This window comes from Bradyrhizobium sp., assembly GCF_035652035.1.
Classification (GTDB): Bacteria; Pseudomonadota; Alphaproteobacteria; order Rhizobiales; family Xanthobacteraceae; genus Bradyrhizobium.
Map to the genome: position 1 here is coordinate 1 of NZ_DASREO010000018.1, position 55,160 is coordinate 55,160.

Genomic DNA, 55,160 nt, shown 5'->3' on the forward strand with positions numbered 1-55,160 from the left:
TCCTGATCGATCGCGGATGCGCCGATGATGGCGTAGTCGACCTTGAACTGCCCGATGAGGCTGGTTGCGGTCGATCCGATCACCGCGCCATCGGCGCGGCGCACCGCGCCGCCGGCCACGATGACCTCGATGCGCGGAAAGCGATAGAGCAGCATCGCGACGTTGAGGTTGTTGGTGATGACGAGCAGATCTTCATGCGAGGTGAGTGCGCTCGCCACTTCTTCGGTCGTGGTGCCGATATTGATGAAGAGCGAACAGCCGTTGGGGATCAACGCCGCCGCCGCGGCGCCGATCGCCTTCTTCTCGTCGGCGGCGACGAACCGGCGCGCTTCATAAGCGAGGTTCTCGACTCCGGAGGCGATGATGGCGCCGCCATGGATGCGCGTCAGCGCGTGATGGTCGCAGAGGTCGTTGAGATCCTTGCGGATGGTCTGCGCCGACACCTCGAAACGGCGCGACAAATCTTCCACCGTCACGCGGCCTTGCGCGCGCGCGATGTTGAGGATTTCAGTCTGGCGGTTTGAAAGATCGTTCAACGCGGCACCTGTGTGTGGCGGTTCAGAAGTCCGTATCATTTGCACCGCGAGTTCGTCATGCGGACTTCTGAACCAAAGCCACACACGACAACAATAGCTTTGCTAGTGTCCTTTCGATTCCGAAGTTCGAAAAGTGGCTGCGTAACATGCTACGAACTTCGGAATCAGGACACTAGCCAACGAGATGCCGCCTATGGTGCGGCGGTTTCGCGAGCCGGTCAACGCCGCTGATGTGAGTTAACCAACCTAAGCCCGTGAAACGTGCGCCGACACGCACTGCCAGCGGCCGTCGATGACGTGCCAATCGTCGGTGTAGCGGCCGGCGCCCGCGGCGCCGTCGGGCCTCACATAGGTGGTGCGGGCGTGGATGATGGCGTGCGTGCCGAACAGGCGGATCAGAACGTTGTCCTCGCGAATATTCTTCACCGTCGAACCGCGGCCGATCTGCGCCAGAAAGGCGGCGCGATCGATGATGCTTCCGTCCGGATTGGTGTTGAAGAAGTCTTTGGCGAGATTGGCGTCGAACCAGGCAACGTCGGCTTCATCGACCGAGCGCACATAGTTCCGGTTGAGATCGGCAAGTGTTTTCCTGTGAGCGGCTTCGTCGGTCATGATGCTTTGCTCTCCGTCGTGATGGCGACGTTATGAAGCAAGGCGCGATTACACAAATGACAATTTGCAATGGATCTCATCTGAATTCCTGATGCTGAACCCGCCGGAAGTGGCCTTGCCACGCGCCAGACGTCTTGTCAGTATGATGGCAACATGCGCCGGCAACAGGCGCAACAAAGGGAGGCCAGGGCAGGATGTCACGCATGCGATATCTGTTTCTCGCAGCCATTCTGGCTTTTGCGGCGCCGCTCGCGCCAACGCGCGCGGCCGACAAGGTCACGCTGCTCCTGAACTGGTACCTCTATGCCGAGCACGCGCCGTTCTTCCTCGGCAAGGAGCGCGGATACTTCGAGAAAGAAGGCATCGATCTCGATATTCAGGAGGGGCGCGGTTCGGTCCCCACAGTTCAGGCGGTCGCGGCGGGAACGGCGACGTTCGGCTATGCCGATCTTGCCTCAATCCTGAAGGCCGCCGACAAAGGGGCGCCGGTCGTGGTCACAGGCGTGCTCCTGCAAAAAAGCCCGATGGCGTTCATTGCCCTCGCCGAGAAAAACATCCGCTCACTGCAGGACCTCAAAGGCAAATCGCTCGCGCTCACGCCGGGCGACTCGCTGTCGCAGATTCTGCCGCTGGTGCTTGGAAAAGCCGGCCTGAAGGAAAGCGATCTCACGATCATCGCCGGCGACAACAGGGCAAAGCTCAATGCCGTGATCAACGCGCAGGCCGACGCGATGCTCGGCTATTCCATGGATCAGAACCTGCGGATCGCAGCCGCAACGCACAAGGAGGTGACGACGCTGCCATTCGCCGATTACGGCGTGAACCTCGCAAGCTCGTCGATCGTTGCCGCGAAGGCCACCGCAGAGAAACAGGCCGATCTCGTCTCGCGCTTCATGCGCGCGGCGACGCATTCCGTCGCCGATGCCGAGAAAGATCCTGCTGCTGCGGTCGACGCGATGCTGAAGGTCAGCCCCAAGGCAGGGCTGCGTGAGGATCTGATCGAGGGGTTGAAGCTGACCATTCCGCTCTATCACACCAATGCGACGAATAGCCTGCCGCCGTTCCGCGCCGATCGCTCTGAGGTGAAGGCGTCGGTCGATCTGCTCGCGCAATCCGGGACCATCAGCCAGGCATCTGCTGGGCGCATGGACGACTTCATCTCGTTCAAGTTCCTGCCGAACTGATCGCCTTACTCTGGAGAACAAGAATGGCGAATGCCGCAAGAATCAAAACCACCACGGTTGGCTCCTATCCGATCCCCGACTGGCTCGTTGCTCTGCCGTCCGAGCAGGCGCTGCTCGATGCGACGCGCGTCGTGATCTCGACGCAGGAGGAAGCCGGCATCGATGTCGTCTGCGACGGCGAGCTCTACCGGTTCGATATCAATCATCCCGAAACCAACGGCATGATCGAATACTTCGTCAAGCCGATGTCGGGCGTCGGCCAGGAGATCGAATTTGCCGAACTGATGAAATTCCGCGAACTGCCCGGCATGAAGTTTCGCACCCGGCCGCCCGGCATGGTGACGGGACCGCTCCGCAGCGGCTCGCTCGATCTGCCTGTCGCCTGCGAGCGGGCGAGAGCGATGGCGACGCACCCGTTCAAGTTCACGCTGACCGGGCCGCACATGCTGGCGAAGACGCTGATCAATCGCCACTACAGGGATCGCCGCGAGCTCGCGCTCGCCATTGCATCTGTGCTCGCCGAGCAGGTGGCGCATCTCGATGCCGATATCGTTCAGCTCGATGAGGCCAATCTGCCGGGCCATCCCGAGGAATGGTCTTGGGCCACTGAATCCATCAACGTCGTGCTCGATGCGGTCAAGACCAAGGCCGCGGTGCATCTGTGTTTTGGCAACTATGGCGGCCAGTCGATTCAAAAAGGCAGCTGGAAGAACCTGATCGATTATCTCAACGCGCTTCACGTCGATCACATCATCATGGAATGCGCGCATCGCCCCGTCGACGAACTCGCCTTCTTCAAGGAACTTCGGCCGGAGATCGGCTTCGGCCTTGGCGTGATCGACGTCAAGGTGACGGAGATCGAGACGCCGGAAGCGGTGGCGCGTTCGATCGAGCGGGCGGAAAAGCTGCTCGGGCCGGGCAGGGTGAAATACGTTCACCCCGATTGCGGCTTCTGGATGCTGAAGCGGACGATTGCGGATGGGAAAATGCGCGCGCTCGTGCGCGGGCGTGATCTCTATGAGGGACGGGCGGGGTAGGCTTGATCTGGCGGCAGGGTAGTTCACCTCTCCCAAAGGGAGAGGGAGCGCACCACCGTTGGTGAACTATTCGAGCTTTATCCGTCTCTAGCTTGTGATCAGCTCGGGATGTCGTGCGGCGAGGCCGTCGGCGATGCGCAGGACTTCCGACAGGTGCGCGCGAATGGCCTTCTCGGCCTTGTCGGCGTTGCCTCTGATGACGGCGGCGAGAATGTCGCGGTGCTGCTCGATCAGGAGATTCACCGGCGTCACCGCGGGCAGGCTGAGGATGCGCAGGCGATCGAACTGTACTTTCTCGCGCTCGATGATGGCCCACACGCCATGCAGCGACGCACCTTCCGCGAAGGCGCGGTGAAACATGTCGTCGTAATGCGTGAACCGCTCCGGATCGCGGCGTGAGGCCATCTGCTGCGCAATCGCCGCTTCGCATTTGGCGATCGCATCGGTCGGCAGCTTTTTCTCGCAGGCACGGCGGATGATCGCGACCTCCAGCGCCTCGCGCACCAGCCGGCCCTGTTCCATCGCTTGCAGCGAGATCGCGCTGACGAAGCTGCCGCGCTGCGGCCGGACCTCGATCAGCCCGTCTTCGACCAGGCGGATCAGCGCCTCGCGCACCGGCGCGCGGCTGGTGCCGAACCGCGCCGCCAGTTCGTTCTCGGACAGCCGCACGCCCGGCTTGAGCCGCAGCGCGGCGATATCCCGCCGCAGCGTCGCGTAGATCGACGGATCGGGCTCGCTTTCGCTGTCGATCTTTGGCTCGATCCTGGGCTTTCGAATGGTCGCCATGTCGGAGGTCTCGGTCGCCGCCGGTCCATCAAATTCAATTCTGGTCGACTAGTCGACCAGAATGCGATACAAGCTAACGGCCGCACCCTTTCCTGGCAACAACAATGTATCACGACTGCCCGGCGTCGCCGGCCGAGCGCGTCGAGATGACCAAAACCAGCTAGCGATGTCTCAGCCCTTGTCTCGTCTCGATGATCGCACGCTGGTTCAGGCGAAGGCTGGCGTGCGACGGCCGTCATACGATCGAGCGCGCCTCGCCACCGGCATCGTGCATCTCGGTCTCGGCAACTTTGCCCGCGCGCATCTCGCAGATTACGTCGAGGATGCGCTCGAGGCTGGCGATCGAGGCTGGGGCGTCGTCGGCGTCAGCCTGCAACGCCCCGACCAGCGTGACCGGCTCGCGCCGCAGGATGGGCTTTACACGGCCCTGCAACGCGATGGATCGGAGGTTCGGCCGCGCATCATCGGCTGCGTGAAACAGATTCTGGTCGCGCCGGAAGATCCCGCTGCCGTCATTCGCGCGATGGCCAGCGAAGCCTGCCGCATCGTCAGCCTGACCGTCACCGAGAAGGGCTACTGCTTCGATGCCGGCTCGGGCCGGCTGAACTTCGATCATCCGACCATCGCGGCGGACTTGCGCGATCCCGATCAGCCGCGATCGGTCTTCGGTTTGCTGGCCGCCGCGTTGCGCGCGCGCCGCGCCGAACGTCTTCCGCCCTTTACGGTGCTGTGCTGCGACAATCTTCCGGACAACGGCCGGCTGGTCGCAAGACTGCTCGATGAGTTCGCTCGCGCCGGGGATCAAGCGCTGGCCGACTGGATCGCGAGCCGCGGCGCGTTTCCCTCGACCATGGTCGATCGCATCGTGCCGGCGACGACGGACGCCGATCTGGCCGCGGCCATTGAGGCGACCGGCCTCACAGATCTCGCACCGGTCAGCCATGAGCCGTTTCGCCAATGGGTGATCGAGGACCGCTTTGTCGGTGGCAATCGTCCCGCCCTGGAAAAAGCCGGTGCGCAGTTCGTCGATGACGTTGCCGCGTATGAGCGGTTGAAACTGCGCATGCTCAATTGCGCGCATTCGGCGCTGGCCTATCTCGGCTGTCTCGCAGGTTATGCGACGATCCGCGACGCCGCGGCCGATCCGGTGTTCCGGAAATTCATTTTCGATCTCTGGCGCGAGGAAATCATTCCGGTCGTTCGCGCGCCTGATGGCGTCGATCCGCACCAATATGCCGACACCGTCATGCACCGCTTCGACAATGCGGCCATCCTGCACAAGACGACGCAAGTCGGCTCCGACGGTTCGCAAAAGCTGCCGATGCGCCTGCTTCCGACGGTCCGCGAGCGACTGGAACGGGGAGCGCCGATCGCGCGCGTGGCCCATGTCGTCGCGGCGTGGATTCGCTATCTCGATGGCGGAGACGATTGCGGAGGCGCGATCGAGATCAACGATCCCTTGAGAGCGACGCTGCAAGCGGCGCTTGCCTCGGCGGGCAACACCGCCGAATCCAAGGTAGCGGCCATTACCGGATTCGCCCAGGTCTTCGGCGAGCTTTCCGATAACAACCTGTTCCGCAGCGCCGTCCTGATGGCCTACGTCTTCATCGCCGGTCGCGGCGTGCAGGCGGCGACGTCAGCGCTCACCAAAGTCACCAACCAATAACAAGGAAAAGATCGTGGAACAAAGCTGGCGCTGGTTTGGTCCAAACGATGTCGTCAAATTGCACGCGATCCGCCAGGCGGGTGCGAGCGGCGTCGTCACGGCGCTGCACGACATTCCCTATGGCGAGGTGTGGAGCACAGCCGACGTCCAGGCGCGGCAGGCGCTGATCTCGGCCGATCCGTCGCTGGGGCTGCGCTGGAATGTGGTCGAGAGCCTTCCGGTGCACGAGCGCGTCAAGCTGGGGGACGGCGACCTCACCACCATCTTCGACAACTATCGCGCCTCGATGCGCAATCTTGCGGCCTGCGGCATCAAGATCATTTGCTACAACTTCATGCCGGTGGTCGACTGGACGCGAACGCAACTCTATCAGCCGCTGCCGGGCGGCGGCCGCGCGCTGCGCTTCAATATCCACGAGTTCGCGGCGTTCGAGTGCTTCATGCTCAAGCGAAACGGCGCGGAGGCGGATTACTCGAACGCGGTGCTGACGCGCGCACGCGACTGGTTCGACCGTTCGTCGCAAGCTGATCGCGACCGCCTGATCTCGACCATCATGACCGGCCTGCCCGGTGCGTTCGATCGCTACGATATCACAGGCCTGCAGCGCATGCTGGATCGCTACAGGGGCGTCACGGCGGATGTGCTGCATGACCATCTGGCGCGCTTCCTTCGCGAGGTCGTGCCCACGGCGGAAGAATGCGGCATGCGGCTTGCCATCCATCCCGACGATCCGCCGCGGCCGCTGATGGGCCTGCCGCGCATCGTGTCGACCGCGCAAGGCATCGAGCGCGTTCTCGCCGCGGTGGATTCACCCGCCAACGGATTGACCTTCTGCACGGGCTCGCTCGGCGCCGGTGTCGCAAACGACGTGCCGGCGATGGCGCAGCGGTTTGCCCGCCGCACGCACTTCGTCCATCTGCGCAATGTGCGCAAGGAGGCTGACGGTTCGTTCGAGGAGGCCGAGCATCTGGCCGGCGATACCGACATGTTCACAGTCGTTGAAACCTTCCTGCGCGAGCAGGCGCGGCGGCGCGAGACGGGCGATGCGATGTGGCGGCTGCCGTTCCGGCCCGATCACGGCCATGAACTGCTCGACGACGTCGGCAAGCAGAGCTTTCCCGGCTATTCCGCCATCGGCCGTCTCAAGGGTCTTGCCGAGTTGCGCGGCCTGATGACGGGCATCGCGCGGGCGCGGGATTTGCCGGTTTGAATCTGACTCGACGTCGTCATGGCCGGGCTTGACCCGGCCATCCACGTCTTCCTTGCTGGATTGAAACAAAGACGTGGATGCCCGGCACTAGGCCGGGCATGACGAAAAACGTTATTCGCGGTCTTTTAACCTGCCCAACCCAGATGCGACAGAAACTCCTTCGTTCGCGCGACCTGCGGCGCGTCGTAGATCTGCTGCGGCGGGCCCTGCTCGATGATCGCGCCCTTGTCCATGACGACGACCCAATCGCTGACGCGCCGTGCAAATGCCATCTCGTGGGTGACGACCAGCATGGTCATGCCTTCTTCGGCGAGCCGCTTCATCACCGCCAGCACTTCGCCTACGGTCTCGGGATCGAGCGCGGAGGTCGGCTCGTCGAACAGCATCACCTCGGGCTCCATCGCGAGCGCCCGCGCAATGGCAACGCGCTGCTGCTGGCCGCCCGAGAGCTGCGACGGATAGTTGCCCGCTCTGTCCGACAGGCCGACTTTTGCGAGCAGCGCCGTCGCGCGCTCGACAGCCTCGTCGCGGGAAATGCCAAGCACCGTCACCGGGCCGACCACCACATTTTCCAGCGCGGTCTTGTGCGGAAACAGCTCGAAATTCTGGAACACCATGCCCATGCGCCGGCGCATTAGCCTTAAGCCCTTGCCGTCGCTCGGCAGAAGCTGGCCGTCGAGCAGGATCTCGCCGCCGTCGATGCGCTCGAGCCCGTTGGTACATCGCAGCAGCGTCGACTTGCCCGAGCCGGACGGGCCGATCAGGCAAACCACTTCGCCCTTGCGCACCTCCATGGAGACGCCGGTCAGCACCGTCACGGCGCCGAAGCGCTTGATGACGCCGCTGTAGCTCACGACTGGGGTCGTGCCTTGCGCTTTGCGCTGCGAAGTTTCGGAAGCGGTCGTCATTCGGCGCGTCCCCAACGGTGATTGATCCAGTCGACCAGCTTGGCCTGCGGATAACCCAGCACCCAGTAGATGGCGGCCATCGCGGTCAGCACTTCCAGCACGCGGAACGTTTGGGCCCTCACACGTGTCGCGGCATAGGACAATTCGCCGACCGAAATCACCGAGACCAGCGAAGTATCCTTGAACAGCGAAATCCAGGTCGATGCCAGCACGGGCAGAACGCGCTTGATCGCCTGCGGCAGCACGACGATGCGGAACGCCTGCCACGGTGACATGCCGAGCGCGTAAGCCGCTTCGCTCTGGCTCTTGCGGATCGAGGCAATGCCGGCGCGAAAGGTTTCGCCATTATAGGCCGACACGTTGAGGCTGAGCGCGATCAGTCCCGTCACCAAAGGCGAAGCGGACAGGCCGCTCATGACCGGCAGCTCGTAGTAGGCCATGTAGATCACGAGGATCAGCGGAACGTTGCGGAACAGCTCGGTGAAGGCGGTGGCGATCGCCGACAAAACGCGGATGCCGGAGATCCGCATCACCGCGAGCAGGATGCCGCCGGGCACGGCAATCGCCATGGTTGCGACTGCGAGAAAGATCGTGACCTTCACGCCGTCGAGCAAGGCGCCGATATTGTTCCAGACGACGAGCCAATCGAATGTCATGATCGACCCAGATGCGCCAGACGTCCGTAAGCGAAATCGACGATACGCGTGACCGGAAACAGGATCAGGAAATAGACCGCGACCGCGACCGTGAAGATTTCGATCGGATGGAAAGTTTGCCCGGCGACGGTCTGCGAGCGGTTCATGTATTCGGGCACGGCGATCACGGAAGCGATCGCCGTATCCTTGATGGCGATCGAAATCACCGAGCCGAACGCCGGCAGCATGCGGACCACCGCTTGCGGCAGGATCACCGTGCGCAGCGCCTGCCACAGCGACATGCCGAGCGCGGAGGCCGCCCAGAGCTGACCCTTGCGGATCGACGACACGCCGGCGCGAACGATTTCGGCGACGTAGGCCGCGATATGGACCGTCAGCGCGACGAGCGCGGCCCAGAACGGCGGCAGCACCGCGCCGGTCAGGATCGGCAGCGCGAAATAAGTCCATACCAGCACCACCAGCACCGGAATGGCGCGCATGGAATCGACATAGAAGGCGATGGCGAGTTGCAGCGGCCGTGGACCGTAGTGGCGCAAGAGCCCGATTGCGGTGCCGACCAGAAGGCTCATCACGACCGAGCACAGCGACAGGGCCAGCGTCAGCTCAAGCCCGCCGAGCAGGAAGGAGGCGTTGTCCAGAACAGGTGACCAGTCGAATTCCATCGGCGCAAGACTTCCGGGGGCAAGACTTCGCTAGTTTGGCCTTCGTTGCGGCTCACGGGACTGGAAGAAGAGGGCAGCGTTACGCGTAAGCGCAACGCCGCCACGGGGACCAGAAGGCTAGTTCATCTTGTCGACGACATGCTGTTCGGATTCGACCAGTTGCGGGTGGATCGACTTCTCGACCGCGCGAAGCCACTCCAGGAATTCGCCTTGGTTCTTGTCGATCGCCGCGCCCACCGGCTGGGCTTTTTCCGTCGAGTCCTGGCAATTGTTGGCGCTGGGAAGCACGGCGAGGCCTTTGACCTTGCGGCTCATTGGCACGTAGGGAATGCGATTGATCGGCGCAGCGTCGGCGCGCCGTGCCATCACGTCCTCAAGCGGCGCGGTGGCGCCGGAATTGACGACGCCGACGAGCTTGGCCTTCGGAAAGCGCTGCTTCACCCAGCCCTCTTCGCCGGCGCCGACGAAATAGGCGATGGTGAAATCAGGCGAGTTCAGATCGTCGACGCTCTTCGCAGCCATGAACTTGGCGTTGTCGGCGCGGCCGAACATGCAGACGGAGGTGTTGGAATAGAGCACGAAGTCGACGACCTTGTCGCGGTCGGGGTTTTGCGCGAGCGGCGTCACGGAAATGTCGACCTGATTTGCCGCGAGCACCGGCACCTTGGTCTCGTGCGAGACCAGAACCGGCTCGAGCTTGACGCCAAGCCGCTTGGCCCATTCCTTGGAGAGCTCCCATGCCGGTCCCGACCAATGTTCGCCGCTGCCTGAGGTGTTTTCGACCAGCCACGGCGCATTGGCGAGAACACCGACGCGAAGTGCGCCCGCCTTCTTGATCGCGTCGATGCGCGCGCTCTTTCCCGGCGGGGGAGCGTCCTGCGCCCGCACCTCGGCGGCCGGCGGCAAAAACACGGCAAGAGACAGTGCCAAAAGCGTGGCTGCCCGCGTCCTGTTCGGCGTCATCCCGTTCCTCCCCTTGTTTCTTGTAGACTAGTCGACAAGTTGGGAGAACGCAACGATTTTGGGCGGGAAGGAAATGGGCTGCGATCGGGCGCAACAAGGTAGCGGAGTGCTGAACTGCCGCCTCGTCATTGCGAGGAGCGAAGCGACGAAGCAATCCAGAGCCACGCGTGGGACTCTGGATTGCTTCGTGGAGCCTGTCATCGGGCGCGCATTCGCGCGACCCGTTGGCTCGCAATGACGGGGCTGGTATCGCGTCGGACGGCTACTTTTTGTAGCTGTGCATAAGCGCACTTAACCTGCGCGCTGAAAACTGCCGTAAGTGCCTTTGTGAAACACCAGCGGATTGCAGGCGATGTCCTCGCCCGACAGCACTTCGCCGAGAATGATGTCGTGGTCGCCGCCCCTGTGGATCGCAGCGACGCGGCAACAGAGCTGCGCCGCCGCGCCTTTGAGCAGCGGCAATCCATCGGCAGAGAGGTCGAGCGCCAATCCCTTGAAGCGGTCCGTGCCGGATTCGGTGAAGCGCGCCGACAGATCGGACTGATGCTGGCCCAGAATGTTGACCGCGAAACGCCCGCTGCTGCGGATCGCTAGGCCCGTCGTGCTGCCGTCGCTGACGCAGAACAGCAGCATGCACGGCTCCAGCGAAACCGACGTCAGCGAATTCACGGTCGCGCCGAACCATTCGCCCTTCGACGCGGTCGTGACGATGGCGACGCCAGTCGCGAACGCGCCCATGACAGAGCGAAAGCGCTTGGGATCGATGGAAGAGACCTGCTTGTTCATTTCGCGATGATCTCCTTCGACATCAGGAGGGCTTACGCCGTCCCGATGTTGTTATTGTTTCGACGCGTTTTCTTCACGCGAACCGGTACCCACCCACGGACCAAGTCCGAGGGCATGCTTCGCTTGAAAACGCTATGCGTGCTACTTCTTCATCATGTGGTAACTGAGCTCGCCGGGATCGGTGAGATCAGGCACCCGCCAACCGTCGAGGTCGTATTCTGCCATGCAGTCCTCAGCAAAACCTTTAAACCGGTCGGCATTCCCGGATGCTTGTGCGCCGAACAGGCAGTAGCGGCGGATTTCTTCGGTCGAGCCGCCGTAGTTGATCTCGTAAAGTTCGTGCCGGCCGCCGAATTCGCTGCCGATACAATCCCACAGCAGCTTGAGCAGCTTCACCCGCTCCTCGGCCTTGTAGCCGTTGGAGCCGCGCAAATAGCGATCGAGATAGGGACGGATCTCGCCGTTCTTGAAATCGCTGGAATGGCTGTTGAGGTAGATCAGACCGGACGCGACGGTCTGCTCGATCAGATATTTCACCTTGGTGTAAGCCATGGTGGCGATGATCTGGTACGCGTTGCCCGGATCCATGTTCGGCAGCTTGTAGTCGCCGATCCAGGGCTTCGGATCGCGCACCATCGCGTCCGACAGGCTCCAGAACAGATTGCGCCAGGCGATCACCTCGCCGACATTGGCCTGCACGCCGCGATAGTCCTTGGTGCCGGCGGCTTCCGTTGCCTTCAACAGGAGCCCGCTGATGAAGTCGAGTTTCACCGCAAGGCGCGTGCAGCCGTGCACGACGAAACGCGGCAGGAAGCCGGTGCGCGGGAAGAAGTTGTTCGCCTTCTCGATGTCGCCATAGACGAACACGTTTTCCCAGGGCACCAGCACCTTGTCCATGATGAAGACGGCGTCGTTCTCGTCGAGGCGGCTTGAGATCGGATAGTCGAACGGACTTCCCATCACGCTCGCGCTCATCTCATAAGAGGTGCGGCAGATGAACTTCACGCCGGGCGCATTGGTCGGCACCATGAAGACGACGGCGAATTTCTTGTCCTGCAGCGGAATCAGGCCGTGATGGGCGACGAAGGTGTAGTTCGTCAGCACCGAGCCGGTCGCGACCACCTTGGCGCCGGAGACGACGATGCCGGCATCGGTCTCCTTGTCGACATGGCAGCAGACGTCGGCGACTTCGTTCGGCGGCCGGTCGCGATCGACCGGCGGATGGATGATCGCGTGATTGATGAAGGGCACGCGCTCCTGGCTGAATTTGTACCAGCGTTTTGCGTTGTCCTGATACGGATCGTAAAAATCCGAATTGGCGCCGAGCGTCGCAAGGAAGGCTGCCTTGTAATCCGGCGCGCGGCCCATCCAGCCATAGGTGAGCTTGGCCCATTCCGCGATCGCGCTGCGGCCCTGGATCATCTCGTCCATGGTCTTCGGCGCCTTGAAGAAGGCGTGCGTCACGCCGCCATTGCCGGTGTCGGTCGGCAGCAGGATCTTGTCCTTGCGCTTGTCGTCATGCAGCGCATCGTAGAGGCGGGCGACCATGCGCGAGGTGTTGCGGAACGCCGGATGCTTGGTGACGTCCTTCACGCGCTCGCCGTAGATGTAGACGGTGCGATCGTCGCGCAGCGATTCCAGATATTCCGCGCCCGTCTGCGGGCGTGAGACCTTGACGTTGCCGGTCTGCTCGCCCGGAACCGCCTGTGTTGCCGCCTGCGCCTTGCCTGCCATCGTGCCGTCTCCCCTCGTTGTGACGTTCGATTATCGAACGAGTGTCCGTATTTCGAACTTAGGCGTGACGATACGGCCGCACCCAATGGTTGGCAAGGGCAGTAGCGTTTTCGAGCGAAGTGGGCACCGGTTCGCGTGAAGAAAACGCGTCAGACAAAAAGCTGCCAACAAAACCGCGTGCTTGAGTGCTCGTTAGACCGTGAGCGAGGAGACCTGCGCGGCGAGGCGGTTCAGCGCGGGCAAAAAATGCTCGCGCATTTCGCTGCGCGTGGTGCGCGTCGAATGCGTGGAGAGATTGATGGCGCCGACTGCCTGGCCGCTGCGATCGAGCACGGGGACGGCGAGCGCGCGCAAACCCCGCTCCAGTTCTTCATCGATGATGGAGAAGCCTTGTTCGCGATCGTCGCGGATGCGGTCGAACAGCGCCTGGATGTCGGTGATGGTCTGCGGCGTATAGGCCTCGATGCGCCGCGCGTTCAGCCGCCGCCAGATCTCGGCCTCGTCGAGGTAGCCGATCAAGGCCCGCCCGAGCGCGGTATGCAGCGCCGGCAGGCGGCTGCCGACCGACAGCGCCGCCGACATGATGCGCCGCGCCGGCACGCGCGCGACATAGACGATGTCGCTGCCTTGCAGAATTGCGGCCGAGCAGGATTCGCCGAAACGCTCGGAGAGTTCGCGCATCAAGGGCAGCGCGCGGTCGATCCAGCTTTGCGTCGACAGATAGGCAAAGCCGAGGTCGAGGATGCGCGGCGAGAGCGAGAACGACCGGCCGTCCTGCTCGACATAACCGAGCTGGTTCAGCGTGCGCAGCACGCGCCGCGCGGTGGCCCGCGACAGCTCGGCCACGTGCGCCGCTTCCGACAGCGTCATGCTCGGCCGTTGTTTGCCGAACGCGCCGAGCACCGCGAGGCCCTTGGCGAGCGTCGTCATGAATTCCTTGTCTTCGCGGTCGTCTTTGGCGGGCGGCAAAGCGTCTGACATGAGGCGGGCTGTTGACTCCGTGGAATCCTTGGCGGAGACTGGTCGGCATACGAACGCATGTTCGAATATCGAACGCCGGTCCGGCTGTCAATCCGACAGATGAACGAGAATCCGGCGCATCCATGAGGGGAGGACGCGCAGATGACCTGCCAGAACACCAGCTCGTTTGATCGCCGGAAAATCGATCGCCGCACGCTCCTGAAATATTCGGCGGCGTCGACTGCTGCATTGTCCGTCGGTTTGAAGTCGCCGGCGATCGCGCAAACCAAGGCCGTCAAGCTCGGCTACGTCACGCCGCAGACAGGTCCGCTCGCCGCCTTCGCCGAGGCGGACAATTTCATCCTCGCCAATTTCAAGGAAGCGACCAAGGGAGGCATCAAGGTCGGCAATGCCACCGTGCCGGTGGAAGTCGTCGTCAAGGACAGTCAGTCCAATCCGAACCGCGCCGCCGAGGTCGCGAAAGATCTCATCGTCCACGACAAGATCGATCTGATGCTGGTGGCATCGACGCCGGAGACCACCAATCCGGTTTCGACCCAGTGCGAGATCGAGGAGGTGCCGTGCATCTCCACCATGGCGCCATGGCAGCCGTGGTTCATCGGCCGCCAGGCCAATCCCGGCGGCGGACCGCCGGCCTGGAAGAGCTTCAATCACACCTATCATTATTTCTGGGGGCTCGAGGACGTCATCGCCGTCTTCACCAACATGTGGGCCCAGGTCCCGACCAACAAATCGGTCGGCGCGCTGTTTCCGAACGACGGCGACGGCAACGCCTGGGGAGACAAGGTCGTTGGCTTTCCGCCGGTGCTCGACAAGCTGGGCTACAAGCTTACCGATCCCGGCCGCTACCAGAACCTCACCGACAATTTCTCGGCGCAGATCGGCGCGTTCAAGTCAGCCAATTGCGAGATCGTCACCGGCGTGGTGCTGCCGCCGGATTTCACCACCTTCTGGAAGCAGGCGTTGCAGCAGGGTTTCAAGCCGAAGGTCGCTTCCGTCGGCAAGGCGATCCTGTTTCCCGTCGCCGTCGAGGCACTGGGCAAGGACGGCCACAACCTGTCGTCGGAAGTGTGGTGGACGCCGAGCCATCCGTTCAAGTCGTCGCTGACGGGGATGACCGCCAAGGACCTCGCGGCGGGCTACGAGGCAGCGACGAAGAAACAGTGGACCCAGCCGATCGGCTTCGTGCATTCCCTGTTCGAGCTCGCGGTCGACGTGATGAAGCGCACGCAAGATCGGGAAAGCAAGGCGATCACCGCTGCGATCGCGGCCACCAATCTCGATACGGTCGTCGGCAAGGTGCAGTGGAACGGGGCGAACCTGCCGCCCTTCGCCTCCAAGAACGTCACCAAGACGCCGCTGGTCGGCGGACAGTGGCGTTACAAGGACGGCAAATACGATATTGTCATCACGGACAACAAAACCGCGCCGGCGATTCCCGTCGGCGGCAAGATGGAAGCGATCGCTTAAACCAGGCGATCCGTGTTGACACTGCATGCTGCTGGATGTCGCTGGCTTGAGGAAAAGCTTCGGCTCGATCGTCGTCGCCGATGGCCTCGATCTGGCCGTGGCATCTGGCGAGGCCGTCGGCATCATCGGACCGAATGGTGCCGGAAAAACCACGCTGTTCAACCTGATCGCGGGCAGCTTGTCGCCGAACGCTGGCAGCATTCGGTTCGATGGTCACGACCTTGCGGCCGTATCCGCGCAAGGCCGCTGCCGTCTTGGTTTGGGCCGTACCCGCCAGATCCCGCAGCCATTCGAAAAACTGACCGTGTTTGAGAATCTGCTGGTCGGCGCGGTTCACGCGCGCGCCAGGACCGAGCGCGAGGCCGCGCAGTCCTGCGGCGAAATTCTGGAACGGCTGGGCCTCTTCAAGCGCGCCAACACGCTGGCCGGATCGCTGACGTTGCTGGAACGCAAGCGGCTCGAGATGGCGCGCGCGCTCGCCACCGAGCCGCGGCTATTGTTGCTCGACGAGATCGCCGGCGGCCTCACCGAAGGCGAGTGCCTCGAACTAGTCGAGACCATCAAGGTCATCCACAAAAGCGGAGTTGCGATTCTCTGGATCGAGCATGTGGTGCATGCGCTTGTCGCCGTGGTCGATCGCCTCATCGTGCTCAATTTCGGCCGCAAGATCGCCGAGGGCGTGCCAAAGGACGTGATGCAGCGTAACGAAGTGCGCCAGATCTATATCGGCATCGAGGCGTGAGACATGCCGCTGCTTGAGACGAAGAACCTCACCGCCTTCTACGGCGACTTCCAGGCGCTCTACGGTATCGACACAGCGCTGGAAAAGGGCGAGACCATCGCCATCATCGGCGCCAACGGCGCGGGCAAGTCGACCTTTCTCAAAGCTATCGCCGGCCTCATTCATGCCGCGCCGGACAGCATCCTGCTTGATGGCGAGCCGATCGGCGCACGCCGCGCGGCGGACATCGTCAAATCAGGCATTGCGCTGGTGCCTGAGGGACGACGGCTGTTTCCGTCGCTGACCGTTGAAGAAAATCTTCGCATCGGCGCTTACGGCAACCGCACGAAAGGTGCGTGGACGCTCGAGCGTGTGTGTCAATTGTTTCCGATCCTCAAAGAAAGGCGGCTTGCGGCGCCGTCGACGCTGTCGGGCGGGCAACAGCAGATGGCCGCGATCGGCCGCGCGCTGATGAGCAATCCGCGCATCTTGTTATGCGACGAGATCAGCCTCGGTCTCGCGCCGATCGTCATATCAGACATCTATGCGGCGCTGCCGCAAATCAAGGCCGACGGCACCAGCATCGTGCTGGTCGAGCAGGATATCGTTCAGGCCATGAAGGTCGCCGACCGCGTCTATTGTTTTCAGGAAGGTCGGCTCTCGCTGGCCGGACGCCCCGGCGAGCTGACGCGCGATTCCATTCACCGCGCCTATTTCGGGCAATGACATGACCGGCTGGGAAATGACGGGATGGCTCGACGCACTGATCCAGGGAATTCTGCTCGGTGGGCTCTATGCATTATTTGCGGCCGGACTGTCGCTGATCTTCGGCGTGATGCGGCTGGTCAACCTCGCCCACGGCGACTTCATCGTGGTTGCGGCCTATGCGATTCTTCTCATCGCCGGTGCGCTCGGTCTTGATCCGTTCATCGCGGCGCTGATCGCGCTGCCAATTCTCTTCGCTATCGGTTTCGCGCTCCAGCACGTGCTGCTCAATCGCACGCTCGGTCGCGACCTCTTGCCGCCGCTGTTGGTGACGTTCGGGCTTTCGATCATCATCCAGAACGGGCTGTTGCAGCTGTTCTCGGCCGACAGCGTGCGCCTGCGCTCGGGCGCGATCGAAACTGCCTCGATTGCGCTTGGCGGCGGCATTGCCGTCGGTGTCGTGCCGCTGCTCACGCTCGTCTCCGCAATCGCCGTCATCGTGCTCCTCAACTTCGTGTTCTACCGCACCACCATCGGGCAGGCGTTCCGCGCGACATCGGACGATCTCGAAATCGCGCAGCTGATGGGCATTGACGTCAACCGCATCTTTGCGATTGCGATGGGGCTTGCCTTTGCCGTGATCGCGATTGCCGCGCTTTACCTCGGCCTGCGCGCGAATTTCGATCCGACCATCGGCCCTGCGCGGCTGCTCTATGCGTTCGAGGCCGTGATCATCGGCGGCCTAGGCAGTTTCTGGGGCACGCTTGCGGGCGGCATCGTGCTTGGCGTCGCGCAGACCGTCGGTGCGCGCATCAATCCGGAATGGCAGATCCTCTCTGGCCATCTCGCGTTCCTCATCGTGCTCGTGATCAGGCCGCGCGGCCTGTTTCCGCGCGCGCTGGATTGAGGGGAGGCGGGATGGATTCCGGTCAGCGAACATTCCACATCGAGACCGCCGGATCGGCCGGCCGCGTCTCGGCTGCGATCATCGCCGCCGTTTTGAGCGCGGCCCTGGTGTTGCCGGCTTTCGCCAGCCGCGACCTGATCCAGAATCTGATCTTCCTGTTCTACATGATGGCGCTGGCGCAATGCTGGAATCTGCTCGCGGGGTATGCCGGCCTGATTTCCGTCGGCCAACAGGCTTTCGTTGGCCTTGGCGGCTATCTGCTGTTTGCGCTCACCTTGCCGGGCGGCATCAACCCGCTGCTGGCGATTCCGGTCATCGGCGTTGTCTCCGCGGCGCTGGCGCTGCCGACCGCGTTGGTCGTGTTTCGGCTGCGCGGGGCGTATTTCGCGATCGGCACCTGGGTGGTTGCCGAGGTCTATCGCCTCGTCTTCGCGCAGTTCAAGATGCTGGGCGGCGGCACCGGGACCTCGCTCGATCCGCAAGTCACGTCGTCCGTGCCCGGCATCGAATGGGTCAAGGCGCTGCTCGATGTTCGCACACCCGCGGCGCGTGACATCATCTCGTATTGGCTGGTGCTGGCGCTGTTGGTTGGCACGCTGGCGCTGGTCTATCTCATGCTGCGCTCGCGGCGAGGATTGGCGCTCGGCGCGATCCGCGACAACGAGATGGCGGCTGCCGGCCTCGGCGTCGACATCTACCGCATCAAGCTTGTCGTCTATGTCGCGGTCGCCGCCATGACCGGCATGATCGGGGCGCTGATTTACTTGCAGAAGGCGCGCATCTCGCCAGATGCGGCGTTCTCGGTGCTGGACTGGACCGCTTACGTCATCTTCATGACAGTGATCGGTGGCATCGGCACCATCGAAGGGCCGATGGTCGGCGCCGTGATCTTCTATTTGATGCAGCGTTATCTCGCCGACTTCGGCGCCTGGTATCTCATTCTGTTGGGCGCGCTTGGAATCTTTGTCATGCTGTTTGCGCCGAAGGGCCTGTGGGGTTTTGTGTCCGAACGTTACGGCCTGACGCTGTTTCCGACGCGGCGGAAACTGGTCGCGGGCGGCGGTGAGAGCAAGCCGCTTACAGATTTTTAACGAGACAAGGCCTGCCTCGGTTTGGCATTCTTTGCCGGTCACGAAAAAGGGGCATCCAGCCATGAGCTTTGCAAAAGCCGCGGCATCCGCCGCTATCGTCACCGTGCTGTCAGTGGTCTCTGCGACAGCCGCGCCGCTCGCCACGACGGGCGAAACCAACCTGCGCAAGGGGCCCGGCACCGACAGCGAAGTGGTCACGCTCATTCCAAAAGGGGCGACTGTCGAGGTCGGCAAATGCAACGACGGCTGGTGCGAAGCGTCCTACAACGACAAGGCCGGTTTCGTGATTGGCCGCAATGTCGGTATAGGTCCGCGGCCTGCGCCCCGCGGCCGCGCGATGGGTGCGGTGCAAGTGTACAACGAAGGTGCGCCTGTCTATGCGCGCCAGGTCTATCCACCGCCAGTGTATTACCGGCCCTATTACGGCTATCCGTATGGCTGGGGCTATCGCTGGGGTTGGGGCTGGCGCGGCTGGTAACGATCAGCGTGACCGCAGCGCCGCTGCCGCGTGAGCGCGTTGCTCGATTTGCTGCCAGTTGCCGGCGCTGATATCGGACGCCGGCGCAATCCAGGAGCCGCCAACCGCGACGACCTTCGGATGCGCCAGCCATTCTTGCGCATTCGCAGCACCAATGCCGCCGGTTGGACAATAGCGCACGTTTGGAAACGGACCCGCGAGCGCGCTCAGCGCCGCGAGGCCTCCGGCTGGCACGGCCGGGAAGAATTTGACGACGTCAAAGCCCCTGACCACGCAGGTGATCAGATCGGATGCGGTCTGGATGCCCGGTGCAAAGGGCAGGTCGGTGATCGCCGCAGCCGTCAAAATATCCGATGTCACGCCGGGGCTGACGGCAAACGCAGCGCCAAGCGCGGAGGCGCGTTCGAGGTCCCATGCCGACAGAACAGTGCCGATGCCGACAATCGCCTCGGGCACTTCCGCCATGATGGCGCGCGCGGATTCCACCGCCGCATTGGTGCGCAAGGTGATTTCGATCGCGGGCAAGCCGCCGGCCACCAGCGCGCGCGCCAGCGGCACCGCGTGCGCGGCGTCCTCGATGGTGATGACGGGGATCACCGGCGCCAGCGAGACGATTTCCATCAGGCGCGCGCGGCTCTTGTCGCTCATTTTTTGTCTCCGAATATGTTCTTTGGCATCAGATCGCGCGGGATCACCGCGCCCGGCGACTGGATGACGACGCCCGCCAATCGATGACCGGCCAGCGCGGCATCCCGCGGTGACGCGCCATTGATACGCGCCGCCAGATATCCGGCGTTGAAGGAATCGCCGGCGGCTGTCGTGTCGACGGGTTCGACTACATGTGGCGGCGGGACCTCGGTGCAGTCGCCGTCAACGACGACAACGCAGCCGTGCGGACCGCGTTTGATAACAATTTCGTTGACGCCGCTCGTGCGATAGCGCGCGATGCATTGATCGAGGTTCTCGTCGCCGAACAGGGCCTGTTCGTCTTCGAAGGTCGGCAGCGCCAGATCGATCAGCGGCAATATCTCGGTGAAGGCGTGGCGCGCGGTTGCAGCGTCGCTCCAGCCGCGCGGACGATAGTTGCCGTCGAACGCAACCTTGCCGCCGTTTTTTCGGGTCGCGGCCAAAAGCTCGCGCAGGCGCGCGCGGCCCGTCTCGCCGTAGAGCGACAGGCTGATGCCGGACAGATAGAGCCAGTCGAATTGCGACAGGCGCGCGAGAGTTGAGGGGGCGGCGTGCTCGAAGAATTCGCGCGCAGGAGCGCGATCTCGCCAATAGAGAAACGTGCGCTCGCCGCGCGCATCGCGCTCGATCATGTAAAGGCCAGGCAGACGGCCCGGGGCGCGGATCACGAGATCGGTCTTGATGGCCTCGCTGCGCCAGGCACTCAGCATCTCCTCGCTCAACGCATCGTCGCCGAGCGCCGTGACATAGGATGTGTCGATGCCGAGCCTTGCCAGATAAAGCGCGGTATTGAGCGTGTCGCCGCCAAAGCCGCGTCGGAACGCGCCGTCCGCGCTTTGCGAGAATTCGATCATGCACTCGCCGAGAGAAGCAACTTTCATGATTTGCAGAATATGCGGACTATCGCCGCATCGCAAATTGTGCGGGCCTTACAAGATTCGCTGGAGCCGCCTGCGGCAGGACAGTCGCATATGGCTCTGAGCCAGCTTTGGCCTCGTGGTTCTCCTGGCGATGCGAAGCATCGTCCAGAGACGCCGGCTTTTTTGACGCCGTTCGCTAACGGCCTCGCTATTCCTCGGCCTGCTCGGGCGCGGCGGGCTCCTCACCATGAGGGTCTGAAATTCTCGCCTCGAAAGAAGGCCTCATCCTGAGGAGCCTGCGCCGCAGGCGTCTCGAAGGATGGCCACAAAGGGACTGCGCGCGGTGTTTGTCTTAAAATGCGATAGCCCTGCCTCAAGCGGGGAGCGGCAAAACGGGCCTCAACACGTCTCCTTAGCTCGATGGCGGCGGCGAAGGCGGCGGGGCGGGGTCCGGTTCGACCGTGAAGGTCTTCGGCAGGTTGATCGGCTGGTAGGCCGTATTTGCCTTTCGATCGATCACCGACTGATGGATGATGGCGCCTTCAGCAATCAGCCTCGGTTCGCTGCGCGGCAAATAGTAGCCGAGGAAGCCTTTGCGCTCCGGCCATTCCCGGTATTTTTCATTTTTCGGCAGCCATTCGAGAATCTCCCACGCCGCGTTCATCGAATCGTGCAGCGGGGCGGTCGAACTCGGCGGCAGATAGACGTGGCTGCTGCCCCTTCGCGGCGTTCCCCAGCAGAGGTGATCGACCATGGAGGGATCGACGCGAAGTCCGGCCGCGACTGCCTGAGCGATCATCCACAGCAGCGGATATTTCGAAGGACCGCTTTCCGTCTCCAGATAGCCGCCGCCGACGTCGCAATGCACGCCGGCAAACCAGACCTGGCGGATGTCCTGCGCGATCGCGCTGGAGGGATCGAAAATGTTCGGACGATATTTCTGCGGCTCGGTCCAGTGGTTGAGGCGGAACATCCGGCGGCGTTCGTCGATCGCCATGGCCTGGCGGAATTTCCTCACGCTCGGATTGGTGCGCGTATAGACAAGCGTTTGCAGATCGAACCAGAATTTGTCGTGCCGCGGCACGATGACGGAAGCGACCGTATCCCAGACTCCGAGAAATTCGATCGGGACGTGATAGCCGCCCGCGACCTGGCTGAAATGCCAGGCTTCGTCGAGAAAGTTTTCGCCGGCGTTGTGGCTGCTTGAGCTGGCGTTCTTGTAGGCCGTGAAAGCATAACCGGAAAGATCGATCTGATCCGGCGGCATCAACCCGATCACCTGGATGAGGGCAGCCAGCACGCGCACGGTGTAAGCGCCGCGGCTGAATCCGAACAGCCAGACGCGGTCGTCCTTTTGGTATGTCCTGCACAGGAAGCGGTAGGCGGCAAGCGTATCCTCGTCGAGCCCGGCGCCGGTGGCGAGCCCCCGCACGGCATAGGCTTCCTGCTTGAGACGGCCCCAAGTGCTTTGCAGGCCGATCGTGCCGATGCCGGGATGGTAGTAGACCCGCTGGCCGTCGTCCTTTTCGAGGACGCGATAGAGCTTCAGCACATTCGAGAGCGCGGTGTTGATCTCGTTGCCGGTGCCATCGCAGCAAACGACGATGTCCTTCGCCATGCTGTCCCCATGCAATTGTCTGCTGATATTTCGGAGTCGTACGGCAATGTCCCCTCTATTTCAACCTGAAATGGAGGAGACTTTGTCGCAAGCTCCGCGTCACCGCCATCCGAGCGCGGGCGCGATGTGGGTCAGGATCGCCTGGATCACATGGGCGTTGTAATCGACGCCGAGCTGGTTCGGGACCGTGAGCAGCAGCGTGTCGGCTTCCGCAATCGCCTCGTCCTCTTTCAGTTGTTTGATCAGCAGATCCGGCTCGGCCGCGTAGCTGCGGCCGAAGATGGCGCGCGTGGTCGGATCGATCAAGCCGATCTGATCCGTTCCTTCCTGCTCGTGCCCGAAATAGGCGCGATCGAGATCGTTCACCAGCGCAAAGATGCTGCGGCTGACCGAGACGCGCGGCTCGCGCGTATGACCGGCTTCTTTCCACGCGGCCCGGTAGGCTCGGATCTGCTTCGCCTGCTGAATATGGAAGGGTTCGCCGGTCTCGTCGCTCTTTAAAGTCGAGCTTTGCAAGTTCATGCCGAGCTTCGCCGCCCAGACCGCGGTCGCGTTGGAGCCTGCGCCCCACCAGATGCGGTCGCGCAGGCCTTCCGAATGCGGCTCGAGCCGCAATAATCCGGGCGGGTTTGGAAACATCGGACGTGGATTGGGCTTCGCAAAGCCCTTGCCGCCGAGCAGATCGAGAAACACCTCGGCATGGCGGCGGCCCATTGCGGCGTCGTCCTGGCCTTCGACGGGCTGATAGCCGAAATAGCGCCAGCCATCGATCACCTGTTCGGGTGAGCCGCGGCTGATGCCGAGCTGAAGTCGCCCGCGCGAGATGAGATCGGCGCTGCCGGCATCCTCGATCATGTAGAGCGGGTTCTCGTAGCGCATGTCGATCACGGCGGTGCCGATCTCGATCTTGCTGGTTCTGGCGCCGACGGCGGCCAGCAGCGGGAAGGGCGAGCCGAGCTGGCGCGCGAAGTGATGGACGCGAAAATACGCGCCGTCCGCGCCCAGTTCTTCCGCGGCGACCGCGAGATCAATGGATTGCAAAAGCACGTCGGAGGCCGAGCGCGCCTGCGATTGCGGTGAGGGATTCCAGTGTCCGAAGGAGAGAAAGCCGATCTTTTTCATGCGGGCAATCTAGTGATGCGCGCATGGTTTTGCCACCCTTGCGCGCACTCTCCCCTCATCCTGAGGAGCCGCGCAAACGGCGTCTCGAAGGATGAGGCCTCATTCGGACCTCATGGTTCTCCCGGCAATACGAAGTATTGTCCGGAAGACGTGCGGCACTTTTGCCGCCGTTCGCTAACGGCCTCGCTGTCGCTTAGCCTGCTCGGGCGGGGCGCTGCTCACCATGAGGGCCGAGGCTCAATGCGCCAGCGGATCGGGCCGCAACTGCACCTTGAACACTTTGGGCGAGGCATCCTTGCCGCCTTCGCCGTGGAAGTTGGCGCGCGTGCCTGATGTGGTCCAGAGGCCGCGGCCCTTCCAGCCCTTCTTGTCGTCGTCGATGCGGCCATCGACATTCTTGGTGAAGAAGCCGAGCGGGTAGGGCATGCGCATGTTGACGAAATTGCCGTCGACCAGCGCCAGCAGCGATTCCGCGCCATTGGCTTCCGCGATCGGCACGTTCTTGCCGAGGCCAAGGATGTTGTAGCGATCGACCCACACATAATAAGCGTGGTTGGCGCTGCCCTTGGGATCGAGTCCTTTGAACTGCGGCCCCGGCAGGCGGTAGACGTGCCAGCCTTCCGGACATTGCTTGCCTTCCGCCGTGGTCGGGCCGTTGAGCGGACCCTTGCACAGCCTGCGGTCGAAGCTGGCAAGCTGGCCGCTCGACAGCGCTGTCCACACCACGCCATCGAGTCCGATATCGAGGCCGCGCGGACCGAACGTGCCCTCCGGCGGCTGATACACTTCGGCCAGAGCCGTGTTGGCCGGATCGGAGCCCGGCGTCAGGCGAATGATGTAGCCGGGCTGATCGATGCGCGAGAAGCCGCGATCCATCGCCTGGCCCCAGATCGAATCGTCGACCGGGCTCGGCATGATGCCGTAGAACGACGCGGCGATGCGCTTGTCTTTCGTGGGATCGACCGGGTCTTTGGGCCCGACATACGCGTCGCGCTTGCCGTTGCCGTTGGTGTCGATGACGAGCGCGGTCCATCCCTGCGAGGCGACGCCGTCCTTGGTCTCGCGGAATTTCTTGACATCGAGCCAGCCGACGATGCCGCCGCCGGCGCCCGGACCGCCCGCGCTCATCCAAAGCGTGTCGTTGGCGTCATGTCCGAAATAAAGATGATGCGTCGAGAAGCAGGTGTTGATCATGTCCCATTGGCCGGTCGCGGGATCAAAGCGCGACAGCTCGCGCACGGCCGAGCCTTGCGGATCCGCCTTGGCCGAAGGAAGGCTCGAGCCCTGCTTGCAGTAATCAGGGTTGGCCGGCGGGCGGAGTTTCGCGGTGAACCAGACCTTGCCCTGTTCGTCCATCATCACGTTGTGGATCGAGGTGTGGCCGTCCCAGATCGCCTCGTCGCCCCAATAGGCCGAGGTGCCGTGCGGCGCATCGGCCGAGCCCGTCATCTTCGGATCGAGATAGGGCTCCTTGATCGTGGACGCGACGTTCTTGACCGGATCGAGCGTGGGGATGAGGTCCGTGCTTTCCTCCGGCGAGCCGTAGATCAATCCGTTGGCATTGAGATGCGGATTGCGCTTGTCGGTCGAGACCGCATCGTGCTGGTAATGCGTTGGCGTCGCCCAGTCCCACTCGGTGTAGACGACATTGCGCTCGATGCCTTTGGGACGGTCGGGCTTGTCGAACGGCAGTTCGCCCTTGGCGATGCGGTCGGTCCAGTTCGAGAACACGTCATAGACCTTGTCGGGCCCGATGCTGTTGATCGCGGTCGCCATGTATTCCTGGGCCTGTCCCGCCTGAGTGCGCATCGCCCACGCGGTCTGCGAGTTGCCCTGCGCTTCGTCCATGAACATCTTCGGCACTTCGCGGATGCCGCGCGTGCCGAGCGCATGGCAGGACTGGCACATGTTTTTCACGGTATCGACGAATTGCGCCTGGCTCTTCATCGTCTCCGGCATCTTGTTGCCCTTGGCGCCGGTGCCGGGGAACTCGCTTTGCGGCGGAATGTCGAGCAGCGAATACCAGTACATGCCCGGATAGTTCTGCGCGTCCGCAGCCGCCGATGCGGCAGGCTTGACCTTGAAGTCGACGATCTTGCCGGGGCGCGCATCGACCTGCGCGCTGTCGGTCAGGCCATAGCCGCGAACCCACACTTTGTAATTGGCGTCCGGCAGTTCGGGGATGACGAAGCGGCCCTGGTCATCGGTCACCACGATCTTCGCGTACTTCGTCGGCAGGTCCTTGGTCTCCGCGATGATCCAGACGCCGGCCTCGGGACCTTTCTCGCCGATGACTTGCCCACCGATGTCGTGCGCGGAAATATCGATCTTGGCCGCCATCGCGGCGCTGCCGAGCATCAGCGCGAGTGCGCTTGCGCTTGCGGCAATCAATCGATTTATCGTCATGGCTCATTCCTTATCATGCAGCTTCGTTTCGCCGGCCGCTGTTCGCTTTTGTTATGACACACGGTCTGTCGCCTGCGCTATTTCGACCAAAGTCTTCTCCTTGTCGAGCACTCTTCACCAGAGGTGACCTGGTTCTCACATGGTGAAAACGAGCGCCGCTTCATATTGATTTTTCGTGCATAACGCCTAGGCTTCGATGTCACCCGACCGGCGGAGTTCTGATCTTAAAAAAGAACGAAAAAGAAAACGCGCGGGCCTTGCGGTTCGCAAAACAAACGAATGGGAGGACGGCTTGGCTGGGGCAACACCGCTTCGGGCGCTGCTGCAACGCGATGGATGTCTGACGCTTCCGGGCGTCTTTGACGGCATCTCGGCACGAATGGCCGCGGCTAGCGGCTTCGAAGCACTTTATATGACCGGCTATGGCGTCGTCGCCTCGGCGCTTGGCGTGGCCGACGCCGGCACCGCGACCTTCTCCGAAATGCTCGACCGCGTGCGCTGCATTGCCGGCGCAACGAGCCTGCCGTTTCTCGCCGACGGCGACACCGGCTATGGCGGGCTGCTCAATGTCGACCGTACGGTGCGCGGTTATGCCGCCGCCGGTGCCTCCGGCATCCAGCTCGAGGATCAGGAATTTCCCAAGAAATGCGGCCACACCGAATTTCGCCGCGTCATTCCCGCCGACGATGCGGTTGCGAAAATTCGCGTCGCCGTCGAGGCGCGGCCGAGCAAGGATTTCCTCATCGTCGCGCGCACCGATGCGCGTTACGCCGAGGGGCTCGATGCGGCGCTGCGCCGCGCCGAGCGATTTCTCGAGGCAGGCGCGGACGTGCTGTTCGTCGAGAGCCCGGAAAGCCTGGAGGAATTGCGGCGCGTCGCTGAAACTTTCGAGGGCGCGTGGCTACTCGCCAACATGGTCGAGGGCGGCCGCACGCCGTATCTGTCGACGGCCGAACTCGGCGCGATGGGATTCAAGATCGCGCTTTATCCCGGCTCCGGCTTTTTGACGGCGGCGGGCGCCTTGCAAGTCGTCTATCGCCATTTGAAGAGCGACGGCATCGGCACCGGGAGCGAGGCGCCGATGCTGCCGTTCTCCGAGATGAATCAATTGATGGGCTTTCCCGCCGTGCATGCCTTCGAGAAGCGTCACGGTCTGAGCGGGGCCAAGTGATGAGTTTGAAGCGATGAGTTTGAGGACCAGGAGGGACGACGCCATGGCAAAAGGAAAACGATTTCGGCTCGGCCTTTTCCTTGCGTTGGCCGCGGCGATCCTGGCCTTGCAATCGCCAACTGCGCGCGCCGAAACCATCACGGTGACGCATTGGGGCGGCCAGTTTTATGGCCTTCCCTATGCGGTTGCGATGGAAAAAGGCTTCTTCAAGAAAAATGGCGTTGACGTGTCAGGCATTTTGACTGCAGCCGGTGGCGGGACTGCTGTCCGCAATACCCTCGCGGGCGGCATTCCCTTCGGTGAAGTGTCGCTGGCCGCCGCCGTGCAGGCCATCAATGCCGGCCAGAAGCTCATCATCATCGGCGCCGGCACCTGGTCGGTCGCCGACCAGATGTGGCTGGTGAAGAAGGATTCCACGCTTCAAGGCATCAAGGATCTCGCCGGCAAGCAGATCGCCTATACCGCGCCGGGCTCGGTGAGCAACATGCTGATCCTGATGGCGCTGAAGGCTGTCGGCATGACGCCGCAACAGGTGAAGCTCGTGCCCGCCGGCGATCTCGGCGCCAATATTTCTGCCGTCGGCAGCGGCGCGGTCGATGCCGGTTTCTCGGACGAATTGATCTATGCCCAGCACAAGGAACTGGTGAGGCCGCTGTTCATGGTGCGCGACGTGCTCGATCCGCGCATGATGCAGACGGTGATGATCACGACGGCCGAATACGCCAAGGCGCATCCCGATATCATCAAGGGCCTCGTCAATGCGCGCCGCGAAGGAATGGCCTATGCGCTGGACCATCCCGACGAGGCCGCCGACATCACGGCCAAGGCTTACAACAATCCGAACGTCGAACTCTTTCGCAATCACGTCCGCGAACTGATCAAGGTCAATTACTGGAGCGACGGCCGGCTCGACTATCCCGCCATGAATCACATGGTCGAGGGCCTTCAGATCACCGGGCAGATCAAGGGCGACATCGACTGGCCGAAATACGTCGATACGTCCTATCTGCCGGCGGATTTGCGCCCGACGCAATGAGGATTTTGCGGTGAGCGAGGGATCGCAGGTATCGCTGAACGAGGTGGTGCGCCGTTACGACGGGCCGCCCGTCGTGCAGGCGCTGGGCCCCATCAGCCTCCAGGTCAAGCGCGGCGAGTTCTTCTCAATCGTCGGTCCGTCCGGCTGCGGCAAGTCGACCTTGCTCGACGTCGTCGCCGGCCTCGTGCGGCCGACCAGCGGCAGCGTGCGTTTCGAGGCCAAGGAACTGCACGGTGCAGTGCCTGACGGCATCGGCGTCGTTTTTCAGGAAGATTCCAGCATGCCGTGGCTTTCCGTGCGCGACAATGTCGCGTTCGGCCTGAGGACCTCGAATTTATCGAAGAAAGAAACCAGCGATCGCGTCGATCACGCGATCCAGTTCATGGGGCTCGCGCAGTTCGCTGACCATTATCCGGCACAACTCTCCGGCGGCATGCGGCAACGCGTCTGCATCGCGCGCACGTTGGTGCTGCGTCCACGCCTGATCCTGCTCGATGAGCCCTTTGGCGCGCTCGACCAGCAGACACGGCTCTTGATGGGTGATGAGCTGCTCAACCTGTGGCGCGAGACCGGCGCGACGGTCTTGCTGATCACGCACGCGCTCGACGAGGCGGCGATGCTGTCGGATCGTGTCGGCGTGATGAGCGCGCGGCCCGGCCGTTTCATCGACATGGTCGAAACCGGCTGGCCGCGCGATCGCGATAGCCGCGTCATCTCGGATACGCAATTCGGCGCGCTGACCGGGCGGTTGTGGTCGTCGCTTCGCGAGGAGTCGCTGAAAACCATGGGCCGTGCCGCATGACGCGGCGGCACGCTGCGCTGATCGTACGCACCGCCATCCTGGCGTCCTTGATTGCGCTCTTGGAAATCGGTTGCCGGTTTGGCGTGATCGATACACTGACCGTGCTTGCGCCGAGCGACATGGTCGCCTCGATGGTGGACCAGATCCGCTCCGGCGAGCTCGATGCGAGCATCGCAACGACGTTCTCGACCATCCTGATTGCCTTTGTGCTCGCCATTCTCCTCGGCACGGCGATCGGCCCGTTGATCCATCGTTTTGCGCGCCTTCGTGACGTCGCCGATCCACTGCTGGCGTCGTATTATTCGGTTCCGACCTTCATTTTCTATCCGCTCTTGGTAGCGTTGCTTGGTTTGGGCAAGGCGCCGCTGGTCGTGCTCGGTATTCTCTCGGCGGCGCCGGCCGTTGTGATCTCGACACTCGCCGGCCTCGACGGCGTGGCACCGGTGCTGATGAAGCTGGCGCGCGTGCACCGGCTGACGCCGGCACGAACGTTCATGTGGATCGTGCTACCGGCGGCGCTGCCGCATCTCTTCACCGGCTTCAAGCTGGCGCTGAGCTATGCACTGATCGGCGTCATCGCCGGCGAATTCATCCTGTCCGGCACCGGGCTCGGCTACGCGATTTCCTTTGCCTATCAGAGTTTCGATAACCGCGCGATGTACGGCGTGATGCTGTTCGTGCTGCTGGTGGCTGTGATCGCCAACGGCATCCTTTATGTCTGGGAGGGGCGGCTGGCGCGCCGGAGGTCGCGGGGATGAGCGAGCTTTCCTTCGACGCCACGCAAAAGCTTCCCGCGCGCCGGCACGTCCGCGCGCTCGACGCCGTCGTGCTGACCTTGCTGATGCTGGCGCTCTGGCAAGCGATCGGGAGCTGGACGCACGGTGTCGCGGTTTCGCCGCCGTTGCAGACGCTGGTCTATCTCGCTCACCTGCTCGGCACCGCGATGTTCTGGGATCATGCCGCCGCGACGCTGGAGGCATTTCTGCTGGCGTTCGTGCTCTCGGCGCTGATCGGGCTCGTGCTCGGCCTCATCTTCGGCATCCGCCGCTTCGCCGGCGAAGTCGCCGAGCCCATCCTCGCCGGCTTCTACACCATTCCGAAAGTGACGCTCTATCCGGTCGTGCTGCTGCTGTTCGGGCTTGGCATGTCGGCCAAAGTGGCGTTCGGCGTCATGCACGGGCTGGTGCCGATGACGCTGTTCACGCTGGGCGCGGTGCGCAACCTGCCGCCGGTGCTCCTTCGCACCGCGAGGGTGCTGCGGCTGTCGCCCGGACGCACGATGCGCTGGGTGCTGGTGCCGGCGTGCCTGCCCGATATCGTCAACGGTCTTCGTCTCAGCTTTTCGCTGAGCTTGCTTGGCGTTCTGATCGGGGAAATGTTCTCGTCGCAGCGCGGTCTCGGCTTTCTGCTGGTGAGCGGCATGGCGCAGAACAACGTGCCGCTGTCGACCGCGGTCGTGACCGTGATCGTCATGATCGCGATCGCGGCCAACACGCTGATGTTGCGCGTCGGCAGACGATTTGCACGGCGCTCGGCATAGGCCGAACAGGAGAAGAGCATGACAAGGCCGACGACGACGTTAAAGACCATCCTCAACCGCCGCGCCGCGACGATCTTCGCCGGCGCCGCCAATGGCCTGTTTGCGCGGGTCATCGAAGACCTCGGCTATGAGGCCGTCTACGTCACCGGCGCCGGCGTCGCCAACATGTATCTCGGCGCGCCTGATATCGGCCTGACCACGCTGACCGAAATTGCGAGCCACGTCGCGGCGATTTCGGATGCGGTCGCAATTCCCATGCTGGTCGATGCCGACACCGGCTTCGGCAATGCGGTCAACATGGTGCGCACGGTGAGGGTGCTGGAACGTGCGGGCGCCGCGGGCTTGCAGATCGAGGATCAGATGTTTCCGAAGAAGTGCGGTCATTTCGACGGCAAGGAGGTCGTGCCGGTGGAAGAGATGCTGGCGAAGATCAAGGCTGCCGTCGACACGCGCAAGGACGGCGATCTCCAGATCGTGGCGCGCACCGACGCGCGCGCCACTCTCGGCCTTCAGGCCGCGATCGACCGGGCAGGGGCCATGATCGAAGCCGGCGCGGATGTCACTTTCGTCGAAGCGCCGACGTCGGCCGACGAACTGGCGCAGATCGCGAAAAGCCTGTCCGTGCCGCAGGTCGCCAATATCGTGTTCGGCGGCAGGACGCCGGAACTCGGGCGGCAAAAATTCGCCGAACTCGGTTTCGGCTGCGTGCTCTACGCCAATGCTGCGCTACAGGCCGCGCTCAAGGCGTCGCATGAGGTGCTGATGGCGCTGAAACGCGACGGCTCGCTCGCGTCGGTCGCCGATCGGCTCGCCGGTTTCGAGGTTCGTCAGCAGATCGTTTCGAAACCGACATACGACGAGCTTGAACGGCGATACCGCGGTGGGTGATCGATCGCGCCGATTGGGCCACGTGCTAAAGGTGCTTGATCGCGCCGCGCATCGCCACCCAGATCGCCGCGGCCAGAAGGCCCATCCCGCCGAGGATCAGAAACGTCGGCGAATAACCCACCGACTGCGCGATCCAGCCGCCGAGCGCCGGGCTCACCGAGGCGCCGGCGCCTTGAATGGTGATGACAGCGCCCTGCGCAAGATTGACGCGGCCGGTCGAATAGAGTGCGCGCGCCACCATGCCGGGCACCGCGACGCTCTGCAAACCAGCGCCGATGCCGTCGAGGATCTCGACGGGAACGACGCCCCACCATCCCGTCAGGAAGCAGGCGAAGATGCCGCGCAACGGCAGCGCCAGAAACGACGCCAGGATGAGCATCCAGTAGTTGCGCTTCTCGGCGATGTGCATGGCGACAACAGATGCCACGACCATGGTGCTTTGCGCGATCACGATGATCGTCGCGACGAAACCGGGTCCGTTGGCGTCCTTGCCGGTGACGGCCGAAAGGCCATAGAGCGGAACGATCGCCGCATTGCCGAGATGAAAGACGGCTAGCGCCAGCGCCAGCACGATCAGCGGCTTGTGCTTCAGCAAGACGGTCATTCCGCTCGGCCGGTGTTCCGGATCGTCCTCCTTGTTGCCGCGTGCGATGTGGTGGTTGATCGTATCAGGTGGAATCATGAAAACGCAGGCAACCGTGATGGCTCCAAACAGCGCCGCGAGCACGAACACCCAGAAGTAGCCAAACTTCCAGCCGAGAAAGCCGGACACCGCCGCGCCGATCATGTTGCCTGCGTGATTGAAAGCCTGGTTGCGGCCGTTTTGCCGGTTGAAGCCTTTCTGGGCGACCATGCCGAGCGTGATGCCGGTCACCGGGGAACGATCGCGGCACTGGCGATCCCGGTCGCCACCTGCGACGCTGCGACCGCCCAGAAGTTTTGCCAGAACAGGATGATCGAGGACGCCGCAACCACGGCTGCGCCTGGCACGATCACCCAGGCGCGCTTGTGACGCGAGGTGTCGATGAAGCCGCCGACCGGCGTCGTGATCAGCATGCCCGCGATATTGCCGATCGTCATCGCCGTGCCGATCAGGCCGCTCTCCCATCCGCGCTGCGCCAGGAACACGCCGACGAAAGGTCCGATGCCTGACTGCATGTCGGCCATGAAGAAGTTCACGCCAAGCAGAGGCCAGAGCCGCTTTTTCTGGCTTTCACTTTGCTTGGGGCCTTGGCTCGCCATCGCGATTCCGATTCCACGAGCTAGTGGAGTGGATTTGACATTCGCACTCCGCCTAGCCGCGATTCCGAACAGCGAATGTCAAATCCGAAACTCCACTAGTAACTGAAACCCCACTAGTAACTAATATCTGCCAGTGGCCCTTTGATTCTAACATTCGCAAATGTGCCCGCTGAGAAGGGATGCGAATGTTAGAATCGGGCCACGAGGCGGGCGCTCCAGCCCCGAAGCCGTTGTTCAGCGTGCTAGCCGGTGTGGCCGGGATCGAAATCCGTCGGCGTCTTCTTCTTCCGTTGCGGGGTCATCTTTGCCGGATCCGGTTGGCCGAGGACGCCGCGCGGGCCAAATTGTTCCCGCTGCTGGTCATCCTCGGACTGGCGCGGGCGGCCGTCATCGACCTGCGGGCGCCACCGCCGGTTCTCTTCATAGACCTGCCAGCTGTGCTTGAGTTCCTTAGGAGAGGTCGCATTCTTTTGATCGGCCATCGCGTGATCCTCCGCCCTTCCGTTTTCGCTTCGCGGAATCAAAGCGAAACGGCGGCGGAGGTTTCATCGGTGGCGATCGATGCACGCCCCTTCCATGCGAGTAACAATGGCGCGAGCACCTAAGGTCAGTTTCCGGCTACCGCGGCGGTGCTGTCTGTGACGTCAGGATGAATGGACTGACGAATTGGGGCTTGACCGCGGACTTCTTCATCCCGAAGAATACGGCCTGAGGCAGGAACCTAACTCACCGGCACCGATGGCCGGGGGGATCGTTGTGCGCTTCAGGACCCGGCGATGAACATTTTCGATCCACAAGGTCCTGTTGCGGCGGCCAACAAGATCATCCTGATCGATTCCATTGCGATCATGCTGGCGATCGTGGTGCCGACCATCATCGCAATCTTCGCCTTTGCCTACTATTTCCGTCAGTCGAATACCCGGGCGTTCTATCTTCCGCACTTCGCCCATTCGGGCCGGATCGAGCTCGTCGTCTGGTCGATCCCCACGCTCACCATCATCCTGCTCGGCGGCGTCGCCTGGATCGGTTCGCATCAGCTCGACCCTCGAGTGCCGGTCCCGGGCACCGGCAGCCCGGTCAGAATCCAGGTGGTCTCGCTCGACTGGAAATGGCTTTTTATCTATCCGGACCAGCGCGTGGCGACCGTCAATTCGCTGACCGTGCCGGTCGGCGCGCCGCTGCAATTCGAGCTGACGTCGTCGAGCGTGATGAATGTCTTCTTCATCCCGCAACTCGGCAGCATGATCTACACCATGAACGGCATGGTCACGCACCTCAATCTGCGTGCGGACCAGGAGGGCAACCTTCAGGGCCTGTCGGCGCATTTTTCCGGCGACGGCTTTCCCGAGATGATGTTCGACGTCCACGTCATTTCGCCGCTGGACTTTCCGAACTGGGTCGAGGCCACCGCGAAGAGCGGCAATGTGCTCGACACGAACAGCTACAAGCAGTTGATGCAGCAATCCGTCGAGAGCGGCCGGCCGGTCTATCGGCTGCCTGATCCGCGCTTGTTCGACGACATCGCGACGCGGCGGATTCCGCCAGGTCCCGGACCGGAGCTGGCCGACAATCCGGCAAAACCGAAGGCGGAGAGTGGAGCAGCCAGTGTTAGGTAAATCGACATGTTAGGCAAGTTGACATGTTAGGCAAATTGACTTGGGCGGCCATTCCCTTCGATCAACCGATTCCGCTGATCACGGGCGCCGCCGTGCTGGTCATCGTTCTGGCCGTGATCGCGTGGGTCGTGATCGCAGGCCATTTGCCCTATCTCTGGCGGGAGTGGATCACGAGCGTCGATCACAAGCGGATCGGCGTGATGTACACCCTGCTTGCTCTCGTGATGCTGCTGCGCGGCGGCAGCGACGCCATCATGATGCGCGCGCAGCAGGCGATCGCCTACAATTCGCAAGGCTATCTGCCGCCCGAACACTACAACCAGATCTTTTCGGCCCACGGCACCATCATGATTTTCTTTGTCGGCATGCCGCTGGTGATCGGGTTGATGAACTTCGTGGTGCCGCTGCAGCTCGGGGTGCGCGACGTCGCGTTTCCGACGCTCAACTCGGTCGGCTTCTGGCTCACCGCGACCGGTGCGCTGCTCGTCAACGTCTCGCTTGTCGTCGGCGAGTTCGCGCGCACCGGCTGGCTGCCTTATCCGCCGCTGTCCGAAATGACCTATTCCCCCGGTGTCGGCGTCGACTATTATTTATGGTCGCTGACGATTTCCGGAGTGGGCACGCTGGTCGCGGGGATCAATCTCGTCACCACGGTGTTGAAGCTGCGCACCAAGGGCATGAACTATCTGCGCATGCCGATCTTCTGCTGGACCACGCTCGCCTCGAATTTCCTGATCATTGCGGCGTTTCCGATCCTCACTGCGACGCTCGCGATGCTGATCCTCGACCGCTATCTCGGCTTCCACTTCTTCACCAATGAAGGTGGCGGCAATGTCATGATGTTCATGAACCTGATCTGGGCCTGGGGACATCCGGAGGTCTACATCCTGGTGCTGCCCGCGTTCGGCATTTTTTCGGAAGTGGTCCCGACATTTTCCGGCAAGCCGCTGTTCGGCTATCGCTCCATGGTGATGGCGACCATGGCGATCTGCATCATCTCCTTCTGCGTCTGGCTGCATCACTTCTTCACCATGGGCGCCGGCCCCAACGTCAATGCGATCTTCGGCATCGCCAGCATGATCATTGCGGTGCCGACCGGCGTGAAGATCTACAACTGGCTGTTCACGATGTATGGCGGCCGCATCCGCTTTGCGACGCCGATGATGTGGTCGCTGGGCTTCATGGTGACCTTCATCATCGGCGGACTGACCGGCGTTCTCGTCGCGGTGCCGCCGGCGGACTTCCTGCTGCACAACAGCATGTTTCTGATCGCGCACTTCCACAACGTCATCATCGGCGGCGTGCTGTTCGGCGCGTTCGCGGGCTATACTTACTGGTTCCCGAAGGCGTTCGGTTTCCGTCTGCATGAAGGATGGGGCAAGGCCGGCTTCTGGTTCTCGCTCACCGGATTTTACGTCACCTTCATTCCGCTTTATGCGGCCGGCTTTCTCGGGATGACGCGGCGCATGCAGCATTACGACGTCGCCGAATGGCGGCCCTGGATGATCGTCGCCGCCATCGGCATGGTCCTGCTCTCGATCGGCGTCATTTGCCAGGTCATCCAGCTTGTCGTCAGCATCCGCGATCGCGAGAGCCTGCGCGACGTCACCGGCGACCCCTGGGACGGACGCTCGCTGGAATGGGCGACGGCCTCACCGCCGCCGGCATTCAATTTTGCCGTCATGCCCGACGTCGAAGGCGAGGACGCCTACTGGGCGATCAAGTCGCGGGCGAGGGAGCAGGGCCTGTCGCGCGCGCCCGACTACAGGGATATCGAGATGCCGCGCAACTCGCCGACCGGCTTCGTCTGCGCTTTCTTTGCGACCATCATGGGCTTTGCGCTGATCTGGCACATCTGGTGGATGGTCATTCTCGGCGGCATCGGCGCCTTCGCGACCTTTGTCGTATTCGCCTGGCGTGACCATGACGAATACGTCATTCCGGCCGCGGAGGTCGCGCGCATCGATGGCCTCAATCGCGAATCGCGCCGCGCCGCGCTTGCGCTCGCGGGGAGGGCGTCATGACCGATGCTGCGGTCTATATCGGACATGAGAAGCCGTCTCAACTCCTCGGCGGGCGGCCGCATGAGGGGCCGGCCTCGAAGCGGATCGTGACCGGTTACGGTTTCTGGATCTTCCTGCTCTCGGACATCGTGATGTTCTCCTGCTTCTTCGCGGCTCATGCGGTGCTGATCAATCAGACCGCCGGCGGGCCGCGGGGCTCGGAGCTGTTCGACTTGAGGAGCGTTGCGGCGGAAACGGCGTTCCTCCTGCTGTCGAGCTTCACCTGCGGGCTTGCCATGATCGCCGCCGACGTCCGCAGCGCGAAGTGGTACCAGATCGGCATGGCGGTGACCTGCCTGCTGGGCCTGGGTTTTCTGGCGCTCGAATTCCGCGAATTCGCCGATCTCGTCGGCCGTGGCGCCGGTCCGACGCGCAGCGCATTTCTCTCGTCGTTCTTCACTTTGGTCGGCTGCCATGGCGCGCATGTCACGGCGGGCATTCTCTGGCTGCTCACCATGATGGCGCAGGTGTTCGCCAAGGGATTTCGCGCCGACATCATGCGGCGCCTGTTGTGCTTTGCGTTGTTCTGGCATGCGCTGGACATCATCTGGGTCGCGATCTTCTCCGTCGTCTATCTGCTCGGGAGCGCTGCATGAGCGACCAGCATCTGCATCATCCAGCCGATCTTGCCCCCGGCGATGAGGAAGAAGTCCGCGTCGGCCCGCGGCTGCTCGGTTATTGCATCGGTTTCGGTCTAGCGATCATCCTGACGGCGACCTCGTTCTTCATCGCCGGCACCGACCTCGTCTGGCAGCCGTCGATTCCGGTGGCGCTGGTCGTGCTCGCGATCGCGCAGATGGGCGTGCATCTGGTTTTCTTCATCCACATCACGACCGATCCCGACAACACCAACAACATCCTGGCGCTGGCCTTTGGCCTGTTGATCGTGTTTCTGGTGGTCGGCGGTTCGCTCTGGATCATGGACAATCTGAACCAGAACATGCCGCCGATGGATCAGATCATGCAGATGCAGCGCTGATCGCGCCGCGCAGACTCACGTTAGCAAATGAAGTGGAACCGCGGCCGGCTTCTGTTCAGAAGTCGACAGAACCGTTCCCTTGGCAGGGTGCCGTGCCCTAGCTTGCCGTGCTCGCATTCGTCCAAGTGAGACAGGTGAGAGACGGCATCTTTCAGGAACCTTGATCACAAGGCGGGGTTGGACAACCGGGCAGGGCGATTTTTTGCAATCGCATGAGAGGCCCGCCGTGACAGTGACAAGCGAACCGATCTTGCGCCCAACGGCGCGGGTCGCAAAACATCCCATTCATCCGATGCTGGTCCCGATTCCGATCGTCTGCTTCGTCGGAGCGCTGGTGACCGATATTGCCTACGCCTTAACCGGCGAGATGATGTACGCGAACTTCTCGGCCTGGCTGCTGCTCGTCGGCATCGTGTTCGGCGTGCTCGCCGCTATCGCCGGCCTGATCGACTTTCTCGGCAACCGCCTGATACGCCAGCAGGCGCCCGCATGGCCGCATTTGATCGGCAATCTGGCGGTGCTCATCCTGGCCTTCTTCAACAACCTGGTTCACACGCGCGATGCCTGGACGTCGGTCGTGCCGCTCGGGCTCGTTCTTTCGATCATCACGGTGATCATCCTGCCCGTCACCGGCTGGCTGGGCTGGGAAATGGTCTATCGCCACGGCGCGGGAGTTACCCGATCATGACGCACCTTCACTCGCTTCGCGTAGCGCTGGCGTTCAGCGCGCTGCTGTGTCTCGCCGGATGCAGCGATGGCAGCGGCGATCCGAGGGCCCAGTTGGGCTCCAACCCGGTCTTGCCGCCAATCAAGCAGTTTCTGCTGCCGCCGATGCATGTCGCACGCGTGGTTGGCTGGAACGGGCAGGAAACACCGACCGCAGCGCAAGGGCTGAAGGTCGCAGCCTTCGCCAAGGAGCTTCAGCATCCGCGCTCGCTTTATACGTTGCCGAACGGTGACGTGCTGGTGGTGGAGTCCAAAGCGCCGCCGGCCCCGACCATCAAGCGGCCGAAGGAAGTCGTGATGAACTGGGTCGAGAAGTGGGCGACGTCCGGCGGCACTACCGGCGAGAGCAACCGCATCACGCTCTTGCGCGACAGCAAAGGCAGCGGCACGCCCGAGACGAAAAGCGTGTTCCTCGATCACCTGAATTCGCCGTTCGGCGTTGCGCTGGTCGGCAACGACCTTTACGTCGCCAATACCGATGCGATCGTCCGCTACCCCTACAAGGAAGGCGAAACCAAAATCACCGAACCCGGCACCACGCTGACGCCGCTGCCGGGCGGCCCGATCGATCACCACTGGACCAAGAGCCTGACCGCCAGCCCCGACGGCACCAAGCTCTATGTCGGCGTCGGCTCCAACAGCAACATCACCGAGAACGGCATGGAAGCGGAACATAACCGTGCCGCCATTCTGGAAGTCGATCGAGCGTCAGGCCGGTTTCGCATTTTTGCAAGCGGACTGCGCAACCCCAACGGCCTGACGTTCGAGCCCCAAAGCCACGCGCTATGGACCGTGGTCAACGAGCGCGACGAAATAGGCCCCGACCTCGTGCCCGATTACATGACATCGGTGAAGGACGGCGCCTTCTACGGCTGGCCCTACAGCTATTACGGTCAGCACGTCGATCCGCGGGTCACACCGCAGCGCAAGGACCTCGTCGACAAGGCGATCCCGCCGGACTACGCCTTGAGTTCGCATGTCGCGCCGCTTGGGCTCGTGTTCAACACCGGAAGCAGCCTGCCGAAGGACTATGCCGGCGGCGCATTCGTCGGCGAGCACGGCAGCTGGAACCGGCAGGTGCTCAACGGCTACAAGGTCATCTACGTGCCGTTCACCGACGGCAAACCGAGCGGCATGCCGAAGGACGTCGTCACCGGATTTCTTGACAGCAACGAGCACGCGCGCGGACGCCCGGTGGGGCTGGCACTCGACAAGTCGGGCGCGCTTCTGATCGCCGACGATGTCGGCAACACGGTATGGCGGGTGACCGCCTCCAACCAGCCGCAGGTGACGCAGCGCTAACGTAGAGGAACCGGCACGATTGCTCCCGATTGTAAGGTGACATTGTGTGGAGGTTCACATGAACAAGTTGCTCGCATCAACCGCATGCGCTCTATTCCTGTTGTCTTCGCTTGCGCATGGCCAATCGATTGGAGAGAAGACCGGCGTCAATTCCACGCTCGGCATCAGCCCGTCAACGCAGGACTTCGTCACCGAGGCCGCCGACAGCGATATGCTGGAAATCGCCGCGGCGAAGGTTGCTCAACAAAAAGGCGATTCGGCCGAGAAAAAATTCGCCGACCAGATGATCACCGACCACACGAAGACCAGCCAGGATCTCAAGGGGCTGGTCGACGGAGGCGAGGTCAAGGCGACTATCCCGACCAAGCTCAGCGATTCCTCGCAGAAGAAACTGAATGAGTTGCAGGACACCAAGCAGGAGAAGTTCGCCGACTATTACGATCCGATGTAGGTGAGCGCCCACAAGGACGCGGTGTCTCTGTTCGAGCGCTATTCGAAGTCCGGCGACAATTCGAAGCTGAAGGACTGGGCCGGCAAGACATTGCCGACGCTGCAACACCACCTCGAGATGGCGGAAGCGTTCAAGAAGCGCGATTGAAGGCGCCGGTATCGATCGCGGTCGCCGCGAGGGCTGGTCTATTTTCGCGCGGAGATCGCCGCCGTATGCATCGTGTCGCCGGCAACATCCGGCGGCGCGACGACGCGGCTGGCGAAGGCCGCCAGAATCAAGAGCGCCATCGCGGAAGAATAGAACACCAAGCCACGGCGCAGCCATTGCTTGTAAACGATACGATCCTCCGGCGACAAACGCTTCAGTTGGTCATGTGAGGGGCCCATGACGAATGCTCCTTGTAATGAGCTTTGCGGCAACATCAAAACGGCACCACCAGGTTCTGGCCGTCAAAGACAATGACGGGCATGTCGAAATATACGGCGACGGCGATCAGCAGAAGCGTGATGGCCCAGATGACGACCGGCACGCCGAGGAACAAATAGTTCAGCAGAAGATGCTGCAGTTTCGATCGCCGCGTTGAAAATGATTTTGGTTCTGAAAGAACGAGCGTGGCCGACATGCGATAACCTCGCGAGTTGCCGCCTCAACGAGGCGGTGATGGCGTTTTTCGACGATGTGCCTGATCGATCACGCGCCTTAAGGGGCCACGGTCATGAATGCGAGTTCGTCCAGCGTCGTGCCGGGCGTTCCCGAAGCCAGGTAGAATGCAAGAGCAAACAGGATGAAGAGCGCCGTGCCGACCAGCAGAATGGTTGCGTTGAAGGTGGGCGCCTTGATCCGGGATTGGCCGATGGAATTCGACGAAGCAAAATTCATCATCACGTCCTCCATATGAAGACCTGAAAAAACGAGAATTTGAAATTCGCAAACTGGAATTCGAAAGACGACTGACCCAACGGTATCGTCGTCAGTTACGCAGTACGCCTGTACGAAGCACGCTTGTATGAATTACGCCTGGGCTGCAGAAAGAAATATGAACTCGATCACATCGCGGCATATTTTTTGGCAGTGGCAAATTATCGGTTGCTCACAAAGTTTCGACCGGTCTAAATTTCAACTGGTGCAAATCAACAAAAACGCATCACCGGCCGCGATTGGCTCCCCCGAGAATCCAAAGCTCGCGGGCCACGCGCGAAGGATCGCATCGCAACGCTGCACTTTCATTACGGGTATAAGTCAGCAAAACGCGTGCCAGCGAATATCAGCTGAAAAGTCTGAGGTTTCCGGCCTCGGCGCGCGAGGCATTTGTCGGTCAGATTAAATCGTGGGCAGGAAGCTCACGGAATATGTGGCCGCGCGCAGTCAAGACGCGTGGCATGCCACGCACGCGACAGGCCTTTCAGTTTCGCCAGACACAAGCCGAAACAGGATGGTTAAGAAAACGATAAGGGATTTCAAGCTATCGTGATCGGAGCCATTTCGGCCCTCGCATTTTTCTTTCGTGCTTTGGAGACATCTCGATGCTGCGCAACCTGACTATTGCTCCCAAACTCGGCATCGTCGTGGGAGCGGCCCTGCTCGGTCTTTGTATCGCGGGCGCCCTGGCGAGCTACCTGATGCAGCAGGAAATGCTGAACGCGCGCATCGACCAGACCAAGGCCATTGTCAGCGTTGCCAAGAACATGGCAGGCGAGCTGAAGCGCGAGGTCGACGCCGGCGAGATGACCAAGGACCAGGCGATGGCGATGCTGCGCAAGCTCGGCAACGCGATGACCTACGACAACGGCTCCGGCTATATCTTCGCCACCACCTATGACGGCATCACCCAGCTCGCACCCGATCCGAAGCAGGTCGGGACCAATCGCATGGACGTCGTCACCAATGGCCGCAAGCTGTCGCGGGAGATCATGGATGGCGTGCGTGCCAAGGGCGAGATCCTGCTGCCTTATGAATATGTCAAACCCGGCCAGGAGAAGCCGATCCGCAAGGTCGGCTATGCGGTGGCCGTTCCCGGCTTCGACATGTACATGGGCACCGGCGCGTATCTCGAGGATCTCGATGCCAAGCTGAAACCGCTGGCCTGGCTGCTCGGCCTTTCAACGCTTGCGATTGGCGTGATCTGCGGCGCCATCGCCTGGTTCATCGGCCGCGGCATCTCCGGTCCGCTCAATCACTTGCGCGGCCGCATGGAAAGGCTCGCCAACGGCGAACTCGAAAGCGCCATCCCTGGCACCGGCCGCGGGGACGAGATCGGCAAGATGGCTGCGACGGTGCAGATCTTCAAGGACAACGCGCTGCGCATGCGCGAGATGGAAAAGGCCGAGACCGAAACGCGCGAGCGCACCATGGCCGAACGCCGTTCGGCGATGGAGAATCTCGCCGGCGACTTCGAGAAGAGCGTCAACGGCATCGTTCGTTCGGTTTCGACCGCTGCCGCGGGCATGCAGACCACGGCGCAGTCGATGACGGCGACCGCGAGCGACGCCAGCGCCCGCGCAGCCAATGTCAGCGCGGCCTCGCAAAGCGCGTCCGGCAACGTCGGCACCGTGGCGGCTGCGGCCGAAGAGCTGTCGAGCTCGGTGACCGAAATCTCGCGCCAGGTCGGCCGCTCCTCTGAAATCGCTAGCCAGGCCGTGAGCGATGCCGAGCGCACCAATGCCACCGTGCAGGTGCTGTCGACCGGTGCCGAAAAAATCGGCGAGGTGGTGAAGCTGATCCACTCGATCGCAGCCCAAACCAACCTTTTGGCGCTCAACGCCACCATCGAGGCGGCGCGCGCCGGCGAATCCGGGCGTGGGTTCGCGGTGGTCGCGTCCGAAGTGAAGGCGCTCGCCAACCAGACCGCGAAAGCGACCGAGGAAATCTCCAGCCAGGTCGAGGCGATGCAGCAGTCGACCAGCGATGCGGTTGCGGCGATCAGCGGCATTTCGCGCACCATCGCGCAGATGAGCGAGATCACCACCTCGATTGCGACCTCGATCGAGCAACAGGGCGATGCGACGCGCGAGATCGCCCGCAACATCCAGTCGGTCGCGGCCGGCTCGAGCGAGATCTCGGCCCATATCGGCGGCGTGACGACGGCGGCAACCGCCACAGGCACGGCAGCTTCCGAGGTGCTGGAGAACGCCCGCGAGCTCGACAAGCAATCCGGCATGCTGCGCAGCGCGGTCGACGGATTCCTCGCCAAGGTGCGCGCGGCGTAAAAAGCGACGCGCTGGCTTAAAGCGAGCCATTGCCGAAATCACCGATTGCTGTCACCTTGCCTCTCGCGGCCGAGAGGTGAGGGTGCGATGGCGCGATTTTTTGCAGCGATCTTCTGTCTCGCGATCCTGCCGGGCTGGACCGACACGCGGGGATGGGTGCGCGTCGACGTGGCTTCGCCGGGCGCGCCCTACGACTTCGTGGTGCATGTCCGAAGGATTCCCGACATCAAGTACAATCCGCTGGTGCGCGGGGACCGCAACCGCATGGCGTTGCATCTCGTGCGCGGCGAATGCGCTGGTGGCCGCGTCGTCGGCGAGAATATTGTCAACCACGAGATCTATGGCATCACGAGCGAATTGCCGGATTATGTCGTGTTGGTGAGCTGCGCGCGGCGGCACTGACGGTCGCCAGCCGCGCCGGCTAGACCTTCTTCCGATCGGCCGACACGGGAGCATCGCGTCCCTGCGCAAGCGCAAGTGCCGCCTTGCGGATTCCCGATGCGATCGTTTTCGATTGCGCCGGATCGGCAACGGCCCGCGCCAGAGTCACGCCGCCGGAGAGCAGCGAGAGCAGGCCCCACGCTTTGTCGAGGCGTTCCTGCGACGTCCGGCCGTCAATTCCCTCGGCCACGGCCTTCAACACATCGAGCATGCGTTGCTCGAACAGTGCTTTCACCGCATCCGTGGCGCGGCTGACTTCGGGAGAAAGCGCCTGCAGCGCGCAGGCTTCGCCGAGCTCGCAGGTGCGTCGCTCGCCGAGGTAAAAATCGACGAAGCGTTCGAGCCATTTCGCGCCATATTGCTCGCGGAAGGAGCGCACGCCGGTGGCGAGATCGTCCATTCCGGCCGCGACCGTAGCCTCGAAGGCCTCTTCCTTGGAAGCGAAGTGTCCGTAAAAGGCGCCTGAGGTGACTTCAGCCTCCTTGGCAAGGCCGTCGACGCCGATGCCTCCGAATCCCTTGCGCCGAAAGCCGCGCCCGGCGGCAGCCACCATGCGGGCGCGGGCCTCTTCCTTGTGTCCTGTCGCGTATCTCACGGGCGGTCCCTTTTAGATAACGGGCGTTATTTTAATCATTGACAAGATAACGATCGTTATGCAATTACATAACGGTCGTTATATCATGCCCGCGCGAGGCCCGCACAAGGGCGCCCCGACCATAAAGGAGATGATCATGCCATTGACCCTCACACTTACCGAAGGCGTCGTTCCCAAAGGCCAGGAGGGCGTCGTGTTCGCCAAGCTTTCGGAATTGATGCTCAAATGGCACGGCCTGACCGGCAACAAGGTGATGACTCCCCAGGTCATCGGTTCGGTGAACGTGCTGCCAAAGAGCGCCACGTTTTCCGGCATGGAGGAGACGGCCGTCGCCTTTGTCGAATGGAAGGTGCCGTCGTTTGCCTTCACGGATCGCAAAGTGCAGCTCGGCTATTTCCGGGAAGTGACCGACTACATCCACGAGATGTCGGGCGGCAAACAGCCGAAAGACAGGATTTTCATCAACGTCGTCCACGCGGTCGACGGTGCGTGGAACCTCAACGGCAAGGCGATGACGAATTCCGAGATCGGCGCGCTGGTCTCCCAGGGTTGAGAAAAACGCGCTTGTTCACGTTAACGTTGACGGAAGCGGCGGGCTGGGGGGCGCTTCAAGCCCGCCGCGCTTCCGGCACGGGCTGCTTGACCGGCTCGACGGTCGCAATGCCGCGCAGGAGACGGCCGAGCAGGTCGGAGCCGGTGATGATGCGCTTGCGGGTGCTCCACACCAGGATGAGATCGTCCTCGATCACGTCGTCGTCCGGCGTTTCCTGCACCACCCGCATCTGTCCGATCACATCGCCGAGCTTGGCCTTGCTATCGCGCACGACGATCGGCCGGTGCCAATAGGCTTCCCTGTCGAAGTCAATCTCGTTGAACAGCGCGTCGCGCAGGAAATGATGCGCATCGAGCACGAAAACCGGATCGCCGGTCGCCTGGTCCGTGATGATCACCCATTTCATGCCGGACGCATCGACCTGGCGCAGGAAGGGATCGTCGGGCGAACGCTCGAACTTCGGCAGCACGCAGCGCTGACCCGCGAGCGGCAGGCTGATGATGCTCTTGACGTCGACGAACTCGCCCTCATCGCAAACCGAGATATCGTCGAGGTCGAGGAAATTCTGCGCGCCGGTCGCTTCCAGCTTGCCAATGGTGCCTTCGCTGGACGAATGACGAGCCAGCATTGAGCGGAGGTCGCGCTCTTTCATATAAGCCGGGCCTTCGGGTCCAAGCCAGTAATCGAGCAGCATCGCGGTCGGCTTTGCCAGCGGATACAGCAGCACGCGATAGAAATTCAGGAAGGGGAGAAAACGCGACGTCATCATCAAGGCGTTGCGCGAGAAATAAGCCTGCGGGACGATTTCGCCCAGCATGGTGATGGCGAACGTCGAGAAGAAGAAGGCGACGACGCCGTGCAGGACGGAGCCCGACAGCAGGGTCAGGAGCACATTGGTGGAGACATTGCCCCAGACCACGGTGGCGAGAATCTGGTTGGCGCTCTTGCGCAATTCCAGGACCTTGACGGCGTCATGGTTGCCGCCATCGGCTTCGACCTGAAGACGGAGCAGTGAGAGGCTGAAGACGGCGAGGTTGAGGCCCGCAAACAGCGCCGATTGGAGAATGCAGGCAAAGACGCCGATCCAGGCGCCATAAGTGCTGAACTCGGCCATGCTCACGATCCCAATGTTCAATAGCTGTTGCGTGGTGGAGTGGATTTGACATTCGCTATCCGCCTAGCCACGAGTCCGTAAGCGAATATCAAATCCGAAACTCCACCAGAGATCTACATTTCCTAGTGGTCCTATTGATTCTAACATTCGCAAAGCGCCCGCTGAGAAGAGGGGCGAATGTTAGAATCGGACCACTAGGACGCCGCAACCCGCTTGCTTCGGCCGCTCTATTCGGCAGCCTTATTCAGCCGCTTGTTGGGCGACGGCGTCGACCTCCTTATTATAGTCAAACACCACGCGGCCGTAAGGCAAGGTGAGATCGGCAATATAGTGATGGGCGCCCATGACACGGCGGACCGGGAAGTCGGCGACCGGCGCGTTCACGTGCGGAACCAGATGCAGTCGGCCCGGCCCGATCCATGAGCCCTTCACCACGATGTCGGCGAGGTTGATCGCAACCAGCTGGCAGACTTCGGCGCGGCCGTCGACGCCGGGGATCAGTTTCAGGTTGATCTGGGTCTTCGACAACGTGGCGCGGGTCAGCGAGCCGTCGCCGGCCATCGCCTCGTGCTTGTAGCCCATGGTGCCCATGGCAACGAGCTGGCCGGCATATTCCAGCGTGCCGGTCAACGTGTCCTTGACGATCTCGAGCTTCGGGTGCGCGTATTTCTTCGGAAAGCCCCAGATCTCGCGGCCCGCCACGATCGGCGGATCGTCGTCGAGATACATCTGCGAGACGAAGTTGACCTCCTCGCCGTTCAGCCGCGCCGGAATGACGAGACCGGATTCGGTGTAGCTGCCGAAGCCGGAGCTATCCGGCATCTTGATCCATTCGTAATGCACGATCGGCGCCTCGACCGGCTCCAGCGGCTCGGGCAGGCCGGCGCGGATCAGGTCGGGATCGGTCTCATAGCTGATCACGAGAAATTCGCGATCGATGAAACGGTAGGGACCGGCGGGATAGCTTGGACCTGCCAGCGGCATCGACGGAAGCTTTAAGACGTCTGCCTTGTGCATCGAAAATCCCTTTTTCTTCAGAAAGCGTGTTGCCTTGTTTGTGAAGCGAGTTGAACCGATGCACATCGCGCGCAATCTTGTGCGAGCCGGATCGGGATGCCATATCGACGCAGCTTTTCGCACCACGCTAACCAAGCTGTTTGACGGCTGCATGAAGCGAGAGGCGGGCCGACCCTGTCACACCATCGTCACTGCCTTTTTTCACTCTCATTGCTGAAACAAAGGGCGGGACCTGACGTCATGGATCAACTCGCAACCGATCTACGATTGCTTTCCGAACGCGAACCCGCGCCGAAATGGCGCCCTGATGCATGCCAACGCATGGCGCTGGTCCTGCAGGGCGGCGGCGCGCTCGGCGCCTATCAGGCCGGCGTTTATCAGGCGCTGCATGAAGCCGGCATGGAGCCGGACTGGGTTTGCGGCGTGTCGATCGGCGCGATCAATTCGGCCATCATCGCCGGCAACCCGCCGGAGCGGCGGCTGGAGCGTCTGCACACCTTCTGGGATCGCATCACCGCGCGAAAGATCTGGCACTACACACCGGATGGCGACGTCTATCGCAAGGCGCGCAATCTCACGAGCTCGTTCATGACCTCGACGCTCGGCCAGCCCGGCTTCTTCAAGCCGCACGAGACGAACCCCTGGTTCTCACCGGCCGGCGCGAGGACCGCGACCAGCTATTACGACACGGCGCCGCTGCGCGAGACGTTGCTGGAACTGGTCGATTTCGACCTCATCAACTCGCGCTCGATACATTTCGCGGTCGGGGCGGTGAACATCCTCACCGGCAACTTCCTCTATTTCGACAACAAGAAGGAAGTGATCACGCCCGAGCATGTGATGGCGAGCGGGGCGCTGCCTCCGGCGCTGCCGATGGTGCGTATCGGCACCGATCATTTCTGGGACGGCGGCATCGTCTCGAACACGCCGCTGCAGCATCTGCTCGACCAGGAAGACGGCAAGAACTCGCTGGTATTCCAGGTCGACCTGTTCAGCGCGCGCGGCGCGCTGCCGCGCGACATCCACGAGGTGACCGCGCGGCACAAGGACATCATGTATTCCTCGCGCACGCGCCACAACACCGACGTCTACAGGAAGATGAACAACCTCAAGGCCTCGCTCTACAAGGCGCTGCAAAAGGTGCCGGAGTCCGAGTTGACGCCCGAGGAGCGCATCATGCGCGAAAAGCTGGCGCATCTTTCCGGCATCACCATCCTGCAACTGATCTATCAGCAGAAGGCCTATGAGGGCGACTCGAAGGACTATGATTTCTCAGGCACCTCGATGCGCGAACACTGGATGAGCGGGCTGGAGGATACGCGCCGCACGTTGATGCGCCGCGACTGGCTGGCGATGCCGCCGGAGGGCATGGGCATCGTCGTTCACGACGTGCACCGCGAGCGCGATTACTGAACCCGGAAGATGCCTTGTGGCATTGCACAGCGTGTTGATCGACGATCGAACTGAACTACATTCAGTTGGTCTGATCCAGCAGCCGCGAGCGCCCGCATGGATGACGTCAAGGAACTGGTCGGCACCATTATGCGGGTGCTTGACCATGCGGAAATTACCGAAGCTGAAGTTCTCGACCTCGATTTTGAGGCGGATGACAAGGCGCGACCCGCCGTCAATGACGCCTACATCAAATTGCTTGAGTTTGTGCATGATCGCGACTTGCGCGTCGCGGATCCGGACCTCGATCGAAGCGAACGTGCGCGACTGGAACATGCACTGAAACAGATCGTGCGCTTCAGTTCCCGCAACTAAAGGCACGCGAAAACAGCGGCCCCGGCTCTGCAAAGCCGTGGCCGCCTGATGCTTGCCAAGCCTGTTATTGGCCAGAACTGCTTGTGCTGGAGCAACTCGTGCCGCCATTGCCCGTGCCGCCAGTGCCAGAGCTGCCGCTGCACGTGCCGCCCGTTGCCGCACCGCCTGTTGCATTACTTGTTCCGCCGGTGGCAGCACCGCTGCCGGCCGCGAAGGCGAGGCTGCTCGACGCCGCGAACGCGGCTGCCAGCATCAATGTTCTGATCTTCATGAGTGTCCCCCTTCGTCTGATCGACGGCGCATCAGCGCGATGCCGGCGCGGCGTTTCTGTAAACGTGCCCCGCTGTCCTGCATTCGCGGCTCTGTTTTAACAGGACCGCGTGATGAAGGATACGGCAGGACATGGCGGGAGCGGCGGTTTGCACAGGCGGGACAACGAGCGCAAGCGCTGGGTGGGGTCTCTCGTCACGCGGTACCCCACCCTGGCCTGCGTTTCGCCATCGCCGAAGCAGGGCTTCGGCGTCTTTTGAAGAACAGTGCTACTTGGTCGTGCCGCTGGAATTCTCGCCGCCCTGATTGACACCGCCGCTGGTGGTGGTGTCGCCGTTGATACCTGCGGTACCGCCGGTCCCGTTGCTGTTGCTGGTCGTACCGCCTGTTCCCAGGCTATTGGGGCTGGTGCCGCCGGTTCCCATGCCTGTGGTGCTGTTCGTTCCCGTGCCGGCGGTCCCGTTCGTCCCCGTGCCAGTGGTGCTGCCCTGGCTCAGGCCCCCCGTGCCCGGCGTTGATCCAAGAGACGTGCCGCCAGTTGACGATCCGCTCAGCGAACTGCCAGTCGACGATCCGCCCATCGAAGACGTGCCATGCGCGCCGCCCGAGCCGGATGCACCTCCGCCGCCGCCTCCCGTGCCGCCGGTCCCGCCACCACCGCCGCCTCCGGCGCCGGCCGCAAAGGCCAGGCTGCTCGATAGAGCGAAGGCTGTCGCCAGCATCAGCGTTCTGAGCTTCATGATGTTTCTCCTTCGTTTTTTTAACGGAGGACAAGCATCAGAGCGGCGCGGCGTTCCTAACGGGGGGATCAACACGTCAAGACGCAGGATTTATGACATGATCTCTTGAACGGAGAGGACTGGCTGGAACGGCTGATAGCGCGCGGCGTTTCCCTTTCGGTCAGATTCCTAAAAAAGGGGCAGCCATGCGTTTTTCCTTTGCTTTCTCAATCCTCGCCATGGCCGTCGCTGCGGCGACGCTGACGGCGACGCCCGGTTTTGGCCGCACCTATCGGCATTATTACCGGCCTCATTATTACGGTCATTATTACAGGGATTACTCCGGCTATCTCGACCCGCGCAGCGGACATTACGATCCCGAATTCCAGCACAACCGGGAGAACTTTGGATTCAGCGGCCGGGATCCTTCAAGGATCGGCGGCGTGGATCCGAGCCTTCATCCTGCACCGATGGGACATTAGGGCGGTCAGTTCTTGCGCCGCTCGCGAAACTCTCGCTGATAGCAGACGCGCAGACCCGCGTTTTTCGGGTCCTGGCAAAGCGTGGCGGAATAGGCCTCCGTCTCTTCCGCCGGATAGCGCTCCAGCAACACGTTCAGCGACTGCACCATCTGCTCCTGCCCGTCGGCTCGATAAGCGATCCGCGCGAACATCTCGGGCAACAGCGGCTTCAGCGCCTGCACGGTTTCGGACGGCAGCTTGTCGGTCTCGATCGCTGCCGCAAAGGCATGTTGCTTCAGCAATAGCCCAAACAGATCGATATCGTCCTGATTGAGTTGCCCGCTCTTGAGCCTTCCGCTGATGAAGCCTGCAACCAGTTTCGACTGCGTCGTTGCAATCAATCCGCCTGCGTAGTCCCGTTTCAGGATGGTGCCAACCGTGGCCCGGTCATTCTCCGATGCCGGGGCGACCGAGAGGCGAGCCGGTTTGGGCGACTGCGCGACTGAAAGGCCATAGCGTCGGTTGATCATTTCAAAGGCGTCAGCCTGGCTATTCGCAAACAGCTCGCTCGCCGCGGTCAGACACAGGTTTGGAATTTCGCCGCCGCCACCACATCGTTTCGCGGTGAAGTAGAGCAGGACCCTGGCGTTGCTGGCGTGCAGCGCCGTCCTGACCTCGACCGGAATGGCCTTGCCGTCACGCCGTTCCGCGACGGTGATGGTGACCGGATCGGATTCGACGGTGGCGAATGCGACGTGCAGGTCTGGGCGAAACTGGCCGTCATCGCCGCGGACGTCGAGGGGTTTGAATAAGGACACGCGGACATCGGCGTCCTGATTATCGACGGTCTCTTCGATCAGGCAGCGTCCGCCGACAACGTCGTGAGTGAATTCGCCTGCGATCAGGCTCAGCGTATCGGGACAGTTCTCGCGTTGCTCGAGGTGAAATCTCCGCCACCGTGGCAGCCATGTGATGTGCTCCACCCGCTGCGGCGAGCCGTCAGGCTTCTTTTCCAGGGTGAAGGTGCTGGTGAACTTGGCATTCCGTCCATTGTGATCGCGGATGAAGACGTGGTCGATATTCGCCTTGAACAGCAATTGCTGACAAAGATCCGCGCAGGGCGGCGGAGGTGTTGTCTCGTGGCTATCGGGGTCCTGCCAGTTCATCCAGTATTCGGCCCGTTCCGGCTGTGGCAGTTCGAAGGAGCGCGGCTGAAATGACGATGGCGCCGGGTCTGCATGATCCGATGCGACCAGTTTCCCGAGGCTGTGTTGGCTAATGGCATGCGGCAACAGCGCCGCGGCGGCAAGCATGACGACTGCCACAGCGGCTCCAAGCAGCCGTTGGCCGGAGTATTGAGCAATGAGATAACCGGGCAGGGCGGCAAGCGAATAATAAAGCAGCGTGGGAGCCGCGATCAGCGCCATGCCGGGCAAAATGAACAGCAAGGTCCCGAGCGTGATCATCCCGGGGGCGAGCGCGATGATCGTCAGTACCACCAGGACGCCGAGATAAATCCTGACCGCGCGCGGTATCCACGCGGTGGAATGATCGGAAGAAGACGTCGTTTCGGACACGTTGGTTCATCCCGCGCCGGGGGTAACCCGGATGCCATTAGGTTGCACATGCCAATTTCGTCAACCAATGCCGTTCGCGATGCTCAATTTTGCATGAAGCGGAGCGCTTTTTCGGAACATCCGTTAGCCGAAGCTTAACGCTCGTCCGGCCCACGCGCTTGGTCGCTACCTGCGGGCTCCGAAATCGTGGGCCGCGGGAAATGTTGGCATCATGACGAAGCAGCCATGCTTTCGCCAATCGGAGACTTATCGGAAAACGGGTGGTAATGTCCCGCGCCGCTATCGAGCCGGCATCAAAAAAAACAGGCGTCGGGGGAGCCGAAGCGCGCGCCCCCGGGCGTAAAGGGAGGCTTCCATGAACAGAAGGATTGCCGAATTGGTCATCACCGTCGGCGTTGCGGTTGCGGCGTCTGCCGCGCCAGCGAGCGCACAAACTTCATCTGCGAGTTCAGCGATCGATAGCAGCCTCAAGGGCGCGATCGAACGCAACGGTGTGCCGGGCGTGGTCGCGCTCATCACCGACCGCAAGGGCGTCATCTATCACGGCGCGTTCGGCGTCGCTGACGTTTCGACCAAGCGCCCGCTCAAGGAGGACGCGCTGTTTCGTATCGCCTCGATGACGAAACCCGTCACTTCGCTCGCGCTGATGCAGCTGGTCGAGCAGGGCAAGATCGGCCTCGACGATCCGGCCGAAAAATACTTGCCGGAGCTGAAGAATCCGCAGGTGATCACATCGTTCGACGCCAAGACCGGGGACTACACGCTGCGTCCCGCCGCGCGCGTGCCATTGGTCAAGCATTTCCTGACGCACACTTCGGGCCTGGCCTATCCCTTCACCAGCGCGATCTGGCGCGATTTCAAGCCCCATGCCGGTGAGACCTATGCGTTCGGCGGGCCGATGCTGTTCGATGCCGGCGAGCGCTGGCACTACTCGACCTCGACCGATGTTGTCGGCCGCCTGGTTGAAGTCGTCTCCGGGCAAAAGCTCGAGGATTATTTCCACGACCATATCTTCGTGCCGCTGAAGATGAACGACACCTCCTACAATGTGCCGGAGTCGAAAGGACCGCGCCTCGTCGCGCAGCAGCAGCGTGACGGCGTCAAGATGGACGGCCCGATCGTGCTGCAAATCCCGCCGCTGGTTGGTCTCACGGTCGCCAATCCGATCGGTGGTGGCGGCCTGGCCTCGACTGCCGACGATTACGGCCGCTTCATGCGCATGTTCCTCAACGGCGGCGAGCTAGATGGCGTGCGCGTCATCAAGGCCGAGACGGTCAAGCTGATGAGCGAGAACCAGATCGGCGCGGTCACGGTGCCCGCGCTCAAAGTTGCGATGGCGCGGAGCGCCGACTTCACCTTCATCGATGACGGCCACGACAAATGGGGCTACGGCTTCCTGATCACAGCCCGTCAGATGCCCGGCATGCGCTCGCCCGGCTCGTTGAGCTGGGGCGGCATCAACAACACCTTCTTCTGGATCGACCCCGCGCGGGGCATCGCCGGCACGATCATGATGCAGTTTCTGCCGTTCGCGGATGCCAAGGCGCTTGCCGTCTACAACGCGTTCGAGCGCGGCGCCTATCAGCTCGCCAAAGCAGAGAATTAAAAGGCGGAGAACTAAGAGGCTTGTGAAATCCGGCCGGCGTAGCTTCCGCTCGCCTATGCCGGCCGGATTTTGCGTGTTCATCGATCGCCTTAAAACCCGAGCGACTGAAGTGCGCTCGTGCAATTCGACAGCATGATCCAGAGCGGGGCTGAAGAGAACAGCGCCCAGCCGACGCATACGCATAGCCACAGCAGGTTATGATTGATGATGTATTGGGGATACGCCAGGATCGCGTTGTAGATTTTCTCCGCGCTCCGCCGCCATCTGAAGGTGTTGAAGCAAATCCACGCCGTCGGCAGGGCCGTGAACATTGCGATCAGAAGTCCGACATGCGTTTGCGACGGTTCGCCCTGATGGATGACCCAGCCAGCGCACCGCGAGGGGGCAGGCGTGACAAAGGCGAGCACGCCGAGTTCGAGCAACAGCCACAAGATGCATGCCGCCGACGCCGACTGCGCGACCTTCTGGCAAAAATCCGGATCGAAGAAGGGCAGCTTCAGATCGTCTTTCATGGTTTCAGGAAAAGCAGGCCCGCTTGAATAGAGGCCGAAAACCGGCCGTTTGTTCCAAGGGGGGAACTGATTGCCGTCTGCGCCTTGGGTCGACTTTTCATCCAGAAATTGACGCTATCTTTACGGGGACGCTGGTTTTGTAGAAGCCATCCTCGGGAAAAGACCCTTCTGAATGCTTCGGCGACTGAGATGCCATTTTTTCCACCCGACTGGGAGGCTGCACAGAGCATCGATCGACTTCCGAAGGCATGCCCTTACTCGCGAGACGAGATAGAGGACTATCTCTTTCGCTGTCACTATCATCTGTTGCTCAAGGAGCAGCCGACAACGTTTCGGGTCAGTGGTCCACACGCTCAAAAGAAGGATTTGGACAGGCGATATTGGGTGTTCGAAGCACACGATGTTGCCCGGCAGCGACAGTGGTTTGTCCTTGTCGGCACAGGCAAAAGCATTTTCGTTCCATCGGAAAAACTGAAGCGATGGATGTTTGCGCAAACAAATGATGCCGGTCTTTCGCCCGAGGCGTTTCTCGACCAGGAATACCGCGAACAGCTCGAATACGATGCCCGAGCCGCAGCAGGCTGACCGCAACCGTGCTCGAGACCTGCAAGTCGGTTGGAATTCAGCGCGCTCAATAAACCTTCGGCACGAACATCTGTTCAGGGATCTGTTCGCGCGCATAGGCCGGATCGTGAATGCGGTCGGGCAGCGTGACAGCGGGATGCGTGACGTCGCCATAGGGCACCTGCGTCAGGAGATGCGCGATGCAATTCAGTCGCGCGCGCTTCTTGTCGACGGCTTCCACCACCCACCACGGCGCCTCCGCAATATGGGTCCGGTGCAGCATGTCTTCCTTGGCCTTGGTGTATTGCTCCCAGCGCGCGCGGGACTGCACGTCCATGGGCGACAGCTTCCATTGCTTGAGCGGATCGTGGATGCGCATCAGGAAACGGAATTGCTGCTCTTCATCCGTGATCGAGAACCAGTATTTGACGAGGATGATGCCGGAGCGCACCAGCATGCGCTCGAATTCCGGCACCGAATTGAAAAATTCCTCGACCTGATCGTCGGTGGCAAATCCCATCACGCGCTCGACGCCGGAGCGGTTGTACCAGGAGCGATCGAACAGCACGATCTCGCCGCCGGCCGGCAGATGCGAGACGTAGCGCTGAAAATACCATTGCGTGCGCTCGCGCTCGCTGGGAGCGGGGAGTGCGGCGATGCGGCAGACGCGCGGATTGAGGCGCTGGGTGATGCGCTTGATCACGCCGCCCTTGCCGGCGGAGTCGCGGCCTTCGAAGATCACGACGACCTTGAGCTTGTGATGCAGCACCCAGTCCTGCAGCTTCACGAGCTCGCCTTGCAGGCGCAGTAGCTCCTTGAAGTAATGCTGGCGGTCCATCCCTTCCTTGGCATCGAGGCCAGGGGTCGCGCCTTCGATCTGCTGCAGGCGGTGATCGTCGAGCTCCATCTCGATCTCTTCGTCGAGCGTGTCCTGAAGGTCGGCGTCGATCAACTGGCGCATGTTGGCGCCGTTCACCGCGTTGGTCTCGGTCATGGCAATCCCCTCATCGTGGTGACCCGAAAATTTCCAAGCCTTAAAATTCCGAAGTCCGTTGACGGGGTTATGACAGCCGGCGGTACCGGGAGATGCATTCAGGCCGACCCGGTCGGCGCCAGCCTTCATATGACCGTCAACAACCGTGCCCAGACGGGTTTG

General features: G+C 62.1%; 57 protein-coding genes and 2 pseudogenes. 32 read left to right on the top strand and 27 right to left on the bottom strand.

Annotation, left to right across the window (positions count from 1 at the left end; genetic code table 11):
• Positions 1 to 536: DeoR/GlpR family DNA-binding transcription regulator (locus VFB05_RS06615; RefSeq protein ID WP_325010231.1), on the bottom strand; the 536-nt coding region annotated here is incomplete at its 3' end.
• Positions 537 to 782: 246 nt separating this feature from the next.
• On the bottom strand, positions 783 to 1,148 hold the full coding sequence (locus tag VFB05_RS06620; RefSeq protein ID WP_325010233.1) for a nuclear transport factor 2 family protein: 366 nt from the start codon (positions 1,146 to 1,148) through the stop codon (positions 783 to 785).
• Positions 1,149 to 1,351: 203 nt separating this feature from the next.
• Here VFB05_RS06620 and VFB05_RS06625 point away from each other — a divergent pair, with 203 nt between their 5' ends.
• Positions 1,352 to 2,332, top strand: coding sequence for an ABC transporter substrate-binding protein (locus VFB05_RS06625; RefSeq protein WP_325010235.1), 981 nt, complete (start codon positions 1,352 to 1,354; stop codon positions 2,330 to 2,332).
• Positions 2,333 to 2,355: 23 nt separating this feature from the next.
• On the top strand, positions 2,356 to 3,369 hold the full coding sequence (locus VFB05_RS06630; protein WP_325010237.1) for a cobalamin-independent methionine synthase II family protein: 1,014 nt from the start codon (positions 2,356 to 2,358) through the stop codon (positions 3,367 to 3,369).
• Between the two features lie 87 nt (positions 3,370 to 3,456).
• On the opposite strand, the gene VFB05_RS06635 is transcribed toward VFB05_RS06630, so the two are convergent.
• Positions 3,457 to 4,155, bottom strand: a complete 699-nt coding sequence (locus VFB05_RS06635) for a GntR family transcriptional regulator (protein WP_325010239.1) — start codon at positions 4,153 to 4,155, stop codon at positions 3,457 to 3,459.
• Positions 4,156 to 4,321: 166 nt separating this feature from the next.
• Between VFB05_RS06635 and VFB05_RS06640 the strand changes: the two genes are divergently transcribed.
• Both VFB05_RS06640 and uxuA read left to right on the top strand, forming a co-directional pair.
• Entirely contained in the window at positions 4,322 to 5,821 is a 1,500-nt protein-coding gene (locus tag VFB05_RS06640) for a mannitol dehydrogenase family protein (RefSeq protein ID WP_325010241.1), read from the top strand.
• A gap of 13 nt (positions 5,822 to 5,834) precedes the next feature.
• Positions 5,835 to 7,031 (top strand): mannonate dehydratase, encoded by a 1,197-nt coding sequence (gene uxuA / locus VFB05_RS06645; protein WP_325010243.1) that lies wholly within the window; start codon positions 5,835 to 5,837, stop codon positions 7,029 to 7,031.
• Between the two features lie 125 nt (positions 7,032 to 7,156).
• Here uxuA and VFB05_RS06650 read toward each other — a convergent pair whose 3' ends face one another.
• From VFB05_RS06650 to VFB05_RS06680, 7 genes are all read right to left on the bottom strand, one after another.
• Positions 7,157 to 7,939 (bottom strand): amino acid ABC transporter ATP-binding protein, encoded by a 783-nt coding sequence (locus tag VFB05_RS06650; RefSeq protein WP_325010245.1) that lies wholly within the window; start codon positions 7,937 to 7,939, stop codon positions 7,157 to 7,159.
• Complete coding sequence (locus VFB05_RS06655; RefSeq protein WP_325010247.1) at positions 7,936 to 8,595, bottom strand: amino acid ABC transporter permease; 660 nt, start codon at positions 8,593 to 8,595, stop codon at positions 7,936 to 7,938. Before VFB05_RS06655 ends, VFB05_RS06650 begins: the two co-directional genes overlap by 4 nt.
• Positions 8,592 to 9,257, bottom strand: coding sequence for an amino acid ABC transporter permease (locus VFB05_RS06660; RefSeq protein ID WP_325010249.1), 666 nt, complete (start codon positions 9,255 to 9,257; stop codon positions 8,592 to 8,594). Before VFB05_RS06660 ends, VFB05_RS06655 begins: the two co-directional genes overlap by 4 nt.
• Positions 9,258 to 9,374: 117 nt before the next feature.
• Positions 9,375 to 10,220, bottom strand: a complete 846-nt coding sequence (locus VFB05_RS06665) for a substrate-binding periplasmic protein (RefSeq protein ID WP_325010251.1) — start codon at positions 10,218 to 10,220, stop codon at positions 9,375 to 9,377.
• Between the two features lie 291 nt (positions 10,221 to 10,511).
• A complete protein-coding gene (locus VFB05_RS06670) occupies positions 10,512 to 11,006 on the bottom strand; it encodes a flavin reductase family protein (protein WP_325010253.1) in 495 nt (164 codons plus the stop codon).
• Positions 11,007 to 11,147: 141 nt separating this feature from the next.
• Positions 11,148 to 12,740, bottom strand: coding sequence for a 4-hydroxyphenylacetate 3-hydroxylase N-terminal domain-containing protein (locus VFB05_RS06675; RefSeq protein ID WP_325010255.1), 1,593 nt, complete (start codon positions 12,738 to 12,740; stop codon positions 11,148 to 11,150).
• 192 nt (positions 12,741 to 12,932) lie between these two features.
• The gene (locus tag VFB05_RS06680) at positions 12,933 to 13,721 is read right to left on the bottom strand and encodes an IclR family transcriptional regulator domain-containing protein (RefSeq protein WP_325010257.1); all 789 of its coding nucleotides are present in this window, start codon (positions 13,719 to 13,721) and stop codon (positions 12,933 to 12,935) included.
• Positions 13,722 to 13,862: 141 nt separating this feature from the next.
• On the opposite strand from VFB05_RS06680, the gene VFB05_RS06685 reads away from it, so the two are divergent.
• From VFB05_RS06685 to VFB05_RS06710, 6 genes are all read left to right on the top strand, one after another.
• Positions 13,863 to 15,191 (top strand): ABC transporter substrate-binding protein, encoded by a 1,329-nt coding sequence (locus tag VFB05_RS06685; RefSeq protein ID WP_325010259.1) that lies wholly within the window; start codon positions 13,863 to 13,865, stop codon positions 15,189 to 15,191.
• 25 nt (positions 15,192 to 15,216) lie between these two features.
• Entirely contained in the window at positions 15,217 to 15,933 is a 717-nt protein-coding gene (locus VFB05_RS06690; RefSeq protein WP_325010261.1) for an ABC transporter ATP-binding protein, read from the top strand.
• A gap of 3 nt (positions 15,934 to 15,936) precedes the next feature.
• Positions 15,937 to 16,638, top strand: a complete 702-nt coding sequence (locus VFB05_RS06695) for an ABC transporter ATP-binding protein (protein ID WP_325010263.1) — start codon at positions 15,937 to 15,939, stop codon at positions 16,636 to 16,638.
• Between the two features lies 1 nt (position 16,639).
• Positions 16,640 to 17,524, top strand: coding sequence for a branched-chain amino acid ABC transporter permease (locus VFB05_RS06700; RefSeq protein WP_325010265.1), 885 nt, complete (start codon positions 16,640 to 16,642; stop codon positions 17,522 to 17,524).
• 11 nt (positions 17,525 to 17,535) lie between these two features.
• Complete coding sequence (locus VFB05_RS06705) at positions 17,536 to 18,615, top strand: branched-chain amino acid ABC transporter permease (protein ID WP_325010267.1); 1,080 nt, start codon at positions 17,536 to 17,538, stop codon at positions 18,613 to 18,615.
• 61 nt (positions 18,616 to 18,676) lie between these two features.
• On the top strand, positions 18,677 to 19,093 hold the full coding sequence (locus VFB05_RS06710) for an SH3 domain-containing protein (protein WP_325010269.1): 417 nt from the start codon (positions 18,677 to 18,679) through the stop codon (positions 19,091 to 19,093).
• A gap of 3 nt (positions 19,094 to 19,096) precedes the next feature.
• Here the strand turns inward: VFB05_RS06710 and eda are convergent, their stop codons facing one another.
• The 5 genes from eda to VFB05_RS06735 form a co-directional block, all read right to left on the bottom strand.
• On the bottom strand, positions 19,097 to 19,741 hold the full coding sequence (eda, locus tag VFB05_RS06715; RefSeq protein ID WP_325010272.1) for a bifunctional 4-hydroxy-2-oxoglutarate aldolase/2-dehydro-3-deoxy-phosphogluconate aldolase: 645 nt from the start codon (positions 19,739 to 19,741) through the stop codon (positions 19,097 to 19,099).
• Positions 19,738 to 20,661, bottom strand: a complete 924-nt coding sequence (locus VFB05_RS06720; RefSeq protein WP_325010274.1) for a sugar kinase — start codon at positions 20,659 to 20,661, stop codon at positions 19,738 to 19,740. The genes eda and VFB05_RS06720 overlap by 4 nt, the downstream gene beginning before the upstream one ends.
• A 391-nt stretch (positions 20,662 to 21,052) precedes the next feature.
• Complete coding sequence (locus tag VFB05_RS06725; protein WP_325010276.1) at positions 21,053 to 22,258, bottom strand: DUF2235 domain-containing protein; 1,206 nt, start codon at positions 22,256 to 22,258, stop codon at positions 21,053 to 21,055.
• A gap of 99 nt (positions 22,259 to 22,357) precedes the next feature.
• Positions 22,358 to 23,380, bottom strand: coding sequence for an LLM class flavin-dependent oxidoreductase (locus tag VFB05_RS06730; RefSeq protein ID WP_325010278.1), 1,023 nt, complete (start codon positions 23,378 to 23,380; stop codon positions 22,358 to 22,360).
• A 237-nt stretch (positions 23,381 to 23,617) separates the two neighbouring features.
• Positions 23,618 to 25,786, bottom strand: a complete 2,169-nt coding sequence (locus VFB05_RS06735) for a carboxypeptidase regulatory-like domain-containing protein (RefSeq protein WP_325010280.1) — start codon at positions 25,784 to 25,786, stop codon at positions 23,618 to 23,620.
• Between the two features lie 292 nt (positions 25,787 to 26,078).
• Here VFB05_RS06735 and VFB05_RS06740 point away from each other — a divergent pair, with 292 nt between their 5' ends.
• The 6 genes from VFB05_RS06740 to VFB05_RS06765 are packed head-to-tail and all read left to right on the top strand — an operon-like array spanning position 26,079 to position 31,223.
• Positions 26,079 to 26,957: an isocitrate lyase/PEP mutase family protein gene (locus VFB05_RS06740; protein ID WP_325010282.1), complete on the top strand. Its 879-nt coding sequence runs from the start codon at positions 26,079 to 26,081 to the stop codon at positions 26,955 to 26,957.
• A 43-nt stretch (positions 26,958 to 27,000) separates the two neighbouring features.
• The gene (locus tag VFB05_RS06745; RefSeq protein WP_325010284.1) at positions 27,001 to 27,993 is read left to right on the top strand and encodes an ABC transporter substrate-binding protein; all 993 of its coding nucleotides are present in this window, start codon (positions 27,001 to 27,003) and stop codon (positions 27,991 to 27,993) included.
• Positions 27,994 to 28,003: 10 nt separating this feature from the next.
• The gene (locus VFB05_RS06750) at positions 28,004 to 28,795 is read left to right on the top strand and encodes an ABC transporter ATP-binding protein (RefSeq protein WP_325010286.1); all 792 of its coding nucleotides are present in this window, start codon (positions 28,004 to 28,006) and stop codon (positions 28,793 to 28,795) included.
• A complete protein-coding gene (locus tag VFB05_RS06755; protein ID WP_325010288.1) occupies positions 28,792 to 29,553 on the top strand; it encodes an ABC transporter permease in 762 nt (253 codons plus the stop codon). Before VFB05_RS06750 ends, VFB05_RS06755 begins: the two co-directional genes overlap by 4 nt.
• Positions 29,550 to 30,335 carry an ABC transporter permease gene (locus VFB05_RS06760; protein ID WP_325010290.1) on the top strand — a complete coding sequence of 262 codons (786 nt, stop codon included), beginning with the start codon at positions 29,550 to 29,552 and terminating at the stop codon, positions 30,333 to 30,335. The genes VFB05_RS06755 and VFB05_RS06760 overlap by 4 nt, the downstream gene beginning before the upstream one ends.
• A gap of 18 nt (positions 30,336 to 30,353) precedes the next feature.
• Positions 30,354 to 31,223, top strand: a complete 870-nt coding sequence (locus VFB05_RS06765) for an oxaloacetate decarboxylase (RefSeq protein WP_325010292.1) — start codon at positions 30,354 to 30,356, stop codon at positions 31,221 to 31,223.
• A 25-nt stretch (positions 31,224 to 31,248) separates the two neighbouring features.
• On the opposite strand, the pseudogene VFB05_RS06770 reads toward VFB05_RS06765, so the two are convergent.
• A pseudogene (locus VFB05_RS06770) lies at positions 31,249 to 32,465 on the bottom strand (MFS transporter).
• Between the two features lie 242 nt (positions 32,466 to 32,707).
• Positions 32,708 to 32,947: a hypothetical protein gene (locus VFB05_RS06780; RefSeq protein WP_325010604.1), complete on the bottom strand. Its 240-nt coding sequence runs from the start codon at positions 32,945 to 32,947 to the stop codon at positions 32,708 to 32,710.
• 294 nt (positions 32,948 to 33,241) lie between these two features.
• Between VFB05_RS06780 and VFB05_RS06785 the strand changes: the two genes are divergently transcribed.
• From VFB05_RS06785 to VFB05_RS06815, 7 genes and pseudogenes are all read left to right on the top strand, one after another.
• Complete coding sequence (locus tag VFB05_RS06785) at positions 33,242 to 34,081, top strand: cytochrome ubiquinol oxidase subunit II (RefSeq protein ID WP_325010298.1); 840 nt, start codon at positions 33,242 to 33,244, stop codon at positions 34,079 to 34,081.
• Positions 34,082 to 34,104: 23 nt separating this feature from the next.
• On the top strand, positions 34,105 to 36,105 hold the full coding sequence (gene cyoB, locus VFB05_RS06790; protein WP_325010300.1) for a cytochrome o ubiquinol oxidase subunit I: 2,001 nt from the start codon (positions 34,105 to 34,107) through the stop codon (positions 36,103 to 36,105).
• Positions 36,102 to 36,740, top strand: coding sequence for a cytochrome (ubi)quinol oxidase subunit III (locus VFB05_RS06795; protein ID WP_325010302.1), 639 nt, complete (start codon positions 36,102 to 36,104; stop codon positions 36,738 to 36,740). Before cyoB ends, VFB05_RS06795 begins: the two co-directional genes overlap by 4 nt.
• Positions 36,737 to 37,123 (top strand): cytochrome o ubiquinol oxidase subunit IV, encoded by a 387-nt coding sequence (gene cyoD, locus VFB05_RS06800; protein WP_325010304.1) that lies wholly within the window; start codon positions 36,737 to 36,739, stop codon positions 37,121 to 37,123. The genes VFB05_RS06795 and cyoD overlap by 4 nt, the downstream gene beginning before the upstream one ends.
• A 292-nt stretch (positions 37,124 to 37,415) precedes the next feature.
• Positions 37,416 to 37,811, top strand: a complete 396-nt coding sequence (locus tag VFB05_RS06805) for a DUF2231 domain-containing protein (RefSeq protein WP_414643159.1) — start codon at positions 37,416 to 37,418, stop codon at positions 37,809 to 37,811.
• Positions 37,808 to 39,151, top strand: coding sequence for a sorbosone dehydrogenase family protein (locus VFB05_RS06810; RefSeq protein ID WP_325010306.1), 1,344 nt, complete (start codon positions 37,808 to 37,810; stop codon positions 39,149 to 39,151). The genes VFB05_RS06805 and VFB05_RS06810 overlap by 4 nt, the downstream gene beginning before the upstream one ends.
• 58 nt (positions 39,152 to 39,209) lie before the next feature.
• Positions 39,210 to 39,749: pseudogene (locus VFB05_RS06815) on the top strand (DUF4142 domain-containing protein).
• Between the two features lie 38 nt (positions 39,750 to 39,787).
• On the opposite strand, the gene VFB05_RS06820 reads toward VFB05_RS06815, so the two are convergent.
• The 3 genes from VFB05_RS06820 to VFB05_RS06830 all read right to left on the bottom strand — a co-directional run bounded on the left by VFB05_RS06820 (position 39,788) and on the right by VFB05_RS06830 (position 40,484).
• On the bottom strand, positions 39,788 to 39,988 hold the full coding sequence (locus VFB05_RS06820; protein ID WP_325010308.1) for a hypothetical protein: 201 nt from the start codon (positions 39,986 to 39,988) through the stop codon (positions 39,788 to 39,790).
• Between the two features lie 35 nt (positions 39,989 to 40,023).
• Positions 40,024 to 40,224 (bottom strand): hypothetical protein, encoded by a 201-nt coding sequence (locus tag VFB05_RS06825; RefSeq protein WP_325010309.1) that lies wholly within the window; start codon positions 40,222 to 40,224, stop codon positions 40,024 to 40,026.
• A gap of 77 nt (positions 40,225 to 40,301) precedes the next feature.
• Complete coding sequence (locus VFB05_RS06830) at positions 40,302 to 40,484, bottom strand: hypothetical protein (protein WP_325010312.1); 183 nt, start codon at positions 40,482 to 40,484, stop codon at positions 40,302 to 40,304.
• 641 nt (positions 40,485 to 41,125) lie between these two features.
• On the opposite strand from VFB05_RS06830, the gene VFB05_RS06835 reads away from it, so the two are divergent.
• The gene (locus VFB05_RS06835; RefSeq protein ID WP_325010314.1) at positions 41,126 to 42,808 is read left to right on the top strand and encodes a methyl-accepting chemotaxis protein; all 1,683 of its coding nucleotides are present in this window, start codon (positions 41,126 to 41,128) and stop codon (positions 42,806 to 42,808) included.
• Positions 42,809 to 42,895: 87 nt separating this feature from the next.
• A complete protein-coding gene (locus VFB05_RS06840) occupies positions 42,896 to 43,210 on the top strand; it encodes a hypothetical protein (protein ID WP_325010315.1) in 315 nt (104 codons plus the stop codon).
• Positions 43,211 to 43,229: 19 nt separating this feature from the next.
• Here the strand turns inward: VFB05_RS06840 and VFB05_RS06845 are convergent, their stop codons facing one another.
• A complete protein-coding gene (locus tag VFB05_RS06845; protein WP_325010317.1) occupies positions 43,230 to 43,844 on the bottom strand; it encodes a TetR/AcrR family transcriptional regulator in 615 nt (204 codons plus the stop codon).
• 136 nt (positions 43,845 to 43,980) lie between these two features.
• On the opposite strand from VFB05_RS06845, the gene VFB05_RS06850 reads away from it, so the two are divergent.
• Positions 43,981 to 44,397: a 4-oxalocrotonate tautomerase gene (locus VFB05_RS06850; protein WP_325010319.1), complete on the top strand. Its 417-nt coding sequence runs from the start codon at positions 43,981 to 43,983 to the stop codon at positions 44,395 to 44,397.
• Between the two features lie 55 nt (positions 44,398 to 44,452).
• Here VFB05_RS06850 and VFB05_RS06855 read toward each other — a convergent pair whose 3' ends face one another.
• Positions 44,453 to 45,511 carry a DUF21 domain-containing protein gene (locus VFB05_RS06855; RefSeq protein ID WP_325010321.1) on the bottom strand — a complete coding sequence of 353 codons (1,059 nt, stop codon included), beginning with the start codon at positions 45,509 to 45,511 and terminating at the stop codon, positions 44,453 to 44,455.
• A gap of 240 nt (positions 45,512 to 45,751) precedes the next feature.
• On the bottom strand, positions 45,752 to 46,528 hold the full coding sequence (locus tag VFB05_RS06860; protein ID WP_325010323.1) for an acetoacetate decarboxylase: 777 nt from the start codon (positions 46,526 to 46,528) through the stop codon (positions 45,752 to 45,754).
• Positions 46,529 to 46,768: 240 nt separating this feature from the next.
• On the opposite strand from VFB05_RS06860, the gene VFB05_RS06865 reads away from it, so the two are divergent.
• The 3 genes from VFB05_RS06865 (at position 46,769) to VFB05_RS06875 (ending at position 48,666) form a co-directional block, all read left to right on the top strand.
• Positions 46,769 to 47,941, top strand: a complete 1,173-nt coding sequence (locus tag VFB05_RS06865; protein WP_325010325.1) for a patatin-like phospholipase family protein — start codon at positions 46,769 to 46,771, stop codon at positions 47,939 to 47,941.
• Between the two features lie 96 nt (positions 47,942 to 48,037).
• Positions 48,038 to 48,295 (top strand): hypothetical protein, encoded by a 258-nt coding sequence (locus tag VFB05_RS06870; RefSeq protein ID WP_325010327.1) that lies wholly within the window; start codon positions 48,038 to 48,040, stop codon positions 48,293 to 48,295.
• Positions 48,296 to 48,393: 98 nt separating this feature from the next.
• Positions 48,394 to 48,666 carry a hypothetical protein gene (locus VFB05_RS06875; RefSeq protein ID WP_325010329.1) on the top strand — a complete coding sequence of 91 codons (273 nt, stop codon included), beginning with the start codon at positions 48,394 to 48,396 and terminating at the stop codon, positions 48,664 to 48,666.
• 168 nt (positions 48,667 to 48,834) lie between these two features.
• Here the strand turns inward: VFB05_RS06875 and VFB05_RS06880 are convergent, their stop codons facing one another.
• Positions 48,835 to 49,305: a hypothetical protein gene (locus VFB05_RS06880; RefSeq protein WP_325010331.1), complete on the bottom strand. Its 471-nt coding sequence runs from the start codon at positions 49,303 to 49,305 to the stop codon at positions 48,835 to 48,837.
• 185 nt (positions 49,306 to 49,490) lie between these two features.
• On the opposite strand from VFB05_RS06880, the gene VFB05_RS06885 reads away from it, so the two are divergent.
• Positions 49,491 to 49,766 carry a hypothetical protein gene (locus VFB05_RS06885; RefSeq protein WP_325010333.1) on the top strand — a complete coding sequence of 92 codons (276 nt, stop codon included), beginning with the start codon at positions 49,491 to 49,493 and terminating at the stop codon, positions 49,764 to 49,766.
• Between the two features lie 5 nt (positions 49,767 to 49,771).
• Here VFB05_RS06885 and VFB05_RS06890 read toward each other — a convergent pair whose 3' ends face one another.
• Positions 49,772 to 51,322 carry a hypothetical protein gene (locus tag VFB05_RS06890; protein WP_325010335.1) on the bottom strand — a complete coding sequence of 517 codons (1,551 nt, stop codon included), beginning with the start codon at positions 51,320 to 51,322 and terminating at the stop codon, positions 49,772 to 49,774.
• A 355-nt stretch (positions 51,323 to 51,677) separates the two neighbouring features.
• Between VFB05_RS06890 and VFB05_RS06895 the strand changes: the two genes are divergently transcribed.
• On the top strand, positions 51,678 to 52,928 hold the full coding sequence (locus tag VFB05_RS06895) for a serine hydrolase domain-containing protein (RefSeq protein WP_325010337.1): 1,251 nt from the start codon (positions 51,678 to 51,680) through the stop codon (positions 52,926 to 52,928).
• A gap of 89 nt (positions 52,929 to 53,017) precedes the next feature.
• Here VFB05_RS06895 and VFB05_RS06900 read toward each other — a convergent pair whose 3' ends face one another.
• On the bottom strand, positions 53,018 to 53,440 hold the full coding sequence (locus tag VFB05_RS06900; protein WP_325010339.1) for a hypothetical protein: 423 nt from the start codon (positions 53,438 to 53,440) through the stop codon (positions 53,018 to 53,020).
• A 189-nt stretch (positions 53,441 to 53,629) separates the two neighbouring features.
• Between VFB05_RS06900 and VFB05_RS06905 the strand changes: the two genes are divergently transcribed.
• A complete protein-coding gene (locus tag VFB05_RS06905; RefSeq protein WP_325010341.1) occupies positions 53,630 to 54,025 on the top strand; it encodes a hypothetical protein in 396 nt (131 codons plus the stop codon).
• 46 nt (positions 54,026 to 54,071) lie between these two features.
• Here the strand turns inward: VFB05_RS06905 and ppk2 are convergent, their stop codons facing one another.
• Complete coding sequence (gene ppk2, locus VFB05_RS06910) at positions 54,072 to 54,998, bottom strand: polyphosphate kinase 2 (protein ID WP_325010343.1); 927 nt, start codon at positions 54,996 to 54,998, stop codon at positions 54,072 to 54,074.
• Positions 54,999 to 55,160 lie beyond the last annotated feature (162 nt).

Bases quoted from the DNA above. Each gene is read 5' to 3' on its own strand.
- VFB05_RS06710 (WP_325010269.1), top strand. From the start codon at position 18,677: ATGAGCTTTGCAAAAGCCGCGGCATCCGCCGCTATCGTCACCGTGCTG.
- VFB05_RS06880 (WP_325010331.1), bottom strand. From the start codon at position 49,305: ATGAAGCTCAGAACGCTGATGCTGGCGACAGCCTTCGCTCTATCGAGC.
- VFB05_RS06785 (WP_325010298.1), top strand. From the start codon at position 33,242: ATGAACATTTTCGATCCACAAGGTCCTGTTGCGGCGGCCAACAAGATC.
- VFB05_RS06780 (WP_325010604.1), bottom strand. From the start codon at position 32,947: ATGGCCGATCAAAAGAATGCGACCTCTCCTAAGGAACTCAAGCACAGC.
- VFB05_RS06620 (WP_325010233.1), bottom strand. From the start codon at position 1,148: ATGACCGACGAAGCCGCTCACAGGAAAACACTTGCCGATCTCAACCGG.
- VFB05_RS06825 (WP_325010309.1), bottom strand. From the start codon at position 40,224: ATGTCGGCCACGCTCGTTCTTTCAGAACCAAAATCATTTTCAACGCGG.
- ppk2 (WP_325010343.1), bottom strand. From the start codon at position 54,998: ATGACCGAGACCAACGCGGTGAACGGCGCCAACATGCGCCAGTTGATC.
- VFB05_RS06650 (WP_325010245.1), bottom strand. From the start codon at position 7,939: ATGACGACCGCTTCCGAAACTTCGCAGCGCAAAGCGCAAGGCACGACC.
- VFB05_RS06685 (WP_325010259.1), top strand. From the start codon at position 13,863: ATGACCTGCCAGAACACCAGCTCGTTTGATCGCCGGAAAATCGATCGC.
- VFB05_RS06680 (WP_325010257.1), bottom strand. From the start codon at position 13,721: ATGTCAGACGCTTTGCCGCCCGCCAAAGACGACCGCGAAGACAAGGAA.
- VFB05_RS06865 (WP_325010325.1), top strand. From the start codon at position 46,769: ATGGATCAACTCGCAACCGATCTACGATTGCTTTCCGAACGCGAACCC.
- VFB05_RS06700 (WP_325010265.1), top strand. From the start codon at position 16,640: ATGACCGGCTGGGAAATGACGGGATGGCTCGACGCACTGATCCAGGGA.
- VFB05_RS06735 (WP_325010280.1), bottom strand. From the start codon at position 25,786: ATGACGATAAATCGATTGATTGCCGCAAGCGCAAGCGCACTCGCGCTG.
- VFB05_RS06850 (WP_325010319.1), top strand. From the start codon at position 43,981: ATGCCATTGACCCTCACACTTACCGAAGGCGTCGTTCCCAAAGGCCAG.
- VFB05_RS06900 (WP_325010339.1), bottom strand. From the start codon at position 53,440: ATGAAAGACGATCTGAAGCTGCCCTTCTTCGATCCGGATTTTTGCCAG.
- VFB05_RS06730 (WP_325010278.1), bottom strand. From the start codon at position 23,380: ATGAAAAAGATCGGCTTTCTCTCCTTCGGACACTGGAATCCCTCACCG.
- VFB05_RS06905 (WP_325010341.1), top strand. From the start codon at position 53,630: ATGCCATTTTTTCCACCCGACTGGGAGGCTGCACAGAGCATCGATCGA.
- VFB05_RS06840 (WP_325010315.1), top strand. From the start codon at position 42,896: ATGGCGCGATTTTTTGCAGCGATCTTCTGTCTCGCGATCCTGCCGGGC.
- VFB05_RS06855 (WP_325010321.1), bottom strand. From the start codon at position 45,511: ATGGCCGAGTTCAGCACTTATGGCGCCTGGATCGGCGTCTTTGCCTGC.
- VFB05_RS06805 (WP_414643159.1), top strand. From the start codon at position 37,416: ATGCTGGTCCCGATTCCGATCGTCTGCTTCGTCGGAGCGCTGGTGACC.
- eda (WP_325010272.1), bottom strand. From the start codon at position 19,741: ATGAGCGACAAGAGCCGCGCGCGCCTGATGGAAATCGTCTCGCTGGCG.
- VFB05_RS06755 (WP_325010288.1), top strand. From the start codon at position 28,792: ATGACGCGGCGGCACGCTGCGCTGATCGTACGCACCGCCATCCTGGCG.
- VFB05_RS06655 (WP_325010247.1), bottom strand. From the start codon at position 8,595: ATGACATTCGATTGGCTCGTCGTCTGGAACAATATCGGCGCCTTGCTC.
- VFB05_RS06725 (WP_325010276.1), bottom strand. From the start codon at position 22,258: ATGGCGAAGGACATCGTCGTTTGCTGCGATGGCACCGGCAACGAGATC.
- VFB05_RS06630 (WP_325010237.1), top strand. From the start codon at position 2,356: ATGGCGAATGCCGCAAGAATCAAAACCACCACGGTTGGCTCCTATCCG.
- VFB05_RS06765 (WP_325010292.1), top strand. From the start codon at position 30,354: ATGACAAGGCCGACGACGACGTTAAAGACCATCCTCAACCGCCGCGCC.
- VFB05_RS06870 (WP_325010327.1), top strand. From the start codon at position 48,038: ATGGATGACGTCAAGGAACTGGTCGGCACCATTATGCGGGTGCTTGAC.
- VFB05_RS06885 (WP_325010333.1), top strand. From the start codon at position 49,491: ATGCGTTTTTCCTTTGCTTTCTCAATCCTCGCCATGGCCGTCGCTGCG.
- VFB05_RS06795 (WP_325010302.1), top strand. From the start codon at position 36,102: ATGACCGATGCTGCGGTCTATATCGGACATGAGAAGCCGTCTCAACTC.
- VFB05_RS06705 (WP_325010267.1), top strand. From the start codon at position 17,536: ATGGATTCCGGTCAGCGAACATTCCACATCGAGACCGCCGGATCGGCC.
- VFB05_RS06670 (WP_325010253.1), bottom strand. From the start codon at position 11,006: ATGAACAAGCAGGTCTCTTCCATCGATCCCAAGCGCTTTCGCTCTGTC.
- cyoB (WP_325010300.1), top strand. From the start codon at position 34,105: ATGTTAGGCAAATTGACTTGGGCGGCCATTCCCTTCGATCAACCGATT.
- VFB05_RS06810 (WP_325010306.1), top strand. From the start codon at position 37,808: ATGACGCACCTTCACTCGCTTCGCGTAGCGCTGGCGTTCAGCGCGCTG.
- VFB05_RS06830 (WP_325010312.1), bottom strand. From the start codon at position 40,484: ATGATGAATTTTGCTTCGTCGAATTCCATCGGCCAATCCCGGATCAAG.
- VFB05_RS06635 (WP_325010239.1), bottom strand. From the start codon at position 4,155: ATGGCGACCATTCGAAAGCCCAGGATCGAGCCAAAGATCGACAGCGAA.
- VFB05_RS06835 (WP_325010314.1), top strand. From the start codon at position 41,126: ATGCTGCGCAACCTGACTATTGCTCCCAAACTCGGCATCGTCGTGGGA.
- VFB05_RS06640 (WP_325010241.1), top strand. From the start codon at position 4,322: ATGTCTCAGCCCTTGTCTCGTCTCGATGATCGCACGCTGGTTCAGGCG.
- VFB05_RS06690 (WP_325010261.1), top strand. From the start codon at position 15,217: ATGCTGCTGGATGTCGCTGGCTTGAGGAAAAGCTTCGGCTCGATCGTC.
- VFB05_RS06695 (WP_325010263.1), top strand. From the start codon at position 15,937: ATGCCGCTGCTTGAGACGAAGAACCTCACCGCCTTCTACGGCGACTTC.
- VFB05_RS06625 (WP_325010235.1), top strand. From the start codon at position 1,352: ATGCGATATCTGTTTCTCGCAGCCATTCTGGCTTTTGCGGCGCCGCTC.
- VFB05_RS06745 (WP_325010284.1), top strand. From the start codon at position 27,001: ATGGCAAAAGGAAAACGATTTCGGCTCGGCCTTTTCCTTGCGTTGGCC.
- VFB05_RS06720 (WP_325010274.1), bottom strand. From the start codon at position 20,661: ATGAAAGTTGCTTCTCTCGGCGAGTGCATGATCGAATTCTCGCAAAGC.
- VFB05_RS06675 (WP_325010255.1), bottom strand. From the start codon at position 12,740: ATGGCAGGCAAGGCGCAGGCGGCAACACAGGCGGTTCCGGGCGAGCAG.
- VFB05_RS06665 (WP_325010251.1), bottom strand. From the start codon at position 10,220: ATGACGCCGAACAGGACGCGGGCAGCCACGCTTTTGGCACTGTCTCTT.
- cyoD (WP_325010304.1), top strand. From the start codon at position 36,737: ATGAGCGACCAGCATCTGCATCATCCAGCCGATCTTGCCCCCGGCGAT.
- VFB05_RS06820 (WP_325010308.1), bottom strand. From the start codon at position 39,988: ATGGGCCCCTCACATGACCAACTGAAGCGTTTGTCGCCGGAGGATCGT.
- VFB05_RS06895 (WP_325010337.1), top strand. From the start codon at position 51,678: ATGAACAGAAGGATTGCCGAATTGGTCATCACCGTCGGCGTTGCGGTT.
- VFB05_RS06860 (WP_325010323.1), bottom strand. From the start codon at position 46,528: ATGCACAAGGCAGACGTCTTAAAGCTTCCGTCGATGCCGCTGGCAGGT.
- VFB05_RS06760 (WP_325010290.1), top strand. From the start codon at position 29,550: ATGAGCGAGCTTTCCTTCGACGCCACGCAAAAGCTTCCCGCGCGCCGG.
- VFB05_RS06660 (WP_325010249.1), bottom strand. From the start codon at position 9,257: ATGGAATTCGACTGGTCACCTGTTCTGGACAACGCCTCCTTCCTGCTC.